General features: G+C 38.4%; 51 protein-coding genes and 2 pseudogenes (2 of these 53 only partly in view). 32 read left to right on the top strand and 21 right to left on the bottom strand.

Annotated elements, in window-relative coordinates; genetic code table 11:
• Positions 1-239, bottom strand: the 5' end (the start) of a protein-coding gene (locus tag ACVWYN_RS09525) for an efflux RND transporter periplasmic adaptor subunit (RefSeq protein ID WP_457288618.1). It extends 922 nt beyond the left edge of the window; the window shows 239 of its 1,161 coding nt (coding positions 1-239); it begins with the start codon at positions 237-239; the stop codon falls past the left edge of the window.
• Positions 240-400: 161 nt separating this feature from the next.
• Positions 401-1,081: a (d)CMP kinase gene (gene cmk / locus ACVWYN_RS09520; protein WP_457288617.1), complete on the bottom strand. Its 681-nt coding sequence runs from the start codon at positions 1,079-1,081 to the stop codon at positions 401-403.
• Positions 1,082-1,206: 125 nt separating this feature from the next.
• Between cmk and ACVWYN_RS09515 the strand changes: the two are divergent.
• Positions 1,207-1,575 (top strand): annotated as a pseudogene (locus tag ACVWYN_RS09515) (aminoacyl-tRNA hydrolase); the annotation flags it as partial.
• Between the two features lie 5 nt (positions 1,576-1,580).
• Here the strand turns inward: ACVWYN_RS09515 and ACVWYN_RS09510 are convergent.
• Together ACVWYN_RS09510 and lon are read right to left on the bottom strand one after the other, a co-directional pair.
• A complete protein-coding gene (locus ACVWYN_RS09510) occupies positions 1,581-2,534 on the bottom strand; it encodes a lipid A deacylase LpxR family protein (protein ID WP_457288616.1) in 954 nt (317 codons plus the stop codon).
• An 88-nt stretch (positions 2,535-2,622) separates the two neighbouring features.
• On the bottom strand, positions 2,623-5,094 hold the full coding sequence (lon, locus tag ACVWYN_RS09505; protein WP_457288615.1) for an endopeptidase La: 2,472 nt from the start codon (positions 5,092-5,094) through the stop codon (positions 2,623-2,625).
• A 318-nt stretch (positions 5,095-5,412) separates the two neighbouring features.
• On the opposite strand from lon, the gene ACVWYN_RS09500 reads away from it, so the two are divergent.
• A complete protein-coding gene (locus ACVWYN_RS09500; RefSeq protein WP_457288614.1) occupies positions 5,413-6,039 on the top strand; it encodes a tetratricopeptide repeat protein in 627 nt (208 codons plus the stop codon).
• A gap of 3 nt (positions 6,040-6,042) precedes the next feature.
• On the opposite strand, the gene ACVWYN_RS09495 is transcribed toward ACVWYN_RS09500, so the two are convergent.
• Together ACVWYN_RS09495 and gpmI are read right to left on the bottom strand one after the other, a co-directional pair.
• Complete coding sequence (locus tag ACVWYN_RS09495; RefSeq protein WP_457288613.1) at positions 6,043-6,576, bottom strand: hypothetical protein; 534 nt, start codon at positions 6,574-6,576, stop codon at positions 6,043-6,045.
• Positions 6,577-8,097, bottom strand: a complete 1,521-nt coding sequence (gpmI, locus tag ACVWYN_RS09490) for a 2,3-bisphosphoglycerate-independent phosphoglycerate mutase (RefSeq protein WP_457288612.1) — start codon at positions 8,095-8,097, stop codon at positions 6,577-6,579.
• 132 nt (positions 8,098-8,229) lie between these two features.
• Here gpmI and ACVWYN_RS09485 point away from each other — a divergent pair, with 132 nt between their 5' ends.
• Genes ACVWYN_RS09485 through ACVWYN_RS09470 form a run of 4 tightly spaced genes read left to right on the top strand, consistent with a single transcriptional unit; the run spans position 8,230 to position 10,987 of the window.
• The gene (locus ACVWYN_RS09485) at positions 8,230-8,622 is read left to right on the top strand and encodes a DUF4783 domain-containing protein (RefSeq protein ID WP_457288611.1); all 393 of its coding nucleotides are present in this window, start codon (positions 8,230-8,232) and stop codon (positions 8,620-8,622) included.
• Positions 8,623-8,657: 35 nt separating this feature from the next.
• Positions 8,658-9,500, top strand: a complete 843-nt coding sequence (gene nadC / locus ACVWYN_RS09480) for a carboxylating nicotinate-nucleotide diphosphorylase (protein WP_457288610.1) — start codon at positions 8,658-8,660, stop codon at positions 9,498-9,500.
• A gap of 3 nt (positions 9,501-9,503) precedes the next feature.
• The gene (gene plsY / locus ACVWYN_RS09475) at positions 9,504-10,151 is read left to right on the top strand and encodes a glycerol-3-phosphate 1-O-acyltransferase PlsY (protein ID WP_457288609.1); all 648 of its coding nucleotides are present in this window, start codon (positions 9,504-9,506) and stop codon (positions 10,149-10,151) included.
• An 8-nt stretch (positions 10,152-10,159) separates the two neighbouring features.
• Positions 10,160-10,987, top strand: a complete 828-nt coding sequence (locus ACVWYN_RS09470; RefSeq protein WP_457288608.1) for a M48 family metallopeptidase — start codon at positions 10,160-10,162, stop codon at positions 10,985-10,987.
• A 26-nt stretch (positions 10,988-11,013) separates the two neighbouring features.
• Here the strand turns inward: ACVWYN_RS09470 and ACVWYN_RS09465 are convergent, their stop codons facing one another.
• The 4 genes from ACVWYN_RS09465 to ACVWYN_RS09450 all read right to left on the bottom strand — a co-directional run bounded on the left by ACVWYN_RS09465 (position 11,014) and on the right by ACVWYN_RS09450 (position 16,449).
• Positions 11,014-12,282, bottom strand: coding sequence for an anthranilate synthase component I family protein (locus ACVWYN_RS09465; RefSeq protein ID WP_457288607.1), 1,269 nt, complete (start codon positions 12,280-12,282; stop codon positions 11,014-11,016).
• A gap of 89 nt (positions 12,283-12,371) precedes the next feature.
• On the bottom strand, positions 12,372-13,649 hold the full coding sequence (locus ACVWYN_RS09460; RefSeq protein WP_457288606.1) for an adenylosuccinate synthase: 1,278 nt from the start codon (positions 13,647-13,649) through the stop codon (positions 12,372-12,374).
• 37 nt (positions 13,650-13,686) lie between these two features.
• The gene (locus ACVWYN_RS09455; RefSeq protein ID WP_457288605.1) at positions 13,687-14,178 is read right to left on the bottom strand and encodes a Fur family transcriptional regulator; all 492 of its coding nucleotides are present in this window, start codon (positions 14,176-14,178) and stop codon (positions 13,687-13,689) included.
• Positions 14,179-14,241: 63 nt separating this feature from the next.
• Complete coding sequence (locus ACVWYN_RS09450) at positions 14,242-16,449, bottom strand: RelA/SpoT family protein (RefSeq protein ID WP_457288604.1); 2,208 nt, start codon at positions 16,447-16,449, stop codon at positions 14,242-14,244.
• Between the two features lie 212 nt (positions 16,450-16,661).
• Between ACVWYN_RS09450 and ACVWYN_RS09445 the strand changes: the two genes are divergently transcribed.
• The 3 genes from ACVWYN_RS09445 to bshB1 are packed head-to-tail and all read left to right on the top strand — an operon-like array spanning position 16,662 to position 18,489.
• Positions 16,662-17,279, top strand: a complete 618-nt coding sequence (locus ACVWYN_RS09445) for a DUF4294 domain-containing protein (RefSeq protein WP_457288603.1) — start codon at positions 16,662-16,664, stop codon at positions 17,277-17,279.
• Positions 17,280-17,284: 5 nt separating this feature from the next.
• A complete protein-coding gene (locus ACVWYN_RS09440; protein WP_457288602.1) occupies positions 17,285-17,761 on the top strand; it encodes a glutathione peroxidase in 477 nt (158 codons plus the stop codon).
• Between the two features lie 8 nt (positions 17,762-17,769).
• Positions 17,770-18,489, top strand: a complete 720-nt coding sequence (gene bshB1, locus ACVWYN_RS09435) for a bacillithiol biosynthesis deacetylase BshB1 (protein WP_457288601.1) — start codon at positions 17,770-17,772, stop codon at positions 18,487-18,489.
• Between the two features lies 1 nt (position 18,490).
• Here the strand turns inward: bshB1 and lat are convergent, their stop codons facing one another.
• The 4 genes from lat to ACVWYN_RS09415 form a co-directional block, all read right to left on the bottom strand.
• Positions 18,491-19,822 (bottom strand): L-lysine 6-transaminase, encoded by a 1,332-nt coding sequence (gene lat, locus ACVWYN_RS09430; protein ID WP_457288600.1) that lies wholly within the window; start codon positions 19,820-19,822, stop codon positions 18,491-18,493.
• A 111-nt stretch (positions 19,823-19,933) separates the two neighbouring features.
• On the bottom strand, positions 19,934-20,134 hold the full coding sequence (locus ACVWYN_RS09425) for a helix-turn-helix transcriptional regulator (RefSeq protein ID WP_457288599.1): 201 nt from the start codon (positions 20,132-20,134) through the stop codon (positions 19,934-19,936).
• Positions 20,124-20,588 (bottom strand): hypothetical protein, encoded by a 465-nt coding sequence (locus ACVWYN_RS09420; RefSeq protein ID WP_457288598.1) that lies wholly within the window; start codon positions 20,586-20,588, stop codon positions 20,124-20,126. Before ACVWYN_RS09420 ends, ACVWYN_RS09425 begins: the two co-directional genes overlap by 11 nt.
• 63 nt (positions 20,589-20,651) lie before the next feature.
• A complete protein-coding gene (locus tag ACVWYN_RS09415) occupies positions 20,652-21,527 on the bottom strand; it encodes a 1-aminocyclopropane-1-carboxylate deaminase/D-cysteine desulfhydrase (RefSeq protein WP_457288597.1) in 876 nt (291 codons plus the stop codon).
• Positions 21,528-21,825: 298 nt separating this feature from the next.
• On the opposite strand from ACVWYN_RS09415, the gene ACVWYN_RS09410 reads away from it, so the two are divergent.
• The 3 genes from ACVWYN_RS09410 to ACVWYN_RS09400 are packed head-to-tail and all read left to right on the top strand — an operon-like array spanning position 21,826 to position 25,414.
• Complete coding sequence (locus tag ACVWYN_RS09410; RefSeq protein WP_457288596.1) at positions 21,826-22,857, top strand: RluA family pseudouridine synthase; 1,032 nt, start codon at positions 21,826-21,828, stop codon at positions 22,855-22,857.
• Complete coding sequence (locus tag ACVWYN_RS09405) at positions 22,858-23,700, top strand: aminotransferase class IV (protein WP_457288595.1); 843 nt, start codon at positions 22,858-22,860, stop codon at positions 23,698-23,700. It abuts the gene before it with no gap.
• 58 nt (positions 23,701-23,758) lie between these two features.
• Positions 23,759-25,414: a hypothetical protein gene (locus ACVWYN_RS09400; protein ID WP_457288594.1), complete on the top strand. Its 1,656-nt coding sequence runs from the start codon at positions 23,759-23,761 to the stop codon at positions 25,412-25,414.
• 397 nt (positions 25,415-25,811) lie between these two features.
• On the opposite strand, the gene ACVWYN_RS09395 is transcribed toward ACVWYN_RS09400, so the two are convergent.
• The gene (locus ACVWYN_RS09395) at positions 25,812-26,042 is read right to left on the bottom strand and encodes a hypothetical protein (protein ID WP_457288593.1); all 231 of its coding nucleotides are present in this window, start codon (positions 26,040-26,042) and stop codon (positions 25,812-25,814) included.
• A 284-nt stretch (positions 26,043-26,326) separates the two neighbouring features.
• Between ACVWYN_RS09395 and ACVWYN_RS09390 the strand changes: the two genes are divergently transcribed.
• From ACVWYN_RS09390 to ACVWYN_RS09365, 6 genes are all read left to right on the top strand, one after another.
• Positions 26,327-26,872, top strand: coding sequence for a hypothetical protein (locus ACVWYN_RS09390; protein ID WP_457288592.1), 546 nt, complete (start codon positions 26,327-26,329; stop codon positions 26,870-26,872).
• A 93-nt stretch (positions 26,873-26,965) separates the two neighbouring features.
• A complete protein-coding gene (locus tag ACVWYN_RS09385; RefSeq protein ID WP_457288591.1) occupies positions 26,966-28,153 on the top strand; it encodes a TlpA family protein disulfide reductase in 1,188 nt (395 codons plus the stop codon).
• A gap of 3 nt (positions 28,154-28,156) precedes the next feature.
• Complete coding sequence (locus ACVWYN_RS09380) at positions 28,157-29,215, top strand: carboxypeptidase-like regulatory domain-containing protein (protein ID WP_457288590.1); 1,059 nt, start codon at positions 28,157-28,159, stop codon at positions 29,213-29,215.
• Positions 29,216-29,575: 360 nt separating this feature from the next.
• A complete protein-coding gene (locus tag ACVWYN_RS09375; protein ID WP_457288589.1) occupies positions 29,576-29,860 on the top strand; it encodes a type II toxin-antitoxin system RelE/ParE family toxin in 285 nt (94 codons plus the stop codon).
• Position 29,861: 1 nt separating this feature from the next.
• Positions 29,862-30,158, top strand: coding sequence for a HigA family addiction module antitoxin (locus ACVWYN_RS09370; RefSeq protein ID WP_457288588.1), 297 nt, complete (start codon positions 29,862-29,864; stop codon positions 30,156-30,158).
• Positions 30,159-30,504: 346 nt separating this feature from the next.
• The gene (locus ACVWYN_RS09365) at positions 30,505-31,146 is read left to right on the top strand and encodes a hypothetical protein (RefSeq protein WP_457288587.1); all 642 of its coding nucleotides are present in this window, start codon (positions 30,505-30,507) and stop codon (positions 31,144-31,146) included.
• Positions 31,147-31,167: 21 nt separating this feature from the next.
• On the opposite strand, the pseudogene ACVWYN_RS09360 reads toward ACVWYN_RS09365, so the two are convergent.
• Positions 31,168-32,325, bottom strand: a pseudogene (locus ACVWYN_RS09360) (thioredoxin family protein); the annotation flags it as partial.
• 308 nt (positions 32,326-32,633) lie between these two features.
• Here ACVWYN_RS09360 and ACVWYN_RS09355 point away from each other — a divergent pair.
• The 3 genes from ACVWYN_RS09355 to ACVWYN_RS09345 all read left to right on the top strand — a co-directional run bounded on the left by ACVWYN_RS09355 (position 32,634) and on the right by ACVWYN_RS09345 (position 35,665).
• The gene (locus tag ACVWYN_RS09355; RefSeq protein ID WP_457288586.1) at positions 32,634-34,898 is read left to right on the top strand and encodes a TlpA family protein disulfide reductase; all 2,265 of its coding nucleotides are present in this window, start codon (positions 32,634-32,636) and stop codon (positions 34,896-34,898) included.
• 226 nt (positions 34,899-35,124) lie between these two features.
• Positions 35,125-35,391 carry a hypothetical protein gene (locus ACVWYN_RS09350; RefSeq protein WP_457288585.1) on the top strand — a complete coding sequence of 89 codons (267 nt, stop codon included), beginning with the start codon at positions 35,125-35,127 and terminating at the stop codon, positions 35,389-35,391.
• On the top strand, positions 35,381-35,665 hold the full coding sequence (locus tag ACVWYN_RS09345; protein WP_457288584.1) for a type II toxin-antitoxin system RelE/ParE family toxin: 285 nt from the start codon (positions 35,381-35,383) through the stop codon (positions 35,663-35,665). Before ACVWYN_RS09350 ends, ACVWYN_RS09345 begins: the two co-directional genes overlap by 11 nt.
• 129 nt (positions 35,666-35,794) lie before the next feature.
• Here ACVWYN_RS09345 and ACVWYN_RS09340 read toward each other — a convergent pair whose 3' ends face one another.
• Together ACVWYN_RS09340 and ACVWYN_RS09335 are read right to left on the bottom strand one after the other, a co-directional pair.
• Complete coding sequence (locus ACVWYN_RS09340; RefSeq protein WP_457288583.1) at positions 35,795-36,187, bottom strand: VOC family protein; 393 nt, start codon at positions 36,185-36,187, stop codon at positions 35,795-35,797.
• Positions 36,188-36,218: 31 nt separating this feature from the next.
• A complete protein-coding gene (locus ACVWYN_RS09335) occupies positions 36,219-37,388 on the bottom strand; it encodes an MFS transporter (RefSeq protein ID WP_457288582.1) in 1,170 nt (389 codons plus the stop codon).
• Between the two features lie 82 nt (positions 37,389-37,470).
• Here ACVWYN_RS09335 and ACVWYN_RS09330 point away from each other — a divergent pair, with 82 nt between their 5' ends.
• The 9 genes from ACVWYN_RS09330 to ACVWYN_RS09290 all read left to right on the top strand — a co-directional run bounded on the left by ACVWYN_RS09330 (position 37,471) and on the right by ACVWYN_RS09290 (position 48,296).
• A complete protein-coding gene (locus ACVWYN_RS09330; protein ID WP_457288581.1) occupies positions 37,471-38,220 on the top strand; it encodes a DeoR/GlpR family DNA-binding transcription regulator in 750 nt (249 codons plus the stop codon).
• 65 nt (positions 38,221-38,285) lie between these two features.
• The gene (locus tag ACVWYN_RS09325; RefSeq protein WP_457288580.1) at positions 38,286-38,867 is read left to right on the top strand and encodes a Crp/Fnr family transcriptional regulator; all 582 of its coding nucleotides are present in this window, start codon (positions 38,286-38,288) and stop codon (positions 38,865-38,867) included.
• Positions 38,868-38,937: 70 nt separating this feature from the next.
• Positions 38,938-39,414: an SRPBCC domain-containing protein gene (locus ACVWYN_RS09320; RefSeq protein ID WP_457288579.1), complete on the top strand. Its 477-nt coding sequence runs from the start codon at positions 38,938-38,940 to the stop codon at positions 39,412-39,414.
• Between the two features lie 398 nt (positions 39,415-39,812).
• Entirely contained in the window at positions 39,813-40,454 is a 642-nt protein-coding gene (locus tag ACVWYN_RS09315) for a DUF6266 family protein (protein WP_457288578.1), read from the top strand.
• A gap of 159 nt (positions 40,455-40,613) precedes the next feature.
• Entirely contained in the window at positions 40,614-42,266 is a 1,653-nt protein-coding gene (locus tag ACVWYN_RS09310; protein ID WP_457288577.1) for a hypothetical protein, read from the top strand.
• A 63-nt stretch (positions 42,267-42,329) separates the two neighbouring features.
• Positions 42,330-42,908 (top strand): RNA polymerase sigma factor, encoded by a 579-nt coding sequence (locus ACVWYN_RS09305; protein WP_457288576.1) that lies wholly within the window; start codon positions 42,330-42,332, stop codon positions 42,906-42,908.
• A gap of 93 nt (positions 42,909-43,001) precedes the next feature.
• Entirely contained in the window at positions 43,002-44,093 is a 1,092-nt protein-coding gene (locus ACVWYN_RS09300; protein ID WP_457288575.1) for a FecR family protein, read from the top strand.
• On the top strand, positions 44,093-45,592 hold the full coding sequence (locus ACVWYN_RS09295) for a carboxypeptidase-like regulatory domain-containing protein (RefSeq protein ID WP_457288574.1): 1,500 nt from the start codon (positions 44,093-44,095) through the stop codon (positions 45,590-45,592). The genes ACVWYN_RS09300 and ACVWYN_RS09295 overlap by 1 nt, the downstream gene beginning before the upstream one ends.
• 118 nt (positions 45,593-45,710) lie before the next feature.
• Positions 45,711-48,296 (top strand): hypothetical protein, encoded by a 2,586-nt coding sequence (locus tag ACVWYN_RS09290; protein ID WP_457288573.1) that lies wholly within the window; start codon positions 45,711-45,713, stop codon positions 48,294-48,296.
• Between the two features lie 19 nt (positions 48,297-48,315).
• Here ACVWYN_RS09290 and ACVWYN_RS09285 read toward each other — a convergent pair whose 3' ends face one another.
• Genes ACVWYN_RS09285 through ACVWYN_RS09275 form a run of 3 tightly spaced genes read right to left on the bottom strand, consistent with a single transcriptional unit; the run spans position 48,316 to position 50,026 of the window.
• A complete protein-coding gene (locus ACVWYN_RS09285; RefSeq protein WP_457288572.1) occupies positions 48,316-49,500 on the bottom strand; it encodes a HipA domain-containing protein in 1,185 nt (394 codons plus the stop codon).
• Entirely contained in the window at positions 49,497-49,817 is a 321-nt protein-coding gene (locus tag ACVWYN_RS09280) for a HipA N-terminal domain-containing protein (protein ID WP_457288571.1), read from the bottom strand. The genes ACVWYN_RS09285 and ACVWYN_RS09280 overlap by 4 nt, the downstream gene beginning before the upstream one ends.
• A complete protein-coding gene (locus ACVWYN_RS09275) occupies positions 49,817-50,026 on the bottom strand; it encodes a helix-turn-helix domain-containing protein (RefSeq protein WP_457288570.1) in 210 nt (69 codons plus the stop codon). The genes ACVWYN_RS09280 and ACVWYN_RS09275 overlap by 1 nt, the downstream gene beginning before the upstream one ends.
• A gap of 281 nt (positions 50,027-50,307) precedes the next feature.
• Here ACVWYN_RS09275 and ACVWYN_RS09270 point away from each other — a divergent pair, with 281 nt between their 5' ends.
• Positions 50,308-55,971 (top strand): carboxypeptidase-like regulatory domain-containing protein, encoded by a 5,664-nt coding sequence (locus ACVWYN_RS09270; protein WP_457288569.1) that lies wholly within the window; start codon positions 50,308-50,310, stop codon positions 55,969-55,971.
• 300 nt (positions 55,972-56,271) lie between these two features.
• Positions 56,272-57,671, top strand: the start of a protein-coding gene (locus tag ACVWYN_RS09265; RefSeq protein ID WP_457288568.1) for a hypothetical protein. It continues 4,057 nt past the right edge of the window; 1,400 of the gene's 5,457 nt are visible here — the first part of the coding sequence; it begins with the start codon at positions 56,272-56,274; the stop codon falls past the right edge of the window.

Genomic DNA, 57,671 nt, shown 5'->3' with positions numbered 1-57,671 from the left:
TCATCAACATATATATGAGCAATAAAACCATCTACTTTTGGCCTGATATCAACATTTTGTATGCCTTCAAGCGTGGCAGGATAATCGGTTTCCAAAGTAGCAGATTTTTGTTCAAGAGTAACAACAGGATAAGTTTGTACCTGATTTGTAAGAATAGGCTTTTTAGCTTCTCCTCCGCAGGAAATAAAAATCGCAATTAAGGGAATAAAAAAATAAATTAAGGGGTTTTTTGCTTTCATTTTTAACGTTATTGTGAGTAGAATTAAGAAAATGCTCGAAATTATCTATACTTACAATCAGTTAAAACATCGAAATGTAATGTTTAGCGTTGGCACATCCATTGTAACTAAACATTTGCAAAAATTGGGCCTTGTTTTTCTGAGAATTGTGAATAATGTAATCAGTGTGTCAAATGTACACTAACTTGCTCAAGTGCAAACTTCAGCTGCTGTTCTTGCGTCAATTCTGTATTGTCTAAAATTACAGCATCATCAGCTCTAACTAAAGGACTTTCAATCCTTGTGGTGTCAGCATAATCTCTATGGGCTAAATTTTCAAATACTTCCTCTAGCGTGGTTGTGCAGTCACCTTTTGATTGAAGCTCTCTAAACCTTCTTTCAGCACGTATTTTTGGATCGGCAGTCATGAAAAATTTAATCTGAGCATCAGGAAAAACCGTAGTTCCAATATCTCTACCGTCCATTACAATGCTTTTAGACTTTCCCATTCGCTGTTGTTGCTTAACCATCTCCCTTCTCACAAATTTGTTAGCAGAAACATAACTAACGGATTCAGAAACTGGCATTTGCCTTATTTCTTCTGATACTTCTTCACCATTAAGGGTAATGTGAGATTCGTAATCCCGAGCATGAAAGTTCAACTCTATATGTTGTAATGCATTTTTAACTAGATCCTTCTCTTTTGCGTCAATCTTATGTCTGATAAAATAAAGAGTTACTGCACGGTACATGGCACCGCTATCAATGTATATGAAATTGAGTTTTTTGGCTAAAGCTTTTGCTAAAGTACTTTTTCCACAGGATGAATAGCCGTCTATTGCAACAACAATATTTTTTCTCATACTCCACAAAGATAGTAATTAAGATTTTTTAAATTACCCATTTGTATTCAACAAATCATGTGTACAATGTCTAATTTTGTCGCATGGTACCAACTAAAGAGGACGTCAATAAATTCGCTGTTTTTAAAACATCAAGAAGTGGAGGTAAAGGCGGACAAAACGTCAATAAAGTTTCTAGTAAAGTAGAACTAATTTTAAATATTCCTACAGCACAATTCCTCAGCGAGGATGAAAAGAGCAGAATACTGACTAAGCTAGCCAATAGACTAGATCGCGAATTAAGTCTTCATGTGGTTTCACAGGAGGACAGAAGTCAACTAATGAATAAAGAACGTGCCATTCTTAAATTAATAGCGCTTATTAGGTCAATATTAATTATTCATAAAAAGCGGGTGCCAACTAAAATACCAAAATCGGTGGTCAGGAAGAGAATACTTAACAAACAAACCGTAGCTGCTAAGAAGGAATTCCGAAGAAAGCCGAATTTAGATTAATCTCTTTAATTGAATCTATAAAACATACTAATTGATCCGAACTGATGTGCCATCGCACTGCTTTTAATCTCTTTAGTTTTAAATATAACTCCAAAATCGAAAGTAAATCGCTGTGAACTATAATTAAAACCCACCTGTTGCGCAAACACAACTGGTTTTACATCGAAAGTGATCGGACTATTATTTTTGAAAAGGCTACCTTGAATAGTGGCATCATAGGCAATAAAGTTTAGTTGCGGTTTTGCATAGAAAAATACCTCAGATGGAACAAGTCCTTTAGTTTTAGCATTATTACCTATTGCTGCATTTGTATAGGCAGAATTGAATAGCTGATTAATATTTCCCGCCCTCAAAAGAATACCTGCGCCCGCACCACTAAAAGTTGTTCCAGCATTTGCGTAGCCTTCAAATGAAAGGTCAGCTGCATTGCCTGCCAAACGGTGTATTAATTTTGTATACTGCGCACTAATATTAACTGCTACTTCATCTTTTATCTGGTATTCCCAGCCTGCAAGCTCATAGAAGCCAACTGTTTTGTGCAACAATTTTTGTCCGGCTTCTGCAAGTGAACTTGGTCCAACTGTTCCTATCTCGGCTGTAACTTTTAAAATCTGTTCGTTTGTTTTGAACCAGCTTAGGCCACCAGATGCGTATAGATATCCTGCAAAAGGTCGGTCATGCGTAGCCGGGTTGGGTGCATAACCTGATATAGGATTGTAAATTTTCTGTCCAATAGATAACTCATAGATTTTCTTTTCAATACCTTGTTTTAATTTGGTCTGATTAGTAGCCCTTCTAAAGCTTATAAAAAGTCCATTTGTGTAATAACGATCTGATCCCTGAGCGAGATAAGAATCATTATCACTCTTGAAACCAAATTCATTCTTATAGTTTTGCGCCGATAATTTTAATCCCAAAAAGGCAAATAATACTAAAAGTAACTGTATTTTTTTGTTCATGTTATAAAGTGTAACCAAGGCCTATTCCACCGCAATTGCAATGGAAATAATTGGTTTTTTGTTCACCTCAATAATAAACAAAAAAATCTTAGCTCGCAATTACCGGTCTTTTAACACTCAAATTCTGTGGATTTTTCACTTTATCTTTGGTAAGCGCCAGATTAATAACTTCTTGCATTTCAGAAACGTAATGAAAATTTAAGTCTTTAATATAACTTTCTTTAATTTCCAGAATATCCTTCCTATTGGATTTACATAAAATAATGTCTTTGATATCCGCCCGCTTCGCCGCTAATATTTTTTCTTTAATTCCACCGACGGGCAATACTTTTCCTCTTAATGTAATTTCTCCAGTCATGGCCATGTTTGATTTAACTTTCCGCTGGGTAAATGCAGAGGTTAGGGCAGTTAACATTGTTATACCTGCAGATGGGCCGTCTTTCGGTGTTGCACCAGCAGGAACATGTACATGGATATCCCATTGTTCAAACAATAAATTGTCGATATCAAAAAGATCAGAATGGGCTCTTAAGTAGGCCAGGGCAATAACTGCAGATTCTTTCATCACATCGCCGAGGTTACCAGTAAGTGTTAATTTTCCTTTGCCAGGACTCAAGCTTGCTTCAATAAATAAAATATCACCACCTACTTGTGTCCATGCTAAACCCGTAACAACGCCCGCAACTTCATTTCCCTCATATAAATCCTTATCGTAAATGGGGGCTCCAAGAATACGTTCTACATCTTCATAATTCAAATTAGGTTCGTATGCTTCCTCCATCGCTATTTTCGTAGCGATACCTCGCACCAGGGAACCAATTTTTTTCTCAAGACCACGCACGCCAGATTCTCTAGTGTAATCTTCAATAACCTTTTCTATTAAGCTACTCTTTAAATTAATGTCTTTGATTTTAATACCATGCTGCTCTTTCTGTTTTGGTAAAAGGTATTTCTTCGCAATCTCCATCTTCTCTTCAATAGTATAACCATTTACTTCAATTATTTCCATCCTGTCCAGTAAAGCAGGTTGTATATTGCTAAGCGAATTCGCAGTAGCAATAAACAACACATTAGAAAGGTCATAATCTGCTTCCACGTAATGATCATTAAAAGCACTGTTCTGTTCCGGATCCAAAACTTCAAGCAGGGCTGAAGACGGATCTCCTCTTTGATCGGACCCCACCTTATCAATCTCATCAAGTACAAAAACTGGATTTGCTGCTCCAGCTTTTTTTATAGATTGAATAATTCTTCCAGGCATTGCACCTATATATGTTTTTCGGTGTCCGCGAATTTCAGCCTCATCACGAATCCCACCCAAAGCCATTCTAACGTATTTTCTGTTCAGTGCTTTAGCAATTGATTTACCCAAAGAAGTTTTACCAACTCCAGGAGGCCCCACCAAACAAATTATAGGTGCCTTCATGTCTTTTTTTAGCTTCAATACTGCTAAATATTCTATAATGCGCTTTTTTACCTTCTCTAGCCCAAAATGATCTTTATCAAGAATCCTTTGTGCACGCTTTAAGTCGAAATTATCTTTGGTGAAATCATTCCACGGTAAGTCCAGCAATAGTTCTAGGTAATTAATTTGGATAGAATAGTCGGGTGCTGCCGGATTCATCCTGCCCAATTTTTCAAGTTCTTTATTAAAGTGATCTTTAACATGAACTGCCCATTTTTTCTTTTTTGCACGAATTTGCAAGGCCTCATATTCCAAATCAGATGAGTTTCCTCCAAGTTCTTCTTGTATGGTCTTTAATTGCTGATTTAAAAAATAATCCCTCTGCTGCTTATCAAGATCAGTCCTAACTTTAGACTGTATTTGATTTTTTAATTCCAGCATCTGCAATTCCAATGTTAATAACTCCATCACCCTCATTGCACGATCACGTAGGTTAGTCATCTCAAGCATTTTTTGCTTATCCGCCACATCGGCATTCATATTAGATGATATAAAATTGATCAAAAAGGAGGTGCTTTCTATATTTTTTAGCGCAATACCTGCTTCGCTGGGAATATTGGGAGATAGCTGAATAATTTGAGAAGACATTTCCTTTATAGATGCTACTAGCGCCTTAAATTCCTTATCGGTTTTAGTCTTTGTCTCGTTAAATTTGGTGATGCTAACCTTTATGTAGGGTTCAGACTGAACCTCTTCAATTAACATGAATCTCTGCTTTCCCTGGATGATAACAGTAGTGTTGCCATCAGGCATTTGTAGCATCTTAATAATATGAGCAACCGTCCCTACACTATTGAGCTCTTCAAAAGTAGGATCCTCAACAGAAACATTACGTTGAGAAACAACTCCAATAATTTTGTTTCTTTTATAGGCTTCTTTTATAAGCTTAATAGATTTGTCTCTACCAACCGTAATTGGTATCACCACTCCAGGGAAAAGAACAGTATTTCGTAGTGGAAGTATTGGCAGGATTTCAGGCGTCTCTTCATTGTTCATTTCGTCCTCATCCTGCTGAGACATTAGCGGAAAGAATTCAGTATCTTCATTTATGATGGGCAATGCATTACTAAAGTCAAATTGATCTTGTTTACTCATTAAGTAGTTTCTTTATATATATATAACGACAATCTGACAGATGCCGTTCTCTAAATTTATTATTTGTGTTGATAATCTATATTTTCAACTCCTGTGCCAAAACGTTATTAGCAGATTTTCTATGTTAAAAAGTCAGGGAGCAAAATTTATTTAACACGCCAATCATAATCCCGATTTTTTAACGTTGTATAAGGAATATGTTTAATGGTACGATAGTTGTCTCTTAACAACATTTCCTGATAACTTAAATTAGTTTCGATGATTATTGAGTGATTAGGTCAAAACTAAATATATTTATATTCTATTAAGTAAACTTAAATGAACTATTTCAAACAGACTACTTTATTGCTTTTGGTTTTCTTAACAGGGCATAGTATTGCCCAAACAAATAGTTATGATAAACTTGGCTTCCAGGCATTAATGAAGGGAGATTTTAAGGCAGCGGTTTCGCAATTAGAAAAGGCCGATACCAAGGATCCAAGTAACGTTAACGTATTAAAAATGCTGGGCTATTCTTATTACCAGTGTGGTAATTTCGAAAATGCTGTTTCCACTTATAGTCGTTATATCACTTTAAAGCCTGTAGATTATTCAGCTTATTATTATAGGGGTAAAGCGCGACTAAACGTTGCAAATGATCCAAGGGAGTCTTTAAATCAGATGAGAGAAAGTTTTTACCTTTCTTCAATTAAAGACTTTTCAAAAGCAATAGAGCTCAATGGTGAAGAGGATGCACAGCTACTTCAAAACAGAGGTTTGGCTTACAAAGACTATGCAATTTATAAATCCTATAAGATCAAGAAAGCTATTGATAAAGCAGCTTGTATAACTTTATTCAATAGTGCTGTTACGGATTTCCAGAAAATCCTTGTCGTACAACCTCAAAGGATTGATATTACCAATCTGATTGCATATGTTAAAGCGCAAATAACCAGTTTGAAATAGTAATTATTTACTCAATTTTCCCTTAATCATATAGGTTTTCTTAGCTAGGAATCTTATATTTTGCTGCTTTTTAACCAGATAAATGCTGTCTGTAAAATAGCTTAAGCTATCAATTGAGGTATATAGCATGTTCTTGTTTTTAACAACTATTACTATTCCTTTAACATCTTTATTATTATAGATGACTTTGACTGTTTTAATGGGTACTTTTTCATTGTTAGAATTATAGGTAACGGTATTGCCTTCCTTCTCCACATTGAAAAATCCCTTCCATGAATCTCTGTTTATTTCCGCATCAGAAAATATACTTAACTCTAATTTCCAGTCACTAATTTTTAATTGCTTTGTTTCTGACGAACCATCTACCTCAACCGTCTTTGTAATTGGTTTATTGTTTTTTTGCAGCCGCGCTGCCTCCCTATTCATATAACTCTTAATGTCAAAGTAAGAAAAGTCCTGTACTACAACAGGACCTTCCTTACGCTGGCATCCGTAAATAAATATTACGATAAAAGGGATTAATACGCTTTTCTTCATTTAAACCAATATGTTCCCAGTCATAATTTCTGGTATATCAATTCCCATTATTTTTAAAATAGTAGGGGCTATATCACCAAGTTTACCATCTTTTATGACTTTAAACTCATTGTCAATAAGAATACATGGTACAAGATTAGTTGTATGTGCTGTATTTGCAGAGCCATCTTTATTAACCATAAACTCTGAATTCCCATGATCAGCCAGAATAATAAAAGAATAGCCATTTTCAATGCCCTTCTTTACAACAGCTTCTGCACACCTGTCTGCGGTCTCCACTGCTTTTATTACAGCGTCAAAAACTCCGGTATGGCCAACCATATCAGGGTTGGCAAAATTTAAACAAACAAAATCAGGCCATCCTGCTTCTAGTTCTTTACTTATCGCCTCAGTAATCCCTGCAGCACTCATCTCTGGCTGAAGATCGTAAGTAGCTACCTTTGGAGATGGGATTAATATCCTTTTCTCATCTTTAAATTCTTGCTCTCTTCCCCCAGAGAAAAAGAAAGTAACGTGAGGATATTTTTCAGTCTCGGCTATACGGATCTGTTTTTTATGATTTGCTTCCAATACCTCTCCAAGCGTTTGAGAAAGATCGTCCTTGGTAAATACAACCTTTACGCCTTTAAAACTTTCGTCGTATGTCGTCATGGTTACATAATAAAGTGGAAGTTTGTGCATATCGAAATCAGGATAATCTGCCTGACTTAATACTGATGTGATTTCTCGTCCTCTATCTGTACGGTAATTAAAGCAAATTACCACGTCGTCAGCTTTAATTGTCGATATGGGACTGCCATCTTCATTTGTTACCACTATTGGTTTAACGAATTCGTCGGTAACTCCAGCCTTGTAAGACTGTTCTATTGCAGCAATTGGATCAGTAACTTTTTGTCCTTCACCTTTGGTCAGCAGATCGTATGCCAGTTTTACTCGCTCCCATCTAGTATCTCTATCCATCGCATAATACCTTCCAATCAAACTGGCAATCTTTCCGGTAGATGTAGATAGATGGTGTTGCAAGTCCTTAATGAAACTTAGCCCTGAATTAGGATCTGTATCCCTGCCATCTAAAAAGGCATGAACAAAAATATCGCTAAGTCCTTGTTCTCCGGCGGCGTCACAAAGCGCTTTCAAATGATTGATGTGCGCATGAACGCCACCATCAGATACCAGACCTATAAAATGTACTGCCTTACCATTTGCTTTCGCATAGCTAAATGCATCTAGCAAGGTTTGGTTGTGATGTAAAGTCTTGTCGCTAATGGCTTTATTGATCCTGCCTAGTTCCTGATAAACAACCCTTCCTGCGCCAAGGTTCATGTGGCCAACTTCAGAGTTACCCATTTGTCCCGCGGGTAATCCTACTGCCTCTCCCGAGGCCTCAAGTTTTGAGTTCGGAAATGTTGCTAATAGGTGATCGAAAAAAGGTGTATCGGCAATATATGCGGCATCAGAGTTGTCTTTTTTGCCATATCCCCAACCATCAAGAATTAGCAGAACTACTTTTTTATTATTCATTAGAGTTACAATTTTTGCTATATAATTATACAAAGATAAACCTATTCTGGTTTTTTCATCTTAAGAATTCCACTTTAAGCAAAGATATATGGCATAATTTATGTGCTACACCTAGGATAGCTATGCTGTATTATGAAACCGTTAATTGCATTGATTGTTTTGTTTTTTCATTTCCCCGCTTATATCGCCACTCAGACCGATATAATAGACAATTTATGCGCCAATTTTAAGTCAGCTAATTCTAAAGAAATTGCAGTTAGCTTTTCACCAACTGTAGACTTAATCGTCATTGAAGAGGAAGACGTCTATTCTAAAGCACAGGCAGAACAAATTTTACGCAGCTTTTTTAATAAATATCCTCCTGTAAAATCTACGGTTATTCACCGTCTCAATACCAATCCAAATTTTCGTTATGGCGCCCTTTCTCTGGTTACAAAAAACGGCACCTTTAGGGTTTCTATTACTTTGAAAAAAACTGCGAGCGCTTTTTTTATAACAGAATTGAAAATAGAAACAGAGAAATAGTAGTAAAATGCTATTTTTGGGTTTAAACTTAAGTTTTGGATAAGCAAATCATAGATCTATTCATAAAAAATGCACTAGCTGAAGACCTTGGTGACGGCGATCATACTTCTTTATCTACTATACCTGCAGGCGCAACGGGAAAAGCAAAACTCATTATAAAGGAAAGGGGAATTATTGCAGGCGTTGAGCTAGCTATACATATTTTCAAATACATAGATAGTCATTTAGAGATTAAGGAGCTTATTCACGATGGAGAATCCGTTGAATATGGTGATATCGCCTTAACTGTTTCGGGTAGTGTACACAGTATTTTACAGGCCGAGAGATTGATCTTAAACTGCATGCAGCGAATGAGCGGCATTGCAACAAAAACAAACCAAATCGTCCAATCTCTTGCAGGTTACAAAACTAAATTGCTTGATACAAGGAAAACAACACCAGGATTACGTTTACTGGAGAAATGGGCGGTAAGAATCGGCGGTGGAGTTAACCACAGGATAGGATTATATGATATGATCCTGATTAAGGATAATCATGTTGATTATGCGGGTGGTATCAGTAACGCCATTATAGCTGCCAACCTTTACTTGAAAGAACACAATAAAAATCTGCAGATAGAAATAGAGGTAAGAAGCATTTCCGAGTTGCAAACTGTATTAGATACAGGTAATGTTAACCGCATCATGTTAGATAATTTCGAGCCTTCTGAACTTAAAAAGGCCATAAAATTGATAAATGGGCAATACATTACTGAAGCTTCCGGTGGTATTACTGAAGCCAATATCATTGATTATGCAGTTTGCGGTGTTGATTTCATATCCATGGGGGCGTTAACACATTCTGTTAAAAGTTTAGATATGAGCTTAAAAGCGTTTTAGTCTATGATATCCATCTTTTCTATTTCAGCAGTTCTTTTGGCTTATTTGTTTGGATCAATTCCAACAGCAGTATGGCTTGGGCAAGCTTTTTATGGAGTAGATGTTAGGGAATACGGTAGCGGTAATGCTGGGGCAACCAATACTTTTCGTGTATTGGGTAAAAAAGCTGGCATTGCAGTTATGACCATAGATATTGCAAAGGGCTACACCGCAACTAAACTTGCCTACTTTATAGGTCTCTCTGTAACAGGTCCGCAACACTCTTCCCAATTTATAAATTATGAGCTTGCACTAGGCGTCACAGCTGTAATGGGCCATTTATTTCCCATATTCGCCGGTTTTAGAGGAGGAAAAGGAGTAGCCACCCTTTTTGGAATGATTTTGGCAGTTAACTTTCCAGCAGCTATGTTTTGCGTTCTTGTATTTGTAGTAGTTTTGTTGGTCACTAAGTATGTTTCATTGAGCTCTATTTGTGCAGGTTTTACCTTCCCATTAAGCATAATATTCGTATTACAGTCAACAATTAAGTCAGAAGTGTTGTATGGAATGTGTGTTTGTATTTTAATACTGGTCACACACCAAAAGAACCTCGAGCGATTACTCAAAGGCAAGGAATCAAAAGTTTATCTGTTTAAGAAAAAATTTAGTTAACTTAACCTATGAAAAAGATATTGATTCTCAGCCTAGCTTCTATCAGCTTAGCAATTACATCATGTACAACAGTACCATTAACAGGCCGCAGCAGGCTTAACCTGGTTAGTGATGCACAAGTATTGCCAATGGCTTTTCAGGCCTATGGAGAATTCCTTACGGATAACAAAGCTTCATTATTGTCATCCGCTAATGTGCAGGCAATGCAAGCTAAGCGTGTTGGTAATAACCTGATTAATGCCGTGAAGACTTATATGAATGCAAACAATTATGGAGATCTTATCAAAGATTACCAATGGGAAGTAAATGTTGTACAAAATAAGCAGCTTAACGCATGGTGTATGCCAGGTGGTAAAATTGTAGTTTATACAGGTATTTTACCGGTTACAAAGGATGATGCTGGTCTTGCTACTGTACTCGGTCATGAAATTGCTCACGCCATTGCTGGTCACTCTGCCGAAAGAATGTCTAAAGAAATGGTGTCTCAAGGTATTGCCGTAGCAGGAAATGGTCTTCTTGCTAAAAATCCGCAGACCCAATCCATATTTAATACGCTTTATGGTGTCGGCACACCATTAGTAATGCTAAAATACGGTCGCGATCAAGAGCTTGAGGCTGATAGATTGGGATTGATATTCATGGCAATGGCGGGCTACAATCCTCAAAATGCTATAACATTCTGGCAAAGGATGGCTTCAGCTTCACAAAGCAGTCAAAAACCACCTGAGTTTTTAAGTACACACCCTAGTGATGATACCCGAATTGCAAGAATTCAAAACGCATTACCAGAGGCTCAAAAATATTATAAATCAAATACAGGAAAACCTATCAAATAACATAAAGGCTGCCAATTGGCAGCCTTTTATTTTTCCATTGTTTTTATCATTGCAGATGCTTTTAACAGGCATTCTTCATATTCACTTTCCGCGTCAGCAGCGTAGGTAATTGCACCACCCACTTGGAAAGACAGGTAACGCGACTTTGCGTCATATAGCAACGTTCTTATAATTACATTGAAATCAAAATCCCCAAAAGGATCAACATATCCCAATGCACCAGAGTATACCCCTCGCTTACTAAATTCGGCATCTTCAATTAGTTGCATGGCTCTAAACTTAGGCGCCCCAGTCATGGATCCCATTGGGAAAGCGTTTTTTATCGCATCTATAAAGTGCAGTTCTTTATCAATTTCACAACTAATCGTTGATATCATTTGATATACCTGTGCAAACCCGTATACGCCAAACAGTTCATCCACCACCACACTCCCTTTAACTGCACTTTTGGTCAGGTCATTCCTCACCAGGTCAACAATCATCACGTTCTCTGCCTGCTCTTTCTTGTTGCTTTTAAGTGCAACCCTGTTGTATTCATCTTGCTCAGCATCAGTACTTCTCTTTGCTGTACCTTTTATGGGTTGCGATATCAGGCGGTTACCCCTTTTGCAAAGGAACCGCTCCGGACTAGCGCTGAGAATATATTTTTCATTCACTTTAAAATATCCTGAAAACGGAGTAGGGGATAACTCGCTTAACTTACTATACACCTCAACAGGATCTATTAGCGCATGTTCTGCAAAAAACTCCTGACAAAAATTAGCTTCATATACATCCCCACGCAATATATGTTGTTGTAGTTCTTTAACAGTTGATAGATAAGTTTCTCTACTGATCTTACTTTGTATGACAATCGGGTCTGAAAATTTTATTCCAGCCGCATCACTATTGTAAAGTTCTATTGCATCAATCCGGTCAAGCAATTCTTCTCCTCCAAATATCAGGGATATTTCCTCACCCTTGCCAGCAATCAAATATTGTGGTACAAAGAAGTAAAGATCAGGGAAGTTCAGATGGTCTACATGCAAAGATTGGAGTTGTTCCACTTCATTTTTTAGATCGTAACTGAGTAGTCCAAACATCCATGTTTGGTTTTCATCAACAAAGGTTTTCCAGGTTTCAAATGCCCTGCCTGCGTTAGCATTAAGTGCTTTATTTACGCCTGCGGCGATGAGAAAGTCGTACTTCCCATAAGGATCATTATAATGATTTGAATCTAAGTAACAGCATACTTCAAAGCCATCTGCCCATTTCAAAGCCTTTTTTTTAAACAGTTCCTGATCCTGTATTTTCATTGCTTCAACAAATGTATATAATAAGCTTTATAAGCGGTCACAAAAAAGGCGGCAAATTGCCGCCTGTATATTTTAATTGTTGGTAAATTTTAGTGTAAAATTAAAGTCTGCGTCCTGTCTGGTCCTACAGAAAGGTATTTTACAGGAACTTCTAATTCTTTTTCAAGGAAAGCAATGTAGTCAGCCAATTGTGATGGTATTTCTTCTACCTTGGTAATCTTAGTTACATCAGTTTTCCAGCCTGCAATCTCTTTTAATATTGGTGTAGGCGCTACCGTGATGATATCGTATGGCATATAATCAATGGTCTCCCCATTGTGCTCATAGTGTGTACAAGCATATATTTTATCAAATCCATCCAATACATCTGCTTTCATCATAATCAGCTCAGTTACGCCATTAAGCATAATCGCATATTTCAATGCAGGTAAATCTATCCATCCGCACCTGCGTGCGCGACCAGTTGTTGCGCCAAACTCATGTCCAACTGAACGTAATGTTTCCCCAACTTCATTGTCAAGTTCCGTAGGGAATGGTCCGCCGCCAACACGGGTACAATAGGCTTTGAAAATGCCATATACTGCACCAACTTTGTTTGGAGCAATACCTAAACCAGTACAAGCGCCTGCAGTAGTGGTATTAGAAGAAGTTACAAAAGGATAAGAACCGAAATCAACATCTAGTAGTGTACCCTGTGCACCTTCTGCCAAAACAGTTTTACCTGCTTTAAGGAACCCATTCACATAATGCTCACTGTCTACATGTGGAATGGTTTTAATGAATTCAATAGCTTCAAAAAATGCAGCTTCTTTTTCCTCAAGCTCATACTCAAACTTGTAATGAGAAAGCAGCTCTTTGTGTTTTTCAACAAGCTTATTGTAGCGCTCTCTAAAATCAGGTAAGGTAGTATCTCCAACTCTTAATCCATTGCGGCCGGTTTTATCCATGTAGGTTGGACCAATACCTTTTAAAGTAGATCCAATCTTATTTTTACCCATTTTCTGCTCATTGGCAGCATCAAGTAATTGGTGCGTAGGAAGGATCAGGTGAGCCTTACGTGCAATAACCAATTTTCCTTTAGCCACTGGGTCGTGCCCGGCAGTTTTAAGGTTATCCAGTTCCCTTTTCAAAATGATGGGGTCTATAACCACACCATTACCAATTAGGTTCATGGTCTTTTCATTAAATATTCCTGAAGGTATGGTATTCAGAACAAATTTTTTGCCATCAAACTCTAACGTATGTCCAGCATTCGGACCGCCTTGAAAACGAGCTATCAAATCATATTGCGGACTCAATACATCAACAATTTTACCCTTGCCTTCGTCGCCCCATTGCAGGCCCAGAAGCACGTCTACTTGCGTCATTCTTAATATTTAATAATAGAAATTTATAATTGGATTATTAACTCGCATTTTTTACTACTGTGTTTTGATTGTTCATTGATGCCTTAGCAGCGCAATCAAAGCAAATACCATAAAGATTTAATGAATGGTGCTTAATGTCAAATTTAAGCAGATCGCCAACCATACTTTGTATTTGATGTACACGTGGATCGCAGAATTCTACTACTTTACCACAATCAATGCAAATGATATGATCATGCTGATGATAACCGTAAGATTTTTCAAACTGTGCCATGTTCTTTCCAAACTGGTGCTTGGTAACAAGATCACAGGAAACCAGCAACTCCAAAGTATTGTAAACAGTTGCCCTGCTTACGCGGTACTTTTGGTTCTTCATATGGATGTAAAGCGTTTCCACATCAAAGTGGTCGTCTCTTGAGTAAATCTCTTCCAGTATGGCAAAACGCTCAGGTGTTTTTCTAAGGCTCTTGTTTTCGAGGTAGGCTTCGAATATTTTTCTTACCAGCTCGCTGTTGTGGTTTGTTGACATAGTATTTAAACTCCTTTCAAAGGTATCATTTTTTATATAAAACGCTAATCATTTGTTGGTATTTTAAGCGTCGAACCGGGTTACTGCAGTAACACCTTTTACCAGCAACAAGTTCTCGATCAGCTTGTCCAGATGTTCCTTATCATTTACAAAGATCATTATAGAGCCATCAAAAATCCCATTGTCTGTATCTACAGTTATAGAACGCATGTTTACCTTAAAATCATTTGATATTACTTTAGTAATGTTGTTGATCAGCCCAACATCATCTATTCCAATAATATGCAGCCCAGTTAGGAAGGTCAGCTCCTGCTGTCTGTTCCATTTAGCTTTGATTACGCGGTAACCATAATTAGCCATCAGTTGTGCCGCATTGGGGCAACTGGTACGGTGTATTTTAATGCCCTCATTTACCGTTACAAAACCAAATACATCATCTCCTGGTATGGGGTTACAGCAGGCCGCAAGCGTATAGTCTATCTTTTGCAGATCTTCACCAATCAGTAAGGTGTCAGATTCCGGACCTTTAACCTTATTCAATAAGGTTTCTATCTTTTGATGATCGCTGCCACCAGACCCTCTATTTTCAATTTCTTTTTCACTGGCCAGATAATCTTTCAGGTCCTTTAGCTCAATCTTGCCTTGAGCCACCGCAATAAAAAGCTCTTGCGTAGATTGCAGCTTAAAAAAATAGCTGATCTTATGTAGGTTGTCAGTGTTGTAGGTGATCTTTAGCGATTTCAGTTTTCGCTCTAAAGATTCCTTGCCCATCTCTGCAATCTTCCGCTTTTCCTCTTTTAAGGAAGACTTAATCTTTGATTTTGCCTTGGCGGTAACCACTATGTTAAGCCAATCTTCTTTTGGTGTTTGTTTACCTGAGGTAATGATTTCTACCTGATCTCCATTCTGCAACTTATAAGAAAGCGGAACCAGTTTGTGGTTTACCTTAGCGCCAATACATTTGGCACCTACATCGGTATGTATCTCAAAAGCAAAGTCTAATGCGGTGGCACCCAATGGTAACTGTAGCAAAGCGCCCTTTGGTGTAAAAATGAAGATCTCATCAGAAAAGAGGTTCATCTTAAAATCATCTAAAAAGTCAAGCGCATTAGATTCCGGATTGCTCAGCATTTCCCGAACGTTCATAATCCATTGATCCAAACCATTGTCTGTGCTAGACTCCTTATATTTCCAATGCGCAGCAAATCCTTTTTCAGCAATCTCATTCATGCGTTGTGTACGAATTTGAACTTCAACCCATTGCCCTTTAGGACCCATAACCGTTGTGTGTAAAGATTCATATCCATTTCCTTTTGGAGAGGAAACCCAGTCCCTCAGCCGGTCAGGATTAGGCCTGTATAAATCAGTAACAATAGAATAAGCCTTCCAGCATTCTGCTTTTTCATGCTCAGGTAAACTATCCAGTATAATACGGATGGCAAAAAGATCATAAACCTCTTCAAAAGGAATATTCTTGCTTTTCATCTTGTGCCATATGGAATGGATGGACTTAGGTCGCCCATAAATGCTGGCTACTAAACCCTGCTCGGCAAGGATATCGTTAATCGGTTCCACAAAACGCTTTATAAATAAGTTGCGCTCCGTCTTTTTTTCATTCAGCTGTGTAGCAATAAATTTATACGTATCAGGCTCCAGATATTTCATGGAAAGATCTTCCAATTCTGATTTAATGGTATATAAACCCAATCTGTGCGCAAGTGGTGCATAAAGGTAAATAGTTTCAGAGGCAATCTTCAGCTGTTTCTGCCGGGGCATAAAATCCATGGTCCGCATGTTATGCAACCTATCGGCCAGCTTAATCAATATTACCCTAACATCATCTGCCAGTGTAAGGAGCATCTTTCTAAAGTTCTCTGCTTGCAGGGAGCTGTTGTAATCAAATACACCAGATATCTTAGTAAGCCCGTCAATAATCTTAGCCGTTTTCTTACCAAACTCGCGCTCAATATCTTCCAGGGTAATGTCCGTATCTTCTACCACGTCATGAAGCAGTGCACATACAATAGAGGTAGTTCCCAATCCAATTTCTTCAGCTGCAATCTGTGCCACTGCAATAGGATGGTAGATGTAAGGCTCACCAGATTTACGACGCATATTCTTGTGGCTTTCAAGCGCCATATCAAAAGCCTTTCTAATCTCTTTTTTGTCTCCCCGTTGCATGGTTGGCTTGCAGGCGCGTAAAAGCGCCCTGTACCTTTTCAGGATCTCTAGCTTTTCCGCTTCTAAATCAATTACCAATGCGTTTTTCATTCGTGCTGTATTTGTTTTTTGAATATAATGTATTTTCTATTTAAGCGAACATAAACAGTACAATAAAACTTCAATAATACTGTTTTATAGTATGGTTATTGTACTGGTTTATTTACGAAAAATAAAGCTATTTGTTTGTAAAATAATTACATTAGATAGTTATTGAAAACTAAAATATAAAAATAGCCGTACCTTTACTGGATCATAAATTTATGAAATTTTATAGGTTTTTTATTCTGTCAATTGTCATTATTAGCAGCGGTTCCTTGAAAGCGCAGGATTATGGTGTGCCTGTACGGATGCCTATACTTGGTAAAAATGATACCATCAGGGTAGCGGGGACTAACGACAATGGCGAGATGATTCCATGGATACCGCTTAATGAAGTGGTCATCTACGGCTATAGGATTTTCAAAACCCCTGCAGATCAGGTTGCTTTTAACCGTCTAAAATACAATGTAATGAAAGTTATGCCTTATGCGCTTTATGCCAAAAGAAGGTATGAGCAGCTGGAGCAGGAAGTTGCCACAACCCCTGATAAAAAAGAGCAAAATAAGTTTGTAAAGCAGTGTGATAAAGAGATCAAAGACATGTTTAACCGCGAAATTAAAGAACTAACCATTACTCAGGGACAAATTTTAACTAAGCTGATAGATAGAGAGCTTGGGCGTACTACATATGATATCGTTAAAGAAACTAAAGGCGGAATTACCGCGTTTTTATATCAATCTGTTGCCCGCGTAGTTGGGCACAACCTGAAGAGCACCTATGATGCAAAGGAGGATAGGGACATCGAGTCCATCATTGTTTCTTCTGGTTTTTATCAATAATACCTATGCAAGATCCTGCTAAAAGCATTCACCAGTTCAAGGTAAAACTGATCAACGGTGCTGAAAAAAGTCTTTCCGAATACAAAAACAAAGTACTTCTGGTGGTAAATATCGCATCTGGATGTGGCTTTGCACCACAGCTTGCAGAATTGCAGGAACTATATACTGAGTTTAATCCCAATCATTTTGAGATACTGGGTTTCCCCTCCAACGATTTCGGAAGACAAGAGCCATTAGATGGATTTGCTATTGCGGATTTCTGTACCGTCAATCACGGTGTTAAATTTCCACTATTTGAAAAGATCATGGTAAGAGGTGCAGCAGCGCATCCCCTTTATCAATTCCTCACCAAAGTATCCACACCAAGGTGGAATTTTCATAAATACCTGGTCAACAAGGATGGAGAGGTGGTCGATTATTTCTTCCCATTTACCAAACCAAAATCTTCTAAAGTGAAAAAGAAGATTCAAAAATTGCTTTAATCTCCACTATGAAATTAGATATACTCGTACTTGCCGTACATCCAGATGATGCAGAATTGGGCTGTTCAGGAACAATTTTAAAGCACATATCAGCTGGTAAAAAGGTAGGTATAATTGATTTCACCAGGGGTGAACTCGGTACCCGAGGTACTGCAGAAACCAGGGATGAAGAAGCAACTGATTCGGCTAAAATACTCGGATTGCATGCCCGCGAAAACCTAAGGTTTAAGGACGGTTTTTTTAAGAATGATGAACAGCACCAGCTGGAAGTTATAAAGATGATCCGTAAGTATCAGCCAGAAATTATACTCAGTAACGCATTGGAAGACAGGCATCCTGATCATGGTAGAGCAGGGGATCTCGCTAATGATGCCTGCTTTTATTCAGGACTGTCAAAAGTGGAAACTAAAATGAATGGTGTGTCTCAGCAGGCATGGCGACCAGCCTTAGTGCTACAGTATATTCAGGATAGGTATCTTAAGCCAGATATTATTATTGACATTACTCCATTTATGGATACTAAAATCAAATGCATTCAGGCTTTTAAAACCCAGTTTTACAACCCAGATCAGGAAGATGGTCCGGGTACTTATATCTCTTCACCAGAGTTTTTCGATAGTGTAATAGGCAGGGCAAGAGAAATGGGCAAATCAATTGGAACAACCTATGCAGAAGGTTTTACCTCAAGAAAACTTTTAGGTGTAAACAGCTTGTTTGATTTAAAATAATCTAAAGCGTAGGTAATATCTTTTCCATAATAGCTATTCCTTCGTCAATATGTTGTTCATCCATGCATAAGGAAGGCCTAAATCTTATCGTTTGGCTATAGCATCCTAAAAACATCACATTTTGTTCCATGCCCTTTTTTATAAAGGTATCACGCATGGCTTTATCAGGGAAATCAAACGCACAAAACAAGCCTTTTCCACGTACATTGCTCATCTTTTCAAATCTATTACTCAGTTTAGTTAAGGCATCCTGAAGATGCGCGCCCACCCTGGTTGCATTATCGCACAAATGATCTTCTTTAATGATTTGCAATATCTGCGATGAACGGACCATATCAACCAGGTTGCCGCCCCAGGTAGAGTTTATCCTGGATGAAACTTTAAATACATTACGCTCCACCTCATCTACTTTATTACCGACCAGAATTCCGCATACCTGCATCTTCTTGCCAAAAGCTAAAATATCAGGCTGCGCCTGTTCGCTGTAGTGCTGGTGACACCAGAACTTGCCGGTCAATCCAACACCGGTTTGCACCTCGTCATATATTAAGAAGGCATCATTATCGTCTGCAATAGATTTTAGCTGAATTAAAAACTCTTCTCTCAGGTGATTATCGCCACCTTCAGATTGTATGGGTTCTATAATGATGGCGCAAATATCATCCTTAAAATCAGCAAAAGCTTGTTTAACCTTTTCAATAGAAAGGTCTTCCGTTTCAATTGCAATCCTTAAATTTTCAGCATTTAAAGGGAATTTAATTGTTGGTATCGGGATCCTTGGCCAGTCGAACTTGGCAAACCATTTCGTTTTATCAGGTAGGGTATTGGTTAAACTTAAGGTATAGCCAGTTCTGCCGTGAAATGCCCTCTCAAAATGTAGCACCTTAAAGCCTTTTTCTTGCTGGTAACCTTTGCTAAAGTTTTTCTGAACTTTCCAATCCATCGCTACCTTTATTGCATTCTCAATTGCCAGTCCGCCGCCTGCAATAAAGAAAGCATGCGGCAAATAATCAGGTATCCCAATTTTAGAAAAGGTGTCAACAAACTGAGCATACTGCTGTGTATAAACGTCAGAATTGGAAGGATTGGCAAGAGCAGCCAGCAACAGGTTTTTCTTAAAGTTCTCATCACCCATCATCTTGGGGTGGTTATAGCCCAAAGGTACAGAAGCAAAGCAGGTAAAGAAATCAAGCAGGCGACGCTGATATTTAGAATCGTAAATATAAACACCATCACTCTTTTCAATATCGTAAGTTAGGTCAAAGCCATCTGCTAAAATATGTTTGCCTAGAGTTTCGTTAACCAGTTCTGGAGTTACGTTCAGCTTGTACATATTGCTATAATTTGGTGTCTAGTAAAGTTAATTAAAAACCCCAAAATAATCCAGTTGAGTAGTTATATCCTTTACTTCTGTAAGTAATGAGTGTTTCAATACTGATGTTAGCTAATCCCTCTCTTCCAATTCAAATATTTGCTCCAGCGGAATTTCAAATGTTCTTGCTATTTTAAGTGCGAGAACAGTAGAAGGAACATACTTTCCCGATTCAATGGTATTTATGGTTTGTCGCGATACCTGGATCAAATCAGCAAGTTCTGCCTGTGTAATGTTTTTAATGGCCCTTTGCACTCTTATGTTATTTTTCATCTGCCGATTTTTCTTTTCTAAGTAGCCAAAGACTAATGTTAAACTTCAGGATAAAAACCAGCAATATGGTCAGCGTGTTATAAATCAGGAATCCAAGAAAGTTCGAGCCATAGATGAATAGATTAGCCATCAAAAAAATGCCGTAGGATATCAGTACTGCCCACTGCCAGCTTTTCAACCTCAGCAAAGAAATGTATTCATCTTCCTGCTTTTCCTTAGCAAAGGAGATCATCAATAAACCAACCAAAATTAGGGTAGTTAACAATTCTTTCTGGAAATTTTCACCCGTACCTCTTCCGTATGTCCAATCCCAAGCCTTAAATTCCAGGCTATCGTTGTTCACATTTAGGGTTGGGTAAATTGAATAGCAAAAGATAAATAACCCAAACGAAGCTATAAATGTAATCCAGCCAATAGCTTTGTAATAATTGGGAATCAAAAGAGAATTTTTCATAACGCTATATATTTATTTGTTTCAAATGTAAAACAAATAATTCATAATGTAAAACAAACTTTACTATTTGTACAGTTTGTCTTTCATTCCCATGATACCTAACAACCCACCAGTATGCATAGCGACTATCTTTTCTTCAGCTTTAAATGCTCCTTTTTGCAGCAGATCATCAATGGCATAAAACATTTTTGCGGTATATACCGGATCAATCAACATGCCTTCCTGGGCAACAAAAGTTTTGATGTAAGTAATCAGCTCAGGAGTAGTTTTAGCATATCCACCAAAATGATAATCCGTATGGAGGGTCAACTGTTCAACAGAGCCGGTATACTTTAAAATTTCATCAGTTATAAAACTTCCGTCTTTTAAAACCGGGATAACATGAAGGATCGTTTTTAAACCACGTTGCTGTATGCCCTTTAGCAATCCTGCTGCGGTAGTTCCCGTACCAGCAGCACAAAATAAATGGTCAATATCATCAGGTAACTCGTCGATAATCTCTGCACAGCCAATTATAGCCTCTTTAGATGCACCGCCTTCATCAACAAAATAAGTACTTGGGTTCTGGTGAAAATACGTGTTGTATAACAGGTGTTTATTTCGGTAGTTATCCCGATCTGTAAAGATCAACTCCATTCCAAACAATTTGCAAAGCAAGAGCATCTCATTTTCTACTGCTTCGCCTCTAACAAATGCTGTGCTTTTTAATCCCGATCTGGCGCATGCAGCGGCAGTGGCAACTAAATGATTGGAATACGCGCCGCCGAAAGTAACCAGGTGACTTTTGTTTGCATTCTTAGCCTGAAGTAAAATGTATTTGAGTTTACGCCATTTATTACCAGATATATAGGGGTCGATTAAATCATCCCGTTTAACCACAATCTGATTTCTAGAAGGGTGTTTTAATCTTTGTAATGGGCTAAATACATCAGTTAACATGTAACAAATATAATAGCCTTTTTATTGAGATGGAGCGCTTATGGTTTGAAATAAATTTTCCTGATTAGGTAGGGAAAGAAATTCAACACTATTTTCACGTTTTCAGTAAAGTTTTTCATGTTTAAAATATTTTGGTACAGTAAACGTTGCAGAACAAAAAACAGGCCAATTTCTTTTTTTAAATATGTAATCTGTAAAGATTAGTTTTGCAATATGAAACCGCCCCGCTCTATTTAGTTAGAATCAAGTTTTATAGTGGTGGATAACGTTATATTAACATAGGAAAAGTAAAAATTTAATGGAAAACCTAAAAGGTTACGCAGACCTGGACGATCAGGAATTGTATGAACATTTAAATATTGTGGTAGATAAAGGACAATCGTTGCTTCGCATTGATAAATTCCTGATGCACCGTGTAGAGAATGCCTCCCGTAACCGCATACAGAATGCAATAGAGGCCGGTAATGTGCTGGTTAACAAGAGTACCATAAAGGCAAGCTATAAAGTAAAACCTGCTGATGAAATTTCTGTAGTGTTCCCGCACCCCCCTCGTGATACTGAAGTTTATCCAGAAGATATTCCACTGGATATCATTTACGAAGACAAAGATCTGCTTGTAGTAAACAAACCTGCTGGCATGGTGGTGCACCCCGGTTATAATAATTATACAGGTACTTTGGTTAATGCGCTTGCCTTCCATTTTGATCAGCTACCGCAGTTACCAGGTAACGAAGGGAGGCCCGGTCTGGTACATCGTATAGATAAGGATACATCTGGTCTGCTGCTTATTAGCAAGAACGAGATCACCATGACCAAGCTCGCTAAGCAATTTTTTGACCATAGCATTACCCGTAAATATGTGGCACTTGCCTGGGGCGATGTGCTTGAAAATGGTACTGTTAGCGGATATATCGGTCGCAGTTTAAAGAACCGGATTATTATGGATGTATATGACGACGAAGAAAAAGGTAAGTGGTCTGTAACACATTATACCGTTCTTGAACGTTTAGGCTATGTAACATTAATTAGCTGCCAGCTTGAAACTGGTCGCACACACCAAATCAGGGCACACATGCAACACATCGGACACCCCTTATTTAATGATGCCAATTACGGCGGCGATAAGATTGTTAAAGGCACTACCTTCAACAAATACAAGCAATTTGTGCAGAACACCTTCAGTTTAATACCCCGACAGGCGTTGCACGCACAAACTTTAGGGTTTATACACCCAACTACGCAGCAGTATATGGAGTTTGAAGCACCCTTACCGGCAGATTTTGATGCAGCCCTAAATAAATGGAGAAATTACATCGTACAACCCCAGTAAATGCAACAGCAATACCTTATACATAACGACGAGTTTATTTCATCAGATCAACCTGTACTTAGCGCTCAAAACAGGGGTTTTAAGTATGGCGACGGTCTTTTTGAAACCATGCGCATGTGCAATGGCAAGCTACAGTTTGCAGAACAGCATGCCGATAGGTTAAGGAATGGAATGAAGGCGCTTAAAATGGAAGGTACGCTACTGATGGACGAGTATTTCTTGAAGCAAAAAACTACAGAACTGGCGCGAAAGAACAAGCTGAAAGACAATGCCCGGTTCCGCTTATCTATTTACAGAGATGGCGCCGGACTATACACTCCAGAAAGTAATAAGACCGGATATTTACTGGAAGCCGCTGCTTTATCTGACGCCGGATATGAGTTAAATAAGAAAGGCTTAATCGTAGATGTATTTGATGAGATCACTAAATCGCCAGATAAGTTGTCTAATTTCAAGACCACCAACTCTTTGATTTATGTAATGGCGGGACTTTTTAAAAAGCAGCACGGACTGGACGATGCCTTTATCCTCAATAATGCAGGTTTTCTTTGCGAAAGTATAAGCTCTAACATCTTTGTGGTTTACAACAAAGAAATTTATACACCTGCGCTTTCAGAAGGATGTGTGGCAGGGGTAATGCGCAGCGTTGTTACCGGTATTGCAAAACAGGGTGATATCCAGTTAATTGAAGCGCAGATCAATCCTGAAGTGTTAAAAGAAGCCGATGAGGTTTTTATTACCAACGCGGTAAAAGGTATACAATGGGTTATGGGGTATGGGCGTAAGCGCTACTTCAATGAGGTATCTAAATTTATGAGTTCCAAGTTGAACGCTGTTGTTTGACCATAACCATCACTGGCATTTTTATTTTCTCTATCTTGACCTATAAAACCACCTGGTGATGAAATATAGGCTGCTGATTATCTTTTTATTAATTAATGCATTCGCTACGCAGGCACAGTATAAATCCCAGCCTGAAAACAATGTAGTGATCACATCCGTGGAACAGAAAACTCGGGTATACCTCAACGAAAATAACACCTTACAGATTAATGTATCCCCTAAAGATGTTCTGAAGTTTAAAGTAGCCGGATCAGTACGTTACAGCGACCTGGGTGCCAAGGGCGATGGAAAAACAGACGATATGTATGTCATTGCCGCTACTCATGCATTTGCCAATTTGCAGGGCCTTAGTGTAAAAGCCGACGATGGAGCCACCTATTATATTGGAGGGAAGGAACGTACGGCGGTCATACAAACCGACACTTATTTCGGCACAGCCACGTTCATCATCGATGATACCGAAGTGAAAAATCATAATGCTGCTGTTTTTACGGTGAGTTCTTCCCTTAAACCATTTAAACTAAAGTCGATAGCTTCACTTAAAAGGAACCAGAAAAAAATCGATGGCTCCTTTCCCGGCCCTTGTCTAATCACGGTCACGAATTCAAACGTAAAACAGTATATCCGATTTGGCCTAAACCAAAATACCGGTTCTTCGCAGACTGATATCATTCTTTCAGACAAAAATGGTAACGTGGATAGCAATGCACCAATCATCTGGGATTTTGACCAGATCACAGATATGACTGCTTTGCCTATCGATGAAAAGCTGTTGAACATTACAGGAGGACGATTCACCACCATTGCCAATAAAGCCGAATCAAAGTACACCTATTACAGCCGGAACATCAGCATCAGACGTTCCCATGTGCTTGTAGAAGGATTGCAGCACAACATCACTGGCGAAGGGGACCATGGGGCACCGTATGGAGGCTTTCTCAATATCGGTGACTGTGCTTACGTAACGGTAAAAAACACCATACTTACTGGTCACCAGACCTATAGCACCATCGGTGCGGCAGGTAAGCCGGTAACAATGGGCACTTACGACCTGTCTGTAGACCATGCGCTCAACGTTTCTTTTATAAACTGCAGCCAGATCAATGACATTAATGATACCAAATATTGGGGTATTATGGGTTCAAATTTTTGCAAAAACTTGCTTTATGACCATTGTACACTTTCCCGGTTTGATGCCCATCAAGGAGTTGCAAATGCCACCATCCGCAACTCTAAACTGGGCCACATGGGGATCAATGCCATTGGCAGCGGACTCTTGACAATCGAGAATACTACCGTGCTTGGAAGAAGTTTTGTGAACCTGCGGCCCGACTATGGCAGTACATGGCAGGGGGAGTTGCTGATCCGTAATTGTGTTTTTATTCCTGCTGCCGGAAAGCCTATCAATGCCTCGCTGATAAGCGGATCTTATTCGGGTGAGCATGATTTTGGATACACGTGTTACATGCCCGAAAAGATTACCATCGAAAACCTCCAGATAGATGACTCCAAGCATTCTGATAACTATCAAGGGCCAACCATTTTTGCCAACTTCAATCCAGAAATGAAGAGCGATTCCTATCAGGAAAAGTTTCCCTACATTAAGACTAAAGAGGTTATACTCCGAAACGTTACAACTACCAGTAAAAAAGCGCTACGGATTAGCGATAATCCATTTATGTTTAAGGATGTAAAAATTGTACAGGAGCAATAGTTTGCAGGAGCAGACGTCCAACATTATCGTTTATAATTTTTTCATTGATTTCCATCACTTTATTGCCTCTGCAAATTCTACAGTTCTATAATGTTATAGTTTGTTTTTTGGATTTCTGTTAGAGTTGAAAATATGCAAAATATAAATTTGATTTTCATCTGGTGCTAGTTCGAATAAAATTATAAAAGGAAATTTAGGAACTACATATTGGCGATAGGAACCAATTTTTACAGGGTAAAATAATGGTTGATTTGATATGACTGAAAGCGAAGCTTCAATTACAGATAGGAAGCGTTATCCTAGTCCCTCTTTCTTTGTTTCATACCAATCGTAAGAATCTTGAAGTTCATTACCTGCAAGTGACGAAATGATAATTGTGCAACTCAATGATATAAAATTATCGATTTAGCAAATTCTGCTTTAAGTCTGAGAAGGAGATTCCCTTATCTTTACCAGTCTTGAGGTCGTTTGAACGGTTATTTAGCTCATCAATTAGCTTTTTATCTTCCCACCAAATGTAGGATGAAGACTGATTGTCAATAGAATATTTAAGTCCCATTTTATCTAGGAAAGCCAAAACAGATTTTTCAGCAGATTGATCTTCAATGTTTATTGTTAGTGTGCTCATACCTAAAGATTATGTATGGTAAAATTACTTAAAATTTTAGATAAAAAACTACTTATCGTTATATCTGGTTATGGGCTGGAAGTGGTTTCGCTTTGGGCTGGATAAGGTTTCAGTTAGGTTTTGCTTGGGAATTCGTTGTTAAAAGGTACCTTTTCCCAAGCAAGCCCCAACCAATACCTAAGCAAAGGTTTACTCAGTCTGGAACGAAGCCATAACCAGATGCGATGCAGATAATAGAATCATTCCTTATATTAGGGAAGATTCTGGACCTTAAATTACGTGTTATGAAGAAGATATCTTTAATATTCGTACTGCTATTAGCTAGCTTATTGATCAAGGCGCAAATAAAAAAGGAAATTGTAGCAGACGATGAGCAGAATATAAAAATTCAAGTACCTAAAATTGTTAAAAAGGATGACATCAGATCTTTGATTTTTAAATCTATTTGGACTCAGAGGTTTACAGACTCGCTGGCTGCAATACCAAAAGACGAAGCGCATATGCTTTCAGTAGCAGTTTCATTTAATAAAATGGGCGAGGTGGATACAGTTTATTTTTCTGCGAAGATGACGCCTAGACTGAAAGATTTTTTTGTGCCTATTAATGAATTGAAATCTGCTATCTCAAAGCGTATTTCAATATCTAAAGTTTATAAAGATGTAGTTATACTATTTCCAGTTTTGTTTCATTATAGAGATCATAATATGATTAAAAAGGGTATTCTAATTGATGACTTTATTAATTTATGGCCCAGACTGAGTAAGGAAGATGATCTTAAAAAGCTCGTTCTTTTAGAGCCTTATAACGTTTGGACAGTGAAGTATATTTAAGGTTGTCGAATCAGCCCCACACTTCATTTTGCTGATTGCCTAAAGATAATGTAACCAATTTTGACTCTGACCTCATCAATAAATAAGAAACTAATGGAATGGCTTAAATATATATTAAAAGTAAGCACTTATACGCTCTTATTTCTTGCTGTTGCCCACTCGTCGAAAGCACAAATAAAAGTCGGGGAAATTGCTCCTGAATTATCAATCAAGGATTGGATTAAAAATGTTCCTGATAGCAAGGATTTGAAGGGAAAATTCATTGTAATAGATTTTTGGGCCACCTGGTGCGCACCTTGTTTGGAAACTCTGCCGCACATGAATACGCTGGTTGAACAGAATAAATCCAGGAAGGATTTAGTATTTTTAGCTTTAACAGATGAAAAGAAAGATAAAGTAAACTCTTTATTAAAGCGTGTTTCATTTTCTGCAGCAGTTGTTACTGATCCTACCCGTAAAATATTTGATGAATATAAAATTGATCAAATACCCACATGCGTGATCATTGATGATAAAAGCAAGATCAAATGGGTTGGACATCCTTCAAAACTTAATAATCAAATCATCCAAAATATTTTAAATGGGCAAAGTCCAGAGTCACTTCCTATTGACGAGAACCCGTCTCCACAACGAATGAGTAAGGTAGCAGACTCTTTATCAAAACGCTATGGTACTTATTTTATGGATGATGAGATTAAGGAGTATTTTAATCTGGGACCATTATCTGCTGAAAAGGCGATTATGAAGATGTGGGGTGGAAGGAAGATAATTGTTGTTGGATATAGCTTGAAAGATGAGTTTGCAAATTTCTTACATGTGGCCAGTAATCAGGTAGTTTTGCCAGAAAAAATAGCTAAAAGCCGGCTTTCCTACCTATATAAAACGAAAGAAATTAGAAAGGACAGTGTATTGTTTAATTTAATTCTTGACCGTTTAAATTTGAAATATAAAATAAAAGATACCCTGGTTGAAGTGATGCAGTTTGAAGTGGTTGATAAAGGGTTACTCAAAAAGGTTGAGGCTGATCCTTTATCAAAATCATCGCGCGCTAGCTCATCTGAGTCTTACATTGGCGTTGTCAATAGTTCCTTCTCTTCATTCAAAAGTGAAATTGAAGATGCTTTTAATACCATAGTTGTTTTAAAAGAAGAGAAGAATTTTGAAAAGAAGGTGTCTTTGACCCTTAAGAAAGATAATTTGGAGAGTTTAAAAACCGCGCTAAAATCTTATGGAATTGAAGTAAGTTTCTTGAAAAAGATTATGCCAGCTTACATATTTTAAACCATGAGAAAGCTTATTCTATCTGTACTGTTTTTATTGGCAACCTATACCGCTCAAGCTCAACTTAACTACTCAATAACTGGAACAGTGAGGGGTGAGAAAGATGGAAGATTACCTGGGGCGACTGTTTTTTTGGATGGAACAGAGAAAAAGACAGCTACCAATGAGAACGGAGAATTTAGGCTAGATAACTTATCGCCAGGTACCTATGAGTTAACAGTTCATTATCTCGGTTTTAATACCTTGAAGCAAAATGTAATTATTTTGGATAAATCCATTGCTTTAAAATTAGCATTAGAGCATTCTGAAGAGGAATTACAAGAAGTGGTGATTTCCGGCTCGGAAAGTAACAATAAATTTTTAGGTCTTTTTTTACGAAACTTCTTAGGCGATACAGAAAACGGAAGATCTTGTAAAGTTTCAAATCCTGAAATACTTAAGTTCTCAGAAAAGACACTTTTTGTAATGGCTAAGACAAATGGTTTTCTGGAAATAGTAAATGAAAATTTGGGATATAAGATAAAATACTTGCTCCGTGATTTTAGAATGAACCGGGTAACTTCGGTGACCAGCTATACTGGCGAATGTATTTTTGAGGAGATGAAAGGGACTGAAGCAGAGGAACAAAAATGGGCGGAACAAAGGGGAAGGGCATACCTGGGATCGTTTTTACATTTTATGAGATCGGTATACAGTAATACTGCAGACACTGAAGGTTTTAGCTGCCGTTTTCTAGTTGACCAAAATATGCTTACGCAGCGACTGAGTGATAAAGTAGAGGTGGAGCACTTAAGCAAAATGGATAAGAAGCAGCTATTAATGTTTAGATTTCTGTTGCCACTGTATGTTCAATACGACCCATTAAAAAATCATGCTGCATCCGGCGAAGATAGCGCCACTAAATCCTTCAAGGAGGGTAAAGGGTCTCTTCTTTTTCCATTTCTAGAAAATGCATTGATTGATAGAAAGGGTGCTCTGGTTGATTACAGAAGTTTTTTGATTAAACTAAATTGGGGAACTAAACGACTTGGGGATCAGCTTCCCTATGAGTATTTACCCTAAGTCATAAATTACGATCGAGGAATGACAACCTGTTTAAATCTTCTCTCCGGCGACTAATCTGATCGATATTAATAAGTTTCACCACTTTCCGGGTTGAATTTGTGCCGTGTTTCATCTGTGACTACCGGCAATCTGGTAACTAGAGAATGAACAAAAGAAAGCAACGAGTTATTAAAGGAAGATAGGTGCCTTTCATTTTTAATGTATTACCCTCGTATGCTAAAATCAAAACATTTTCTCCGCTTTAATCGTCCAAACAAATGTATATAGTGAATTGCATTTTACAAATTTGTTGACCTCTAAAAGAATTAATTTGATTTTCAATTCCGTAAAGCGTATGTTTACGCCATACAGTCAGTTATGATTGAAACTATTAAAAATAAAGCCTTGCGGCTTCTTTGGGAGAAAGGAGATGGCAGTAAACTACCTCCTGCGCAGATAAAGAAAATAAAGCTCATTTTGCAAATCATTGACGATCTGGAAGAAGTTCCAGAAGATCTTGCAAATTTGGTTTCATTCCGGCCACATCCTTTAAAGGGCAACCTGCAGGGATTTTGGAGCCTAAATGTTACAGGTAATTATAGAATCATCTTTCGCTTTGCAAACAAAACTGCTTTCGATTTAGACTATTTAGATACGCATTAATATGAAAAGAGAAATGGAATTAACCCACCCGGGAGAAATTTTAAAGATGGAAATTGTGGAAGGTCGTGCTTTAACCATTGCTAAAGCCGCTGAATTATTAGGCGTTACTAGACCCACATTATCTAATGTATTGAATGGTAAGGCTGCTATAACGCCTAATATAGCTTTAAGAGTTGAAACGGTATTTGGAGGTGCAGCACGTTTTTGGGTTCGTATGCAATCATCATATGACCTATCAATAGCTAAAAAAGGGTTTATGGAGAATCCACCTAATATTACACAATATAAATTCGTTTGATTAATCAGAAAACCACATTCAATGACCATCTAGGTTTGTGTCCAAGTTCAGATGAGGCTTAAGTGCTGTCGTGATTTTTGTCTCTATTCTTGGCTAATCGGTTAGAACATTTAAATCATTATTTCACCCTTTTTTGATAGCGCGCGAAACCCCTATGTCTTCATATGACCCGGTACTATAAAACGGTATGCTTTAATCATTGTATAACTTCTCAACACAGGGCATATGTATGGCTATTGTAGCACATTTTCAAAAGCAAACTTATCGTAAATATTGTATTTAATGCGATGGCAAATGTAAGTTTGAAATCTAATAATAAATTTGGTTGAATAAAAAACTATAAGCAATGGGAGGCCGTATAGTGCTAGATATCAATAATATATTCATAAGTCGCGTAAGATTCTTATTTCTAATTGTAGTATCCATTTTCTTGAGTTGCGAAAAAAAGATTACTGATGAGCAGTTTGAACAAAGAGTGTTAAGCGAGATATTTGTTAGGGTTGTTGATTCTACTTATAAGGATAAAAGAGTTTATGCAAGTTTTCCGGAAAGAGGTGAAGATATTTATAACAAAAATGGAAAATGGGTTGGACGAGATACAATTGGACAACATAAAAGAGATATCGATTATGAAATTAAAATAGAAGCTTTAAAAAAAGACACACTTAATCTTATTATTGCTATTGGAAAGGGTGGCTTGATCAATGACAAAATAGACCTACAAAATTACAACAGTCGAAAATTTATATTTAGACACCTTTCCGAATTACCGCCAGCTCCTGATTATAAAAGTTGGACTGTTAAGCACCCTAAATTCGCTGGAGTTTTGGTTTTTTCTAAAATAAAATTTGATGTTAGAAAGCAATATGGAACTTTAGAAGTAAGTTATTATTGTGGAGAAAGATGTGGCTTAGGTTATGTAGTAACTATTAAAAGAATAGATGATAAATGGGTAGTCAGTAAAGTTGAGGATACATGGATTTCATAGATACGGTTGTAAACAGCATCTTTAAATCTTCTCTCCGGCGGTCATTTTCTTAATCTCTAATTCAGCAGATTCGTCCGGTTGGCCACCTAATTCAATTGCCTCTTTCATTTTGGCGATAGCTGCATCTTTCTTTCCTGTTTTGTATAAAAGATGGCTTTGCATCTTTATGTACCATGGATTGCTTTTTATAACGTCTTTTGGTATTTTATTTGTCCAGTTAATTGCAGCTTCCAATGTAGCAGAGTCATCAGCAAACAACAACACCGAGTTTTGGCAGGTATGGAGTTTATCAAAGTCTATTTGTTTGCTTTTTTCAAGGTAGTTGTTAGTCTCAATAACAAAATTAGGCCAGTCTTCGGACCATTCGTAATAAGTGATAGGAGCAGTTAAGGCAAACTCTTCAGCATAATCTGGATACTTATCTTGAAGTGTCTGATTTAGCTTCACCCAGTCCACATTTTTTGCCATGTCACCGCCATACCCCACCATCCCACCACCATACTCAGTCTTTACACCATTTACTCTTATGACTGGAAAGATAACCTCATCAAAAATGATCGTCTTCATTAGCTCTACACGTCTCTTTTCGCCAATTAACTTGTCAAATTGTTCAAAATTCGTAGCTACAATTGGAAAGCCCGGGTCTTTACTTGTTCTGGTTCCTTGGGCAATTAACTGCAAGTTACGTTCGGTATTGAGGTTTTTTTGAGAGGTAAGATAAAGGTTAATATACATTGGCAATACCTGGTCATCTCTTGAGCTCTCTGCCGCTGTTATTAAATTGGATAAATAGCTCGTGTCCGCCTTTTTGTTGGCAAACTGAGCTTTTAATTGCAAATATTGAGTTTTAGGATTAAGGGCTTCTTCAGACTTTTTAACGAATTCTGCACCTGTGGCAGTACCACCTTTAATAAAGTGAATTAAATTTCCCTCCGGAGTAAAAAAGAGGTAGGTAGGATAGGAGTCGACCTTATATTGACTATGAATTTCTTCAACGTCTTTGTACCGGCTCTTAGTGTAACCGTCGTCCTTATTGGTTTTATCGAACAGGGCCGCTACATTTATAAAATTCTTGTTGAAGAAATCGCCAACTTCTTTTAGTGGAAAAATATTCTTCTTCATTGTTCTGCATGGCACACACCAGGTGGTATACGCATCTAAAAAAATGTATTTGTTTTCTTTTTTAGCCTTTGTTTAATTTGAGCCCAGGATGATTGATGATCAAACTGTATACCTTCGGAAGATTGAGCGTTTGCAGTAGCGGATGCTAATAGTAACAACATTCACAGTTTTAGCGTTTTCATACTTAATATTTGGGAGTAGTAATATAGGGAATAAATTCAGCATAATTAATAAATTGTCGATGGAGGGAGGCCGATTATTCACCTTTTAAGTTAAACTAAGTTAAAAGTTTTGTGGAAAAACGTAAAAGTTGTAGATTGATATGGTCAAGCTTACGTTGTCTGATCTTAATCGAATTTAAAACTATGAAAATTAAACTCTTAATTTCCATTCTCCTAGTCTGTGGAATAACTAAAGCGCAAACGCTTAAGCTAAAGCCAGGACAGAAATTCAGCTACGAAGCCATAAACGAAATTGAGCGAATAAATCAAACTGGTAGTTCTAAAAATTATGAATATTGGAAAACCAATTTTGTAGTATTAAATCACGCAAAGAACACCTATACATTACGTGCCTCACCGGAAATATTTCTAAAAAAATGGGGCGAAGATATAGATGATTCGACAGTACCGTTTGAAGAACAGCCAGATGATTTTATGTCAATTGCTAAGAAAGTAATAACCAATTCGTCATACGAATTAATTATAGACGATAATGGTAAGATCACCGGTATAAATGGCATACCAGAAATAAAAGCTGCAATTTTGGTAAAATTGAAGGAGCTAAATACGCCGGAGGGTGATCAAAAACATGCAGAACTTACAGAGATGATTATCACAAATAATTATTTAAAGGCACGCTCGTCCTTTTTCGAGCGCACAACAAAAGCTTTAGAGCGGGTTACCAAAAGCGGATTGATTCTTTCATACAATAGTGACACTACAAATAATAGTATTTCTTCCCAGGGCAATCAAACAAACGTTACCAATACTATTACCAAATTCAATCTGATTGAGCCAAATGGTAAACGTGCCACGAGGCCTCTCCTTTTAATGGCAGAAGCAAAAGAGAAGATGAGCTATGCTGAATATAGTACACCGATAAAGAGAGCCATCCGTAAAATTAAGGAGCTGCCTCAGCAGTTTATTTATGAAAAAGGAAGTCAGACTATTGAAGCTAAGATCATGAAAAAGCTGGATTTGCTAGATAAAAATTTTGCGAAAGATGATTACCAATATATGGGGGCCAAGCTGATTATTTTAACCTTTTTAAAGTCAGAAACGTGTACATCTATTCTGGACAAAGTACCTTATGAATATTTGCCGACTGAAAATGACATAGACAATAAGCTTACACGTGAATTGGCTATGGGCAATCTCAGTAATGTCAAAAAGGCCGTGGAATTGTCTTTTACTAAGTTTAAAGGTGAATTGTATTATCCTAGGAATATGGTTAACACTAGTAGTTCAATACATGACAGTTTTGGTGGACTGATTTATAGACTTCAAAACAAGGACTCACTTCAGTCCGCATATACAATCATCAAAGAGTTAGAGCACCTTCAGATCCCAATATTGACAGAGATGCTCAAAGGGATGAAGACCTACTTACAGGCAAAATTGGCAACAGGCCAAAGTGAGCTGGCCGAAATTGCAAATACACACTTCAATTCAACTTTCGACAAGCCAGGGCGATATCGGATACTGATCTATGACGAATTAGTGAAAAAGCACGCCCCGGATTCTTTGAAGCTTGCTTATATTGATTACACCGTAGAGCTTGGGAAGAAAAAATTAGACCAAATTAATTCAGGGTCCATCGAACATCTAGATCCTTCGACTCTGGAGGATTACATCTTCGAAAACAGAATTGTTTATAAAAAGCATCTTGCTGATGCCTATTACCGAAAAAGCAAATTGCAGAAAAGTACAGAACAATCCTTTTTGCAATTGGCAGCTGATTACTTACCCACACAACAGGACATTGTTGACAATCAAAATAGCCTAGAAGTTGAATACAAATTCGCGCCGTTTATTCCCTACACTGAACTTTATTTAGCATCTGGGATTAATTCTGGTACGAATGATGAAGCCAGGTTGAATAGATATGTCGATATGGTGATCCTTGAGCCGGAACGTTATGCGATATTGAAGGAGAATTATGCTAAAGCTTATCCAAAAGGAGATTTCAAAGTCTTTTTTAGTACGGCATTAAAAAGTAAGCTTCCAGCAGTTCCAAAGTTTTCATTGAATGAGCGATCAGGAAGCGTTGTTTCCAATAAGGACCAGCAGAATAAATTTGTATTTGTCGACTTTTGGGGAACCTGGTGTGAACCCTGCGTAGCAGAAATACACAAGGTTGACGAGATACATTTGAATAACCCCAATCCTGGAAAGCTTCTGGTCACCACAATAGCATGTTATGATAAGAAGAAAAACATTGATGACTTTATGGCAAAGGAAAAATATACCTTCCAGGTGCTAATGTCAGATGGGCAGGCACAAAAGGATTTCAAGATCAGAAGCTATCCTACAAAACTTTTGTTTCTTCCAAATGGAGTTTACTTAGCTATTCCTTTTAATTCAGATTATAATGATATTTTAAATAAATATCTAAAGTGGGAAATTTAGTCCTTTCAATTGATTTAGCTTTACTTCGATGACTTACATGTGTTTATTAAGCAATGAAGAGGATACTTATTAACCCTATTTATCATTATTCCAACGTTTAAGGGTAATTATGGCACATTTTAAAAATGTTTCGGTTAACAATCTGGGTCAGCTGTAAATTTAATAAACTCTTAAAATTATTCTTCCTACATTTGTATTACAAGTGAATACATTTAGATATATACAAATGAATGCTACAATAGAAAAGAAATTAACATCTATACGCCTGCAGCAGGATTTATATTTATACATAAAAAATAAGGCCGAAAAGTCCAATCGGAGCGTAAACAACTACATTGAAACTCTTTTGTTAGAGGGTTCTGGATTTTTAGAACCAAACAACGAAACCATTAGCGCTATGCATGAAGTAAAAAATAAAAAGAAGGGATTAGATACTGTTAACGGAGCAGAAGAATTGGATAAATATTTATCGAATCTTCGGGATGAGTTATAGTCTTATTTTTACTACTCAGTTTAAAAAGGATTCAAAAAAATATTTAAAAAACCCGAAAAAGTTCTCCAAAATAAGATCCTGTTTAATGCTTCTTGAAAAAGGCGGCGTTGATTTGATACTTGAAAACATGAAACCGCACAAATTATCCGGAAATTGGGCAGGATATTGGGAGAGTCATATTGAGGGTGATTTATTAATTATCTGGCAACAAGAAAATAGCCCCAATGAAATATATTTGGTGCGTTTAGGAAGTCATTCAGAATTATTTAAGTAATCCAACAGGATTCTTAGAGTTCCACCGTATAATAATAGTTCCGTTTTATGAGTGTTAAATTTGCAAAACATTAATTTATCAAGTCACTAAATCAAGTTGTCAGACAGCGGAATTATATCATCAATGAGTTTATTCGGCTATTATTTCGACCATATTACCCTCTGGATCAAGAAATACGGCCTCGTAATAGCCGTCGCCTGATAACCTCGGTTCTCCTACAATACTGTATCCTTCTTGCCGCAACTGCTCAACCATTTTATTCACAAATTGGCGGTCACCAACGGTAATTGCAAAATGTGCCAACCCTGTATTGAAACCTCGCTTTTCCCCTTTACCATTAATGTCGTTTCGGTGCATCAATTCAATCCTACATCCCCCTTCATCAAAGCTTATAAAGTAAGATTGAAATTGCTTAATTGGATTGATATATTTTTCGCCACATGAAGTGTCAAAATAATTGAGGTAGAAATTATGCATTATTTCCAAGTCATCAACCCAAATGGCTATGTGGTGTATTCTCATGTCTTTATCTTTTTGTAATTGATCTGATGTTTTACGATTTCCTGAGTGAGTAAGTAATAGCAACTACGAATAGTAGTAATCCTACAGCACCTAATGCGATGTTAAGAGAAAAATGGAATGCGATAAACCCAAGCAACGCTGGCCCGGCCAATTGCCCGGCATAGCCCATTGTACTAATTATCGGTATGGCAATGGAAGCAGCAACACCCTTTAGGTTTCCTCCCTCGGTAAAAAATACCGGAACAATATTAGCCGCACCAACGCCTAATAGTACAAAACCTAAAAGCGCAGTTGCCAGCCATGGCGTACCAACTGCTAGAAAAATACCCGATGCAGCTACCAACCCACCGGCTACTACAACTGTTTTCCCATTCAATTTTTCTACCATTTTATCGCCCAAAAAGCGCATGCTGGCCATAGCAATAGAAAAAGCTGAGTATCCAATACCTGCAAACTCGGAGACGACATTTTTATTTTCCTGAAGAAACAATGCGCTCCAGTCCAGCATCGCACCCTCAGATAGGAACACAGCAAAACACGCCAGGCCCAGCAAAATAACACGGCCATTTAACCAGCCCATGGGGTTGCTTTTCATATTACCGCTATTCTGATGTTCGTTTGTAATGTTTAACTCCATTTTTCTACCAAACAGGGCATTGTATTTCCAAATCAGGATAAGTATTAATAATGCCGAGATTGACACAGCAGCAATGATAGGATTTAGGCCAGATTTTATGAGAACCCCCAAACCAAGAGATCCGCAGAGTCCGCCCACGCTGAAAAGTCCGTGAAGTGATGACATAATCGGTTTCCCGATGGATTTTTGTACATGAATCCCATGGGAATTCATAGTGACGTCCATCGTACCGATTCCGGCCCCGAATACAAATAATGCAGCCCCCATCAATATAGGATTGGGCATGATCAATAAGAGAGGAAGTGAGATTGCTATCAACAGTCCCGACATGAGTATGATGATCCTTGTTCCGAAGCGGCGTGACAAAAATCCACTAATCGGCATCGTAAGAATAGCTCCAGCCCCCACCATAAGTAGTAATAAGCCAAGATCAGCGTCATTTAGTCCCAGCCTTTGTTTGGTCAAGGGAACCATAGGAGCCCAGCTAGACATTGCAAGCCCGCAAACTAGAAATACCGCCTGCGTTGCACGTTTTGCTTTTGTGAGGTAATTTCCAGTTATCATGAGACAAAGAAAAGCAATATGTTGCAAATTTGCAATATATTGCAAAATATATCTACTCAAAATATTATCTTCGTAAACTGTTATGATTAAGGAAAAGCGTTTTGAGCATATTTTAGCCAGCTTGAAAGATACTGGCATAATTACATATTCAGGCATTTCTACTAACCTGAGTGTTTCACAAGACACAGTTAGGCGTGATATTGATTATTTGTACAAAAATGGTTTGCTTTCCAAAGTTAAGGGTGGTGCGATTTCCAGGAACAAAAATCCTATAAGCTTCCTTGATCGGAAAGATTATGAATCTGAACAAAAGGAAATTATTGGCTTAAAGGTTCAACCTTTCCTAAAAAAAGGAATGACTCTTTTTATGGATGGTGGAACAACCATTTGTGCAGTTGCAAAACTCTTTTCTTCAGATTCATCTTTCAGAATTATTACCTCCAATCTTGCTTTAGTTCCTATTTTGGAGAATTTTAAGAACATTGATCTGATCGTTTTAGGAGGAACATACAATAGAAATACACAAACAAATGTTGGCTCCAAAACCTGTGACGATGCGAAACAATATGTGGCAGACATCTATTTAATGAGTAGTTGCGCTGTTTCCGTAGAATTTGGACTTACTTCTACTATTCAGGACGATGGTGCTGTCAAACAATCGCTATTAAAAGGCGCTAAAAAAATTATTTTATTAAGTAATAGTGAGAAGATCGGTACAAATGAGTATTTTAAGGTGTGTGAATTGGATAAGGTAGATATTCTGGTGACTGAGCTAGTGGCAGACGATCCGAAGCTTAACGAGATCCGATATATAGGCTTAACTTTAATTTGAAGCTGATCGAGCAGAAATAAATTCTACTTTCTCACCTGTAGCCCTAAACAATTAACGATAATTTCATGAGACATTTCTTGCTTCAACATATCGACCTGACAGAAGATGAGCTTACAGATTTTTTTTCTGAGACCACACAACGGCTTTTTAAGACAGGTACCATTATTTTTGAACCGTCTAAAATATTTGACAAACTTTATTTTATCGAGGAAGGTTTGATACGATCTTATAGAATAAAAAATGGGCAGGATATAACCTATCACTTTTATCTAAAGCAAGAATTCTGCGTTGACTTTTATAGTTACTTAAATGACAGTCCCTCTGAACTGTTTTTTGAAGCACTTGCTGACACCACAGTTTATGAAATTTCAAAAACTACAATGGCAACGAAAATGCAAAAGTTTCCACAAATAGAAAAGCTCGGCAGGTTAATGGCAGAAAAGGCCTACAATTCAGTAGCAGAGCGACTTCGTGAAATGCAGGTAGAAAGTTTAAAAGAACGCTATTTAAAGCTACTTAACAGAAATCCGAAAATATTTCAGGACATTCAACAAAGACATATCGCAACATATCTAGGTGTAAAGCCAGAGAGTCTTAGTAGAATCAAAGCTTATATTCACAAAAAAAAGATAAGCCTCACTTCTTAACCTGTGTTATTTGATGTGTGAACCAGTCGCTTTTACTTTGTATCAACAAATCATTTTAAAAACATGCAAAATGGATCACGACAAAATTATTTACCCAGCCAGGTTTGAACCTTCAAACTCCCCAATCTTTGTAAGAAATGAAATTAAAATTAATGCTACCCCTGAAAAGGTTTGGTTTTGGCTAACAAATGCTACCACTTGGAACGAATGGTATTTCAATGCTTCTAACGTACAAATTACTAATCAGCAAAACAATCATCTATTGGCAGGCACAATGTTTAATTGGAGAACTTCTGGTATAAGTCTTAAGTCCGCAGTAAAAGAGTTTATTCCTTATCAGCGCTTGGCGTGGGAAGCAAAGGGAACGGGAGTTTCAGCTTATCATGCCTGGTTATTAGTTCCTACTGAAAATGGCTGCAAGGTAATTACTGTAGAAACGCAGCACGGGTGGTTTTGCAGGCTTGGAAAGCTTTTAATGCCAAATAGGATGTATAAATTTCATCAAATTTGGTTGGAAGGGCTGAAAACAAAAGCCGAACAAGAATAACAATTATGAACATCGGTTTTGCATTATGGCGGGGTTAGTGAAGGTTTTAGACAAAGCACTATTCTCTCTAAAAGGGTAGAATACTAATAGATCGTTCTAAAACCGATTCCACCCATCCCCTTAAATATTTATTAAAATAATTTAAACCTTTTTGGTTTTTGATTGTCTAACAAGTGCTGGAAGATATCGTCGTTAACAACAGGGTAAAAAGCTACGGTCGCTGAATAACTATAATTTCTATTTTTCTAAGAAACAGAACCATCAAACATTCTAATTAATACTGTGCCATACCAAGGGTAATGGTATAATTATGCATTGCGCATTTACGGCTGAGCGCCTGTCATTCGCCTTCATTGTGAAAAGTAAACAGGTATTTGAACTAAATTTTTAATAAAAATATGGCTAGATATAACTATGGTATAAATGGGCCGTTTTCCGGAAAATGCGGAACGGTAGTAGGTGCCTCATGGAATGGAATTAACTACATGAGGTCTTTGCCAGGGCTTAGCTCGGCTCCGGCAACAATCGCCCAACAGGCACAAAGAAACAAGATTTCTGCAGGTAGCTCACTGCTCAAACCGATCTCCGATTTGATTAAACTAGGGTTTCCCACAAAAGTGAAAGGTAAGACCGCCATGAATATCGCCATGTCTTACCTTACCAAATATGCGATGACTCATGTGGGTAAAGACGTAACCCTGCATTATGATAAAATGATTTTTAGTGAGGGCATTTTGCTGCCATCCCACTTAGAGGAGATTGTTACGTTCGATAATGCCCTGGTGCAGGTTAAATGGAATAATTCGCCGGAAACAGTCCTGAATCAGTACAGCGATAAAGCAATGGTAATTTTGTATAACCCTGAAAAGGAAGAGTTTGTAGAGTTTGAACACATTGCAGATCGGGGAGATAAGGAGGTGCTGTTACAGCTGCCTGAAGATTTTAGCGGCGATACCGTGCATTGCTGGGTGTTCTTTGCAAGCAGCGACGGGTCTCGCGTGAGCAGCAGTAACTATTTTGAAGCTTTTACAGTAGCATAAGTAGTTGATAATAATTGCCCGCTGGGATAGTTGGCATAAAAAGTTCTTTGACGTATTTTTATTTTTATTCGTGCAGAATGGTGCAGGATGGTTGGTCGGTTTTATCTGTTAAATTTGTACGTTGCACTAGCCAATATAATAACTAATCCGATCCACCCTATGAAAATGAGCTCCCTTTATATCGCTTTTTTATTTGCTGCTGCAACCCTTTCTTTGTCTGTAAAAGCAGTAGAAAAGCCTAAACCGAAGATCATTAACATCGTTAATTTTATAAGGTTGCTGGAGCCAAGGGATGCCAATATCACACAGGATGTGCTCTTTCAAACTGTAGTGAAGCAGGTGGAGATCATGAAAAAGTATAAGTTAGGAGGCTCGTTTTTATTGCAGTACGATGCTTTGATGGATAGTCGCTATCAGAAACTATTGAAGTCACTTCCTAAAGAAGATTTTGAAATAGGTGCCTGGTGGGAAATTCCGCAGCCATTGGTGGAAAAGGCCGGTTTGAAATGGCGGGGAAGATATCCGTGGGACTGGCATGCGGATATTGGGTTTTCTACTGGTTATACGCCTGCAGAGCGTGAAAAACTAGCAGATGTATATATGGAAGATTTTAAAAGCATATATGGTTATTATCCTAAATCGGTAGCCTCCTGGTTTATTGATTCGCACACGTTAAATTACTTATACGATAAGTATCATATTGTGGCTTCTGCAAATTGTAAAGACCAGTATGGGACTGATGGATATACTTTGTGGGGAGGTTACTGGAATCAGGCTTATTATCCTAGCAGGATCAATTCTTATATGCCTGCGCAAAATCAGGCTAAGCAGTTACCTGTGCCGATATTCAGAATGCTGGGCAGCGATCCGGTAAGGCAATATGATACTGGTGTTAGTAATAGCAGGCAGGGCGTAATTACACTCGAGCCCGTTTACCCGGAAGCAGGTGGTGATGAGAAGTGGGTGAATTGGTTTTTTAAGGAATTTGTAGAAGGGGAGTCCATGGAGTTTGCATACGCACAGGCAGGACAGGAAAATTCCTTTACATGGGACGCCATGTCTAAAGGTTTCCAGATCCAAATGCCGCTTATTGCAAAGCTTAGGGATGAGAAAAAAGTTAAGGTAGAAACACTTGCGGCTTCGGGACAGTGGTTTAAGGATCATTATAAAGTTACGCCTGCAACGTCTGTTACGGTAAATAAAGATATTGACGGCAGCAACCGCAAAACGGTTTGGTTTAACAGCCGTTTTTATAGGGTTAATGTTTTGTGGGAAGATGGCGGACTAACCTTTAGGGATATTCACCTGTTTAATGAGAATTTCCCATCGGTTTATACCAATAATAAGGCAACATCTAATGAATGCTCGTTTTTTACGCTTCCTTTTGTGGATGGTTACATTTGGAGTAAGCCGGGTAACCTGGCCGGACTGCGGTTAAAAGCTTTGGTGGGGGGTAAAGAAACTCTCCTTAAAGGAGGGAAACCAGTAATTACCAATCCCTCAAGGGGAAATTTGCACATTTCATGGCCATTGGTAGGATTTGGAGGTTCGTTGATTATGGATTTAAACGAGCGACAATTGAAAATGTCTGTAGTAGGGGCAAAGCCTGTTCAATGGTTTCTTGATCTGACCACTGCTGGTAATTCGGCACTTCCGTTTAAGTCTATTAATCCTTCCAGTATTGCGTGTGAATTTGAGGGGATGAAGTATTCGGTAAATGCATTGAACGGCACTTTTAGTAAACCAAATGATCAAACCGTTTTTAGGGTTAGTCCGACAAAAAATACCATTCAGTTAGATTTCTCAAAATAGTGATTTGCGGTTTAGCGCTTCATTATTTTTTCTATCTTAGTGTTTCTAACCAATAGACCCCTAATGTTGGATTTAAGCAGCTACAGTGATCATGAATTAATCCGGCTTTTTGCATCGGGTAATGACGCTGCTTTTAAGGAGATTTACATGAGGTATGATAAGTTGCTCTATCTTTATGCTTATCATAAGCTGGGAAGTAAGGAAGAATCAAGGGATATAGTTCAGGATGTATTTGCCTGGTTGCTCAATAACCGGGAAAGCCTTAACCTAACCACCACTTTATCTGGCTACCTATACAAATCTGTTTTAAACAAGATTTATAACTTGTATAAACATAAAGAAGTGTTGCGTAAATATGCAACAGAAGGCAATGGTTATCTGGATATTGAAAGTACAGAAACAGATTTTCTAATTCGGGAAAAGGATATCAATGCGGTTATTGAACAGGAAATTGCTGCAATGCCAAAGGGGATGCGTGAGGTTTTTGAGTTGAGAAGAAAAGATTACCTGACTACAAAGGAAACAGCGGAACAGCTGGGCGTAGCAGAATCTACAGTAATTACACAGATGAAGCGAGCTAGAAAGCACTTGCGGTTAAGGCTGGGTCTGCTGGTTTATCTATTAATGATTAGTCAATTGTAGTGATATGTGTAAAATATATTTTGTGCACTTGTCCCCATTTTGTTTTTCTAAGTTGCCTTTAATGGTAAGGTGTAAAACCGATGTTATTATATAATGGAAAATAAAGATTTCAAAAACGAAAAGGCAGCAAAATACTGGCTGCATTATTTCAGGAGAGACGATATACCAGCTTTATCAGAAAGGGAGCTGCAGGAGGAGAGTGATCTTATTTTTGAGTCGCTTATGTTAGGACAAGCACGTCCGGAAAAAGTAAAACGTCTTTGGTATCCTACAGTGGCGGCTTCTGCTGCGGCTGTTTTACTATTTGGCCTTGCAGCTTTGTTTTACTTTAATAAGAACGAAGTTGTTAAACAAGATCGTCTGATTGCTAATGCACACGCTGATATCCTGCCTGGCGTTACTACTGCTACTTTGATCCTGGCAGATGGAAGTGATGTGGTGCTTTCAAAGGCAGCGAATGGAAAAATTGCCGAACAAACCGGGGTAACTATTTTTAAAACAACAGATAACAAGCTGGTTTATCAAGCTAAAGCAAATAAGGGTAATTTGGCTGAGTTCAATACGGTATTAACCGCTAAAGGGCAACAATACGAGGTTGTTTTACCTGATGGAACAAAGGTTTGGCTCAATGCGGCATCCTCAGTAAAATTTCCTGCAACTTTTGCGTCATTAAAAAGCCGCGTTATACAACTTACTGGAGAGGCTTATTTTGAAGTTGCTAAGGATAAGCTTCATCCTTTTATCGTTAAAACAGGCCAACAGGAAATCAAAGTTCTGGGTACGCACTTTAATGTGAAAAGTTATTCAGACGAGCAAACAACTAAAACAACCTTATTGGAGGGTTCTGTATTGATCCATGGTCCGAAGTCTGATTTGGTATTGAAACCCGGACAACAAGCGGAGGTGAATGCATCGCAGCAAAAGGTAGCAAATGCTGATGTTAGTGAAAGTGTGGCCTGGAAAAATGGCGACTTTATTTTCAATGCGGAAGAATTTAGTAGTGTTCTTAAACAGGTTGCCCGCTGGTATAATGTAGATATTGTTGATCAGATTGGTCATGACGGACTGAAGCTTACTGGTACAGTACCAAGAACCAACAACCTATCTGCGGTATTATTATCGCTGGAAACAGCTGGCAAAGTGAAGTTTCAGCTAAAAGGGAGAAAAGTGTTGGTAGTGAATTAATGAAATTTAATCGCTTTCTAACTTTATTTGTTTTATCGGCTTGCTTTGTCTTTGCCAGACAGGAGGTTTTTGCTCAGCGCATTACTTTAAAACAGCAAAATATTACCCTTCAAAATGTTTTTAAAGAGATCAGGAAACAAGTAAACTATGGTTTTCTATACAATGATGACTTGCTGAAAAATGCAAAACCCATTAACGTAAACCTAACTAATGCCACTGTTAACCAGGCAATGGATTCCGTACTCCTTAATCTTCCTTTAAATTATACCATACAGGATAAAATGGTTGTTATTACTGCCAAAGAGGAATTTATAAAGTTAAAAGGAATCACTTATACCATAAAAGGGATCATAAGAAACAAAAGTTGGGAAATTTTGCCGGGTGCTGCAATACTTTTGGGAGGTTATAAAATTGGTACCGTTGCAAGGGATGACGGGAGATTTGAGTTGAAAGACCTGAGTCCCGGAAGCTATAATATTCTGATACAGATGGTAGGCTTTTTGCCAACTACAAAGAACGTTGTCATTTCCAATAGGTCGCAGGATCTTGATATTTTTCTGGAAGAAAATGTGAGTCAGCTTACTGAGGTGATTATTAAGCCGGATCCCTACAGACCGGAATATTTAAAATCTTTTCTGGAGAACTTTATTGGCACATCTCCTAACTCAAAGAAGTGTGAGGTGATAAATCCTGAGGTGATCCGTTTGGATTATGATCAACAAAATAGAGTGCTTAAGGCATCAGCAGACGAGTTTCTGATTATTGATAATAAATCGCTAGGCTACCGTTTAAAGTATTATTTGGGCTATTTTGAGATGGATTACGATACCCGCGTAGTGCATTTTTCAGGTTATCCATACTTTGAAGAGTTGGAGCCAAATGAGTCTAAGCGCAAGCGTTTTGCAGAAAGAAGGGAAGAAGCCTATTTGGGTTCTCCGCAACATTTTTTTAAGGCGCTCTACAATAATACCTATCAGGAGCAGGGTTTTATCATTAATAAAATGGTAAAAATGCCGAATAAGGAAAAGCTTCCAGATTATGTTATTGATGAGAAGATTAAACTGCTTTCAGAGAAACTGCGTAAGCGAAGCGACGATAGGAAGCGAAAAGAGTTATTAAGTTCCTGGTTAACGATGAAGCTGATGACGGATACGGTAGAGGTGCTCATCAGAGCTGATGTGCCCAGGTTTTCACTGGTTCAACAGCGGGTTCCATCTATGAAGACCATTGATTTTAAAGATGCTTTGTATATTGTTTTTAAAGGAGAGAAAGAACCAAAGGATTATACTAAGTATGCCGGTTACAAGATAAAACGACCTGAAGATTTTATAAACTACCAGATATCACTGGTGTACCAATTAAAACCAATGCCTGGCTTTTACGAAAGTGGCGCCGTTAATGATCCGGATTCCTTGCTTTATGAAGGTATTTGGGCTTACGAGATGGTTGCGGATATGATGCCAATGGATTATTTACCAAGTGCGGCAGTAAAGCAGTAATATTTTACTTATGCTTGTCCCCATTGCACCTTGTTCAGTTGCCTTTGTTTTGAATGGGGGTGATATCTATATGCCCCTTACCCAAAAAGCTAATTACAGTAACCAAATATAAATACGGATGAAATTCAATCGCTCTGTTCTCAGCCTTCTTTTTGTTTCAGTTTTGGGATTTTTGGCGTTTGTTCCAAAGGGAGAAGATCCTTTGGACAAGCTGGTAAATGCATTGCAGAAATGGACCGACAGCATTCCACAGGAAAAAGTGTACTTGCACATGGATAAGCCTTATTATGCGCTCGGCGATACCATTTGGTTTAAAGCGTATGTAACTACAGGCTCAAGGCACCAGTTATCTGCCATCAGCAACGCTTTATACGTAGATTTGATCAATGAGAAAGACTCTGTAGTAAAGGCTTTGAAATTACCGGTTACCGCGGGCACGAGCATGGGAGATTTTACCGTTGGCGACGAGCTGAAAGCGGGGAATTACAGGATCAGGGCTTATACCCAATGGATGCGAAATGTGGGAGAAGACTATTTCTTTGACCGCCCCATCATTATTTCTAATCCATTTGAGACTAATGCTTTAGCGGAAGAGGATAAGAGTGCTAAGACAAATAATGATAAGCGCAAAGGTTTGTCTGCCGGCAATCTAAACAATACCGTTAATGCTGATGTGCAGTTCTTTCCCGAAAGCGGAAGTCTGATCTATGGCGTTAACTCCAAGCTGGGTTTTAAGGCTGTTGGTACAAATGGCAATGGGTTAATGGTTAAAGGTGAGGTATTGGATGAGGATCAAAAGCACATTACAGATTTTGCTAGCACTCACGCTGGGATGGGTAATTTCTTGTTAAGACCCGAAGCTGGTAAAACCTATACTGCAAAAATTACTTTTGCTGATGGTACTCAAAAGATTGTTTCTTTACCAAAACCCTTGGTTAGTGGTTATGTTTTGAGTGTCTTTCAGTCCGAGAAGGATAGTATTTTGGTTAGGGTAAGCGTAACAGAGCAGATGGTGGCTAATCTAAAAACTCCATTGATGGTTAATTTTATTGCGCATGCCGGCGGAGAGACAATTTCTGCCTCGCTATTTAAGATTAATAGAGTCGCAACCTCATTTTGGTTAGATAAAAAGTTGTTTCCTTCCGGGATTGCTCAGTTCACTTTATTCTCAGCAGCAGGAGCACCATTAAATGAAAGAATTGCTTTTATAAAAAGGAATGACCACCTATCGCTGACTGTAAAAACTGAGAAAAAGATTTATAAAAGCAAAGAGAATGTGGATTTGTATTTAGAAAGTCTGGATCAAAATGGGCGGCCAACCGCAGGTAGTTTCTCTATTGCAGTTGTAGATGAAAGCAAGGTGCCTTTAGAAGAAGATCAGGAAAGTACAATTTTTTCCAACCTGTTGCTGACTTCAGATTTGAGGGGATACGTTGAAAAGCCAAACTACTATTTTGCCAGTGACAATGAAGAGGTAGATAATGCTTTAGATAACCTGATGCTTACACAGGGTTATAGCAGGTTTAGCTGGAAAGAGATTACCGGAACTGTTGTTACACCTGCTTTTAAGGCAGAAGATCTTGGTATTTACATATCTGGAAGGGTAGTTAGCTTAAGTAATAGGCCTTCCGTAAATGCTACGGTAACATTGATGTCATTGCGTGGAGGTTTGGTGAAAGGCACATCAACAGATGAAGCAGGTCGTTTTAAGTTTGATGGTATTTTTCTGGCTGATGATGTAAAATTTGCTATTCAGGCGAGGACGGAAAAGAATAGCAATAAGGTGGAAGTTATATTGGATAGCGTACCCAGGTTTCTCAGCACCAAGAAGAGAAATGCAGGCGGTCTAAATGTAGATTTGTATAAGAGCATGCAGGCCTATAACGAAAATTCAAAAAAGCAGGATGATCTTTTGGAGCAGATGGGTGGCATGAATAGAGTTAACCGATTGAAAGAAGTAAATATAAACGCCCGTGTCTATCAGAAAAATCTGCCTAAACAAAGAAACTATAATGCGAATGGGCCGGGACAATATGATCAAATCATTAAGGCTGAAGAACTTCAGGCTTGCCCAACCCTAGCTGGATGTCTTATTGGGCGTATTAGAGGGGTCATTTTCAAAAAAATTAAATTGTCTGCTAGTGCACCGCCTGTAACAATGCCTTATAACTCTAGGGCAAGTTCTTCGACGTCAGAAGAAATTCTGGCAGGGGCAATGATGGTGGTTTTGGATGGGATGCCCTATGCTCCAGTAGAACGAAGTGCAGATGTTTATGGAAGTATCTTTGATTATAATGATCCATCTCCAGATCAAATTGCAAGCATAGAAGTTTTGAGATCAGTAAATTACACAAACATTTATGGTCCGGATGCGGCAAACGGCGTAATATTAATCAACACAAAGACCGGGGGTAATCATGGAGCTGCGTACAACCCAAGTATTACCAATATCTCTCCCAAGAGTTTCTATAGAGCAAAGGAGTTTTATACTCCGATGTATGATAATCCGGGAAGTAACAATGACCTGCCCGACCTTCGATCTACTATTTATTGGAACGCAGGTGTAAAAACCGACATCAATGGTAAGACTTCAGTAAGTATATTCAACGCTGATGGACCCGGCGCTTATAAAGTTATTGTTGAGGGTATCAATGCAAATGGCGAACTGGGCAGGCAAGTTTTTAGATACTCAGTTACAAATTAGTAACAAGTGACGATTCATGTTAAAGTGGGATTACTTGGTATAACTGATCGCCATCAATAATAATTTGCTCCTGATTTGAGCATTCAAATTCGTATTTGTTTTCAGGCAATGATTTCAGGAATCTACCTGTTATGACCCTTGCCCGTGGAAAAATTAGTTTTACCTCTTTATCGTTCATCAAACCATTACTGGTCGGGTTAATTTTAGAAATAATTTGTTCAGTCGTCATGCCCATAAATTCAATACGCCGATCATAATTATAGGTGTAAATTTCTTTAGCTTCCTGGCTCAAAAAAGAATTCGCTATCAGATGTTTTACTTTATCTTTTGAGGACAATAGCTCGTTTAAAATTCGCCCTGCCCTTTTTGCAGAGATGCCAAGCTTTAATGCGAGTTCACGAAAAGCGCGCTGTCCGTAAACACCATAAATACCATAATATTCATGATCAGCATAGCCATCATAGAGATCTAACGCAGTTTGTCCTTCACTTGGTGTATGAAGAGCAGTACACATCAGATAGTATGCGCGCGATAAAGCATAGTCGCTCATATCTGTTTGTATCAAGGAGAAATTTTTAAGGTGGGCATCTCCGTTAGAAAATATGTAATTGAACAAGACGACTTTAAAAAAAACTTCCAGAGAAGGAAGTGCCGCAGCGGCGTATCTTTTGATCAGGTTTCCGACTTCTTCATACGTCCCATCATATTTAAAGGCATTGCCGTGAGATTGCCTTGTTCTGCCGCTAAGTTGGGCCATGTCCTCCTGAAGGTATTTAGACCCATCGGGCTTTACATCGAACCGTCGGGTAAGGTATGCTGGTGTTCCATCCTGAAAATAGATCAATGCATTTGCTGCTGTTTTAATGCCAAACACTTGTGATGCGATCTGCATGGTTAGGTGTTCATTTTCAGGAGCCTGGTCATTTTTTTCAATCTCAACCGTTGGAGGGATTGGTTTTAATATATACTGTCCATTGCTTTCGCTTAGTACTAGTTCATTATTTTCAATTCTTAGTGAGTACTTTAACTGAACTCCTGAAATAGATAGCTTTTTAGTTTTGTTCTGAAATTCTTTTAGATTGTTGTCTTTTGGCGTTTTAAAAGATAAAACTGGAGAAATCTTCTTGCCGTTAAATAATTTTTTAAGACAAGTCTGGCAATAGCTTGCATTAAATTCTTTATAACATCCAGGACACCTCTTCATATTTCTTTTACTGTTATTGCTCCTATGGTATCTTCACCTGCTGTTTTGATTAACCTGGTGAAATCGTCGTTCTCATCGATCTTTAATAATCGACATTGAATATTTTTATTAATTCCTTCCGTTAGTAATCCTGAGAAGAAAGAAAAAAGCTGATTGCTAGAAAATTCCTGCTGTGTTTTAGGTAAGGTTAGACTGATGGGTTTGGTTTCAGAATCATAATAATAATCATCTTGATATATAAATCGATACACTCCCCGTTCATCTTTTTCGATATATCCGGCTAAGGTGCCATTACAATAAACAGCCCCCCTTTGCATTAGCTAACCTCTTTAACGCCAACAGAAAATGTTAATCCTAAAATTTCAAATATTTTAGAAAGCGTTAGGTAAGAAGGATTGCCTTTTCCTAATTCTATCTGGCGAATGGTTTTGATATTGACACCACTCATTTCAGACAGATCTTCTTGCCTAAGGTGTAGCATGGTACGCCTACTGTTGACTAAATCTCCAACTTTTATAAGTTCCATAGGTATTATAATACTTATTGTATATCAAATATACGAACAATAACCAAGATGCGATCAAAATACGTACTATAATTCCCATTCTTTAATAAATAATGATAAATGTGTTCCTTTATGTAAAAATAGGTATTAAAGTTCCCTTTTTCAAATATAAATAATCTTGAAAAATATATTTCATGCCTTTGTCCCCATTGCGCCTTATTTAGTTGCCTTTGTTTATGAATGGGGATAGTTATACCTCTCCAGTCAAAAACCGAATAAACAGTAACCAAATATAAATACTGATGAAATTCAATCGCTCTGTTCTCACCCTCCTGTTTATTTCAGTTTTGGGATTTCTGGCATTTGTTCCAAAGGATGAAGATCCTTTGGACAAGCTGGTAAATGCCTTACAGAAATGGACCGATAGCGTTCCTCAGGAAAAGGTTTACCTGCATATGGATAAGCCTTATTTTGCGCTGGGCGATACCATTTGGTTTAAAGCTTATGTAACTACCGGCTCAAGGCACCAGCTATCTGCCATCAGCGGGGCTTTATATGTAGAGCTGATTACAGAAAAAGACTCTATTGTAAAATCATTAAAACTACCGTTAACTGCAGGTATGAGCATGGGGGATTTTACGCTTGAGGATAACCTGCGTGAAGGTAATTACAGGATCAGGTCCTATACCCAATGGATGCGTAATGCCGGAGAAGATTATTTCTTTGACAAGACTTTTACTGTGGGAACACCTGTTAGCAGCGAGGTACTGACCGGTGCTGATTATCAATACAAGACAATTGATAACAAAACTGTTCTTACTGCTACACTGAATTATACTGATGATGATGGTAAGCCTATGGCTGGCAAAGCGGTGTCTTACGACATCATGATTGGTAAAGAAAGGATGTTTAGCAAATCGGTAAAGACAGATGATCAGGGGAATATTAGTGTGGGTATCTCTAATGAAAAACAGGCTGACCTCAGGGGCGCCTATATCCATACTACGATTGAAACGGCGGATAATAAAAAGACAGTTAAGGATTTCCCGATCAAGGCAGGCTTGTCCCAAACAGATGTACAGTTTTTTCCGGAAGGCGGGAACCTGGTTAATGGGATTGCCTCCAGGGTAGGTTTTAAAGCTACCGGGATTGATGGTACGGGTATCGTAGTAAAAGGCAAAATCACAGATAATGAGAACAATGAAATAGCAGTTGTGGAAACCTTAAAGGCTGGAATGGGGAGTTTCCTGATCAATCCTGTTTTGGGTAAAAACTATACCGCTCAAATTACTTTTGCTGATGGGACATTAAAAAGTGTTCCCTTGCCAAAAGCCATGGAAAGCGGTTATGTACTGAGTGTTTACCAGCCCAACAGAGACAGTATCCTGGTGAGGATCAATGCCTCTACAGATATCGCTGCGGCTGCGGCTCAAACACCGGTTAATGTAAATGTGATCGTCCACTCTGGTGGGGAAACCATTATTGCTTCCCCGATAAAGATTGCCAGAGCTACTAATTCATTCTGGCTGGAGAAGAGCGCCTTCCCTTCTGGAATTGCACAGTTCACTTTGTTTTCTGCTACAGGAGAACCTTTAAATGAGCGAATTGCTTTTATAAAAAGCAAAGATCAGATGCAGCTGAGTTTATCTACTGCAAAGCAAACCTACAAAAGTAAGGAACGGGTAGAACTGGAACTGGATGCCAGGGATAGGAACAATAAGCCAACAGCGGGAAATTTCTCTGTAAGTGTGATTGATGAAACTAAGGTTCCCTTTGAAGAAGAGCGGGAAAGTACGATTTTTTCTAACCTGCTACTGACTGCCGATCTGAAAGGGTATATAGAAAAGCCAAATTACTACTTTACAAAAGATGATGAGGAAGTAAACAAAGCACTGGATAACCTGATGCTGACGCAAGGTTACAGGCGGTTTAGTTGGAAAGAAATTAACACTGCTATTACTGACCCCAGTAAAACATACTTAACAAACGCTTTATTTAAACCAGAGGGTTTGGGTATCAATATATCTGGCGTTGTAAAGACACTGGGCGGCAAAGTGGTGCCTAACGCTAAACTGATGCTGATGGCAACAAAGGCGGGAATCCTTCAAAATACAACAGCAGATGTAAATGGCAGGTTTAAGTTTGAAGGATTGGTGTTAACAGATAGCATTAAGTTTGCGGTACAGGCAAGAACGGAAAAGAATGGGACTAAAGTAGAATTGATCTTAGATGCTGTTGCCCCAATAACTTTAGCAAAAAATAAAAATACCGGCGACTTAAGTACTAATATCTACGGAACGATAAAGGTCTATGTCGACAATAGCAGAAAGCAGGATTCGCTGTTTGAGAAGACCGGGCAACTGAATAGGGTACAACGGTTAAGAGAAGTAACTATATCAGCTAGAAAACCTGAAGGGTTATTGTATGCAGTGCAAGGACCTCTTCGGATACCGGATGGGCATTCCGATCAGACCATTATCATGAAAGATGGAGAACATTGCGCAAGTCTTGGAATATGTTTACAGGGACTATTAGCTGGCGTTACTTTTAAACCATACCAAGCAGGCCCCTATGCACCTATGGTTAGTAACTATCCATTTTGCGTTCAGGTAAATCCTGACCATGTCATGGATAGATTTCTTGGTCCTATGAATATAATTGTTGACGGAAGGTTACTTCCTCCAGATGAGGCTGCTGATGTATTGGACAATAATGTTTTAGATCCCTCAGAGATCTTTAAGATTGAGGTAGTAAGGGTAAATTTACCGTTGATCAGCTTGCTGAGCCGGGCTTCAATTATGATTTATACAAAACGTGGTTTTCAAAGAAAAATCTACCTTCCCAATATCGCAAATATTGCTCCTAAAGGATTCAATAAATCAAGAGAATTTTATTCCCCGAGGTACGATCGTCCGGGCAGCAATACGGAGCTGCCCGACCTTCGTTCCACAATCTACTGGAATGCGAATGTAAAAACTTACAGTACAGGGAAAGCCACCCTTAATTATTTCAATGCAGACGGTCCGGGTAATTACAAAGTAATTGTAGAAGGTATCAATGCTGAAGGGCAACTTGGCAGACAAGTTTATCATTACACCGTTGAAGGAGATCTTTTTAATGGTAAAACAATTAATGCAATGACAAAGATGACTCCTGCGGAAGGAATTGCCCAATCAATTTCGGTAGATCTGGATAGCCTGCGAAAAAGACTACCGATAGAAAAGGTTTACCTGCATACCGATAAGCCTTATTACAATATTGGGGATACTTTATGGTTTAAAAGTTATGTGCTGGATGGGGCCAACTTGTCGGCCTCCCGGCAAAGTGGGTTGCTATATGTGGAGCTGGATGATGACAGTTCTGAGGTAGTAAGAAGGATTAGCATACCGATTAAGAACGGTTTGGGCTGGGGACAAATCCCCCTAACTCCAAAGATCTTTCATGAAGGTGGGTTTACCTTACGTGCTTATACCAATTGGATGCAGAACTTCGGGGAAGATTTCGTGTTCAGCAAGCGGTTTTATCTTGGTATACCCAATCAAGATTCCTGGCTGGTGAAATCAAAGGCGGCGATCAATAGGGTTGGAGAGAAAGACCAGCTGGATGTAAACATCAACCTGCAGCGAACAGATAAATCTCCGGTGGGTTTTAGAGATGTTGAAGTAAAGATCTATGAAGGAGATCACTGGCTTTATAATGAAAAGCTACAAACCACGCTGGAAGGAAACCTTCAATTCAGTAAAATGCTGAAAGAAAAAGCCGATGGGAGGAACCTTAGGGTGGAGATCAGGAGCATTAAAGAGATAGACGGCAAGCAAGTTCTTCAGGTTCCCTTAAGTATCAATAGGACACAAAAGATTGATCTTCAGTTTTTGCCTGAAAGTGGTCATTTAGTAGGCGGACTAAAATCTGTTGTTGGTTTCAAGGCAGTGGGTGAGGATGGGAAGGGGACGGAAGTGTCAGGCGGTATTATGAATAGCAAGGGTATGGAAGTAGTTCGATTTAGCACCTTTCATAATGGTATGGGTTCTTTTGAGTTTATACCTAAAACGGCAGAAATTTATACAGCAAAACTAGATCAGCCAGCTGGCTCCGAAGTAATTTATAACCTTCCTGTTGTTAAGGCTGAAGGTACAATGATGCGGGTGCAAGCCAATGAAGAACAGCAAAGTCTTTCTATTCAGATTCTTGGTTCAGAAAATGCTTTAAATCAAGATAGTACCTATTACCTTATTGGAACAACCAGGGGAGTACTCTACTTCTCGGAAAAAATCGGCCTCAATCAGTCAAAGTTGGAGATTCCAGAAAGCAAATTTCCTTCGGGCATTACGCGGTTAACGCTTTTAAGGGGTAAACAACCACTCAATGAGCGGATCGTATTTATTGATCATCAGGATCATCTCAATATCAAGGTCAGTCAGAATAAAACCAGTTATTTAAAGCGCGATAGCGTTGCCCTGGATCTGGAGATCAGGGATAAAAGTGGAATTCCTGTAAAAGGTAGCTTTTCAATGGCAGTGACAGATGATAGTCAGGTTAAGGCAGACAGTGCCGGTAACTTTAGTATCAAAGCTTTATTGCTTACTGGCGATTTAAAGGGAAAGGTAGAATCTCCGGGATATTATTTTAACAAAGGGAATTCTGATGTAAGGCAAGCACGAAATGATTTGATGTTAACACAAGGCTGGATAGGTTATAACTGGCAGGATGTTTTTAGCAATACGCGTCCTGCAAAGTTCAAAGTGGAAAAGGGCTTCCAAATCACTGGGTTGGTTACCAATGTATTTAATAAGCCCGTTAAGTACGCTCCCGTATTGATTTCTTCGCAAAAGCCTGCCTTTATCACTACTGTGTCGACGGATGCAATGGGGCGGTTTACGTTTAAAGACCTTCCTCAAATAGACTCCGGTTCTTTCTTTTTACAGGCAAAAACTGCAAAAGGCAAGGCAAAATCTGGCGGGGATATTCAGGTGGAGCGATTTAAGGCACCTTCTGTTCCAGCAACCTTTCGGGATAAAGTTTTGCCCTGGTACGTAAACAGTGATACCAATCAGATAAATTATGTGAAGAACATTGCTTTAAAGGCTGATGAGGGTAGTTTAAGGCAAACTGGTATAGGCTTAAAGGAGGTTAACATCCAAGCTAAGAAAATCATTAAGGATTCTCAAAATCGTAACGGACCCGGCAATGCAGACCTGATATTTGATGAAAAGGACATTAAAGAATCGGGGGTGATGAATTTGTACCAGCTAATCAAACAAAAGTTGCCTGGGCTAACCATTACTTTTGAAGATAATTTGCCGACTTTGAGGTTGAATAAATATATAGTTACCATTGAAGTTGATGGTGGAGGTTTGCCTTTGTTTTTAAATGGTTCCCCACGGATTGAAGATTTGAAAGAAGCACTAAGTGAGTTTCAGATCGCTCAGTTTCAAGGGATGGAGGTGATGTACAGTAGAAAATATATGTTCAGGTATCAAAAACCCGGTGTTCCAAATTTCACTGCGCAGGCCATTGCTGATTCGGAGAATTCCTTGCGAAGTGGCGAATTGGAGCCTGATGGGCCTTTCTATTCACCAGGTTTTAAGGGGGGCGGTTATTTAGAAGCACGGGTAAACGTGAAGACAAATAAGGTGAGGGAAATTGCGGTTATTGGCATTACAACAAAAAACAAGGTTGGATATTACAAAAGTTTAATGCCTGATGTGGTTACCTATCGTCCTTTACCTATATTATATCCTGTTCAGTTCTATAGTCCAAAATACCTTGGTAACCCAGCTGACATGGCTGAACCAGATTATCGCTCCACCATTTATTGGGAGCCGAATATCATTACCGATGCGAATGGTAGAGCCAGGCTGTCTTTCTATACTTCTGATATTAAAGGAAATTATACCATTAGTATGGAAGGGCATGGAGCAGATGGTAGTGTGGGCAGTTTAAGACAAAAGATTAAAGTTAATTGAAGCTATGTATTAATGCCTATGGACCGGTTACTATAAAATTACTTGATATAACTGATCGCCATCAATAATAGTTTGCTCCTGATTTGAGCATTCAAATTCGTATTTGTTTCCATTGATCTGCAAGGAACTGACTTGCATGGTAGTATAGGCAGTGGAAAAGGAAAGATAAAAGTGGGCAATTAAAATATTTTATCAGGTTGTCCCCCTTTTATGTTGTTGAGTTGCCTTTGTTTATGAATGCAGATCATTAGCAGTTTCTGCTCTCCATAAAATGAAATTATTAACCAAATATAAATACTGATGAAATTCAATCGTTCTCTCCTCACCCTTCTGTTTATTTCAGTTTTGGGGTTTCTGGCTTTTGTACCAAAGGATAATGATCCTTTGGACAAGCTGGTTACTTCCCTACAGGAATGGACAGAAACCAATCCACAGGAAAAAGTTTACCTCCACATGGACAAGCCTTATTATGCATTAGGCGATACCATTTGGTTTAAAGCTTATGTAACTACAGGGAGCAGGCATCAGCTCTCAGCAATGAGTGGTGCGCTATATGTAAACCTGATCGATGAAAAAGACTCCGTTGTAAGGTCGCTCAAGCTTCCGCTTACAGCGGGAATGACCATGGGTGATTTTACCCTTGAAGATAAATTACTGGAAGGGAGCTACCAGATAAGGGCTTACACACAATGGATGAGAAATGCAGGTGAGGATTATTTCTTCGACCGTACATTTACGGTTGGATCTCCCATCAACAGTGTGCTAACGGCTTCATCTTATCAATATCAGACTGTTAATAATAAGCCTGTACTTACTGCTACGTTAAATTATACGGATGAAGATGGAAATCCCTTGGCTGGCAGAGGTGTGGAGTATGATATTATGCTGGGTAAAGAAAGGCTGTACAGTAAATCAGTTAAGACAGATGATAAAGGGAATATTTCTGTTGGGATTGCAAACAACAAACAGCTTGACCTAAGGGGGGCTTACATCAGGACTGTTATTGAAACGCCCGATAATCAAAAGGTAACAAAGAATTTCGCTGTAAAGGCGGGTTTAAGTCAGACAGATGTTCAGTTTTTTCCTGAAAGTGGAAACCTGATTAACGGTGTTGTTTCCAGAATAGCTTTTAAGGCCACTGGGATAGATGGTACCGGGATGGTGGTAAAGGGAACAATTGTAGACAATGAAAATAAGAAGATTGTAGATATAGAAACGCTGCACGCTGGAATGGGGAGCTTTACCATGATCCCCGAAGCTGGTAAAAGCTATTCGGCACAAATCACTTTTTCGGATAGTACGAAAAAGGTTGTTGTGCTGCCAAAAGCTGCAGATGATGGTTATTCATTGAGTGTTTTTCAGCCGAATAAGGATAGCATTCTGGTCAGGATAAATACATCTGCCAAAGTAGTTGAATCAACAAAGCAATCGCCGGTTAACTTAAATTTTATCGCCCAAATAGGTGGGGAAACTATTGCTGCTTCGCCGGTTAGCATAACCAGGGCAACTACCTCATTTTGGTTGGAAAAAAGTGCGTTTCCTTCTGGTATTGTGCAGTTTACTATTTTTTCTGCTGCTGGAGAACCTTTAAATGAACGACTGGCATTTGTAAAAAGCAAAGATCAGATGCAGTTAAAGTTGGCTACTAAAAAGAAAAGCTACAAAAGTAAGGAGCGCGTTGAGCTGGAATTGGAATCCAG

The sequence above is a fragment of the Pedobacter sp. UYP24 genome, assembly GCF_054057295.1.
The sequence above is the reverse complement of the archived record's forward strand: the minus strand, read 5'-3'. Positions and strand labels throughout refer to the sequence as shown.

What these genes read in the sequence shown, in the direction of transcription:
- ACVWYN_RS09465 (WP_457288607.1), bottom strand. Translation starts at nt 12,282, where the DNA reads ATGAAAATACAGGATCAGGAACTGTTTAAAAAAAAGGCTTTGAAATGG.
- ACVWYN_RS09355 (WP_457288586.1), top strand. Translation starts at nt 32,634, where the DNA reads ATGAAAATTAAACTCTTAATTTCCATTCTCCTAGTCTGTGGAATAACT.
- ACVWYN_RS09290 (WP_457288573.1), top strand. Translation starts at nt 45,711, where the DNA reads ATGAAATTCAATCGCTCTGTTCTCAGCCTTCTTTTTGTTTCAGTTTTG.
- ACVWYN_RS09450 (WP_457288604.1), bottom strand. Translation starts at nt 16,449, where the DNA reads ATGAAAAACGCATTGGTAATTGATTTAGAAGCGGAAAAGCTAGAGATC.
- ACVWYN_RS09310 (WP_457288577.1), top strand. Translation starts at nt 40,614, where the DNA reads ATGAAAATGAGCTCCCTTTATATCGCTTTTTTATTTGCTGCTGCAACC.
- ACVWYN_RS09425 (WP_457288599.1), bottom strand. Translation starts at nt 20,134, where the DNA reads ATGAAAAATAACATAAGAGTGCAAAGGGCCATTAAAAACATTACACAG.
- ACVWYN_RS09365 (WP_457288587.1), top strand. Translation starts at nt 30,505, where the DNA reads ATGGGAGGCCGTATAGTGCTAGATATCAATAATATATTCATAAGTCGC.
- bshB1 (WP_457288601.1), top strand. Translation starts at nt 17,770, where the DNA reads ATGAAATTAGATATACTCGTACTTGCCGTACATCCAGATGATGCAGAA.
- ACVWYN_RS09350 (WP_457288585.1), top strand. Translation starts at nt 35,125, where the DNA reads ATGAATGCTACAATAGAAAAGAAATTAACATCTATACGCCTGCAGCAG.
- ACVWYN_RS09330 (WP_457288581.1), top strand. Translation starts at nt 37,471, where the DNA reads ATGATTAAGGAAAAGCGTTTTGAGCATATTTTAGCCAGCTTGAAAGAT.
- ACVWYN_RS09455 (WP_457288605.1), bottom strand. Translation starts at nt 14,178, where the DNA reads ATGTCAACAAACCACAACAGCGAGCTGGTAAGAAAAATATTCGAAGCC.
- ACVWYN_RS09395 (WP_457288593.1), bottom strand. Translation starts at nt 26,042, where the DNA reads ATGAGCACACTAACAATAAACATTGAAGATCAATCTGCTGAAAAATCT.
- ACVWYN_RS09470 (WP_457288608.1), top strand. Translation starts at nt 10,160, where the DNA reads ATGAAAAAGATATTGATTCTCAGCCTAGCTTCTATCAGCTTAGCAATT.
- ACVWYN_RS09280 (WP_457288571.1), bottom strand. Translation starts at nt 49,817, where the DNA reads ATGCAAAGGGGGGCTGTTTATTGTAATGGCACCTTAGCCGGATATATC.
- lat (WP_457288600.1), bottom strand. Translation starts at nt 19,822, where the DNA reads ATGTACAAGCTGAACGTAACTCCAGAACTGGTTAACGAAACTCTAGGC.
- ACVWYN_RS09375 (WP_457288589.1), top strand. Translation starts at nt 29,576, where the DNA reads ATGATTGAAACTATTAAAAATAAAGCCTTGCGGCTTCTTTGGGAGAAA.
- ACVWYN_RS09295 (WP_457288574.1), top strand. Translation starts at nt 44,093, where the DNA reads ATGAAATTTAATCGCTTTCTAACTTTATTTGTTTTATCGGCTTGCTTT.
- ACVWYN_RS09315 (WP_457288578.1), top strand. Translation starts at nt 39,813, where the DNA reads ATGGCTAGATATAACTATGGTATAAATGGGCCGTTTTCCGGAAAATGC.
- cmk (WP_457288617.1), bottom strand. Translation starts at nt 1,081, where the DNA reads ATGAGAAAAAATATTGTTGTTGCAATAGACGGCTATTCATCCTGTGGA.
- ACVWYN_RS09485 (WP_457288611.1), top strand. Translation starts at nt 8,230, where the DNA reads ATGAAACCGTTAATTGCATTGATTGTTTTGTTTTTTCATTTCCCCGCT.
- ACVWYN_RS09440 (WP_457288602.1), top strand. Translation starts at nt 17,285, where the DNA reads ATGCAAGATCCTGCTAAAAGCATTCACCAGTTCAAGGTAAAACTGATC.
- ACVWYN_RS09445 (WP_457288603.1), top strand. Translation starts at nt 16,662, where the DNA reads ATGAAATTTTATAGGTTTTTTATTCTGTCAATTGTCATTATTAGCAGC.
- ACVWYN_RS09275 (WP_457288570.1), bottom strand. Translation starts at nt 50,026, where the DNA reads ATGGAACTTATAAAAGTTGGAGATTTAGTCAACAGTAGGCGTACCATG.
- ACVWYN_RS09380 (WP_457288590.1), top strand. Translation starts at nt 28,157, where the DNA reads ATGAGAAAGCTTATTCTATCTGTACTGTTTTTATTGGCAACCTATACC.
- ACVWYN_RS09325 (WP_457288580.1), top strand. Translation starts at nt 38,286, where the DNA reads ATGAGACATTTCTTGCTTCAACATATCGACCTGACAGAAGATGAGCTT.
- ACVWYN_RS09405 (WP_457288595.1), top strand. Translation starts at nt 22,858, where the DNA reads ATGCAACAGCAATACCTTATACATAACGACGAGTTTATTTCATCAGAT.
- ACVWYN_RS09320 (WP_457288579.1), top strand. Translation starts at nt 38,938, where the DNA reads ATGGATCACGACAAAATTATTTACCCAGCCAGGTTTGAACCTTCAAAC.
- ACVWYN_RS09345 (WP_457288584.1), top strand. Translation starts at nt 35,381, where the DNA reads ATGAGTTATAGTCTTATTTTTACTACTCAGTTTAAAAAGGATTCAAAA.
- ACVWYN_RS09370 (WP_457288588.1), top strand. Translation starts at nt 29,862, where the DNA reads ATGAAAAGAGAAATGGAATTAACCCACCCGGGAGAAATTTTAAAGATG.
- ACVWYN_RS09420 (WP_457288598.1), bottom strand. Translation starts at nt 20,588, where the DNA reads ATGAAAAATTCTCTTTTGATTCCCAATTATTACAAAGCTATTGGCTGG.
- lon (WP_457288615.1), bottom strand. Translation starts at nt 5,094, where the DNA reads ATGAGTAAACAAGATCAATTTGACTTTAGTAATGCATTGCCCATCATA.
- gpmI (WP_457288612.1), bottom strand. Translation starts at nt 8,097, where the DNA reads ATGAATAATAAAAAAGTAGTTCTGCTAATTCTTGATGGTTGGGGATAT.
- ACVWYN_RS09385 (WP_457288591.1), top strand. Translation starts at nt 26,966, where the DNA reads ATGGAATGGCTTAAATATATATTAAAAGTAAGCACTTATACGCTCTTA.
- plsY (WP_457288609.1), top strand. Translation starts at nt 9,504, where the DNA reads ATGATATCCATCTTTTCTATTTCAGCAGTTCTTTTGGCTTATTTGTTT.
- ACVWYN_RS09335 (WP_457288582.1), bottom strand. Translation starts at nt 37,388, where the DNA reads ATGATAACTGGAAATTACCTCACAAAAGCAAAACGTGCAACGCAGGCG.
- ACVWYN_RS09510 (WP_457288616.1), bottom strand. Translation starts at nt 2,534, where the DNA reads ATGAACAAAAAAATACAGTTACTTTTAGTATTATTTGCCTTTTTGGGA.
- ACVWYN_RS09300 (WP_457288575.1), top strand. Translation starts at nt 43,002, where the DNA reads ATGGAAAATAAAGATTTCAAAAACGAAAAGGCAGCAAAATACTGGCTG.
- ACVWYN_RS09305 (WP_457288576.1), top strand. Translation starts at nt 42,330, where the DNA reads ATGTTGGATTTAAGCAGCTACAGTGATCATGAATTAATCCGGCTTTTT.
- ACVWYN_RS09340 (WP_457288583.1), bottom strand. Translation starts at nt 36,187, where the DNA reads ATGAGAATACACCACATAGCCATTTGGGTTGATGACTTGGAAATAATG.
- ACVWYN_RS09460 (WP_457288606.1), bottom strand. Translation starts at nt 13,649, where the DNA reads ATGACGCAAGTAGACGTGCTTCTGGGCCTGCAATGGGGCGACGAAGGC.
- ACVWYN_RS09390 (WP_457288592.1), top strand. Translation starts at nt 26,327, where the DNA reads ATGAAGAAGATATCTTTAATATTCGTACTGCTATTAGCTAGCTTATTG.
- ACVWYN_RS09285 (WP_457288572.1), bottom strand. Translation starts at nt 49,500, where the DNA reads ATGAAGAGGTGTCCTGGATGTTATAAAGAATTTAATGCAAGCTATTGC.
- ACVWYN_RS09400 (WP_457288594.1), top strand. Translation starts at nt 23,759, where the DNA reads ATGAAATATAGGCTGCTGATTATCTTTTTATTAATTAATGCATTCGCT.
- ACVWYN_RS09270 (WP_457288569.1), top strand. Translation starts at nt 50,308, where the DNA reads ATGAAATTCAATCGCTCTGTTCTCACCCTCCTGTTTATTTCAGTTTTG.
- ACVWYN_RS09500 (WP_457288614.1), top strand. Translation starts at nt 5,413, where the DNA reads ATGAACTATTTCAAACAGACTACTTTATTGCTTTTGGTTTTCTTAACA.
- ACVWYN_RS09415 (WP_457288597.1), bottom strand. Translation starts at nt 21,527, where the DNA reads ATGTTAACTGATGTATTTAGCCCATTACAAAGATTAAAACACCCTTCT.
- ACVWYN_RS09495 (WP_457288613.1), bottom strand. Translation starts at nt 6,576, where the DNA reads ATGAAGAAAAGCGTATTAATCCCTTTTATCGTAATATTTATTTACGGA.
- ACVWYN_RS09410 (WP_457288596.1), top strand. Translation starts at nt 21,826, where the DNA reads ATGGAAAACCTAAAAGGTTACGCAGACCTGGACGATCAGGAATTGTAT.